At 54.8% G+C, this 57671-nt stretch carries 48 protein-coding genes and 1 pseudogene (2 of these 49 running past the window's edge); 38 read left to right on the top strand and 11 right to left on the bottom strand.

Translation table 11 applies throughout. The annotated features are described in order from the left end of the window. On the top strand, window positions 1-1431 hold the 3' portion of the coding sequence (locus tag BUA44_RS08820) for a peptide chain release factor 3 (protein ID WP_072810939.1). 135 nt of this gene lie to the left of the window's left edge; the window shows 1431 of its 1566 coding nt (coding positions 136-1566); its start codon lies beyond the left edge, outside the window; the stop codon is at window positions 1429-1431. Window positions 1432-1587: 156 nt separating this feature from the next. Here the strand turns inward: BUA44_RS08820 and BUA44_RS08815 are convergent, their stop codons facing one another. Then, window positions 1588-3132: an acyl-CoA carboxylase subunit beta gene (locus tag BUA44_RS08815; RefSeq protein WP_072810937.1), complete on the bottom strand. Its 1545-nt coding sequence runs from the start codon at window positions 3130-3132 to the stop codon at window positions 1588-1590. A gap of 229 nt (window positions 3133-3361) precedes the next feature. Between BUA44_RS08815 and BUA44_RS08810 the strand changes: the two genes are divergently transcribed. The 8 genes from BUA44_RS08810 (at window position 3362) to BUA44_RS08775 (ending at window position 13192) form a co-directional block, all read left to right on the top strand. Further along, complete coding sequence (locus tag BUA44_RS08810) at window positions 3362-3607, top strand: acyl carrier protein (protein ID WP_072810935.1); 246 nt, start codon at window positions 3362-3364, stop codon at window positions 3605-3607. A gap of 122 nt (window positions 3608-3729) precedes the next feature. Continuing rightward, entirely contained in the window at window positions 3730-6138 is a 2409-nt protein-coding gene (locus BUA44_RS08805) for a beta-ketoacyl-[acyl-carrier-protein] synthase family protein (protein WP_255370500.1), read from the top strand. Window positions 6139-6154: 16 nt separating this feature from the next. Further along, window positions 6155-6886: an SDR family NAD(P)-dependent oxidoreductase gene (locus BUA44_RS08800; protein WP_072810930.1), complete on the top strand. Its 732-nt coding sequence runs from the start codon at window positions 6155-6157 to the stop codon at window positions 6884-6886. Beyond that, window positions 6883-7329 carry a 3-hydroxyacyl-ACP dehydratase FabZ gene (gene fabZ / locus BUA44_RS08795; protein WP_072810928.1) on the top strand — a complete coding sequence of 149 codons (447 nt, stop codon included), beginning with the start codon at window positions 6883-6885 and terminating at the stop codon, window positions 7327-7329. Before BUA44_RS08800 ends, fabZ begins: the two co-directional genes overlap by 4 nt. 99 nt (window positions 7330-7428) lie before the next feature. Next, window positions 7429-8175 (top strand): lysophospholipid acyltransferase family protein, encoded by a 747-nt coding sequence (locus BUA44_RS08790; protein ID WP_083579556.1) that lies wholly within the window; start codon window positions 7429-7431, stop codon window positions 8173-8175. Then, window positions 8172-9017: a patatin-like phospholipase family protein gene (locus BUA44_RS08785; RefSeq protein ID WP_072810926.1), complete on the top strand. Its 846-nt coding sequence runs from the start codon at window positions 8172-8174 to the stop codon at window positions 9015-9017. The genes BUA44_RS08790 and BUA44_RS08785 overlap by 4 nt, the downstream gene beginning before the upstream one ends. Before the next feature lie 320 nt (window positions 9018-9337). Continuing rightward, window positions 9338-10687: an NADP-specific glutamate dehydrogenase gene (gene gdhA / locus BUA44_RS08780; protein ID WP_072810924.1), complete on the top strand. Its 1350-nt coding sequence runs from the start codon at window positions 9338-9340 to the stop codon at window positions 10685-10687. A 510-nt stretch (window positions 10688-11197) separates the two neighbouring features. After that, complete coding sequence (locus tag BUA44_RS08775) at window positions 11198-13192, top strand: putative bifunctional diguanylate cyclase/phosphodiesterase (protein ID WP_072810922.1); 1995 nt, start codon at window positions 11198-11200, stop codon at window positions 13190-13192. Here BUA44_RS08775 and BUA44_RS08770 read toward each other — a convergent pair. Both BUA44_RS08770 and greA read right to left on the bottom strand, forming a co-directional pair. Then, a complete protein-coding gene (locus BUA44_RS08770; protein ID WP_072810919.1) occupies window positions 13189-13983 on the bottom strand; it encodes a TatD family hydrolase in 795 nt (264 codons plus the stop codon). The genes BUA44_RS08775 and BUA44_RS08770 overlap by 4 nt on opposite strands. Window positions 13984-14072: 89 nt before the next feature. Then, window positions 14073-14540, bottom strand: a complete 468-nt coding sequence (gene greA, locus BUA44_RS08765; RefSeq protein ID WP_072810917.1) for a transcription elongation factor GreA — start codon at window positions 14538-14540, stop codon at window positions 14073-14075. 82 nt (window positions 14541-14622) lie between these two features. Here greA and BUA44_RS16140 point away from each other — a divergent pair. Then, window positions 14623-15120, top strand: a pseudogene (locus BUA44_RS16140) (DUF2062 domain-containing protein); the annotation flags it as partial. A gap of 99 nt (window positions 15121-15219) precedes the next feature. Next, a complete protein-coding gene (locus tag BUA44_RS08760; protein WP_366868209.1) occupies window positions 15220-16464 on the top strand; it encodes a DUF1015 domain-containing protein in 1245 nt (414 codons plus the stop codon). A 137-nt stretch (window positions 16465-16601) separates the two neighbouring features. On the opposite strand, the gene lexA is transcribed toward BUA44_RS08760, so the two are convergent. Further along, the gene (lexA, locus tag BUA44_RS08755) at window positions 16602-17249 is read right to left on the bottom strand and encodes a transcriptional repressor LexA (RefSeq protein ID WP_072810912.1); all 648 of its coding nucleotides are present in this window, start codon (window positions 17247-17249) and stop codon (window positions 16602-16604) included. Between the two features lie 243 nt (window positions 17250-17492). Beyond that, window positions 17493-18491, bottom strand: coding sequence for a GNAT family protein (locus BUA44_RS08750; protein ID WP_072810910.1), 999 nt, complete (start codon window positions 18489-18491; stop codon window positions 17493-17495). 61 nt (window positions 18492-18552) lie between these two features. Between BUA44_RS08750 and BUA44_RS08745 the strand changes: the two genes are divergently transcribed. Genes BUA44_RS08745 through BUA44_RS08720 form a run of 6 tightly spaced genes read left to right on the top strand, consistent with a single transcriptional unit; the run spans window position 18553 to window position 23370 of the window. Next, window positions 18553-18966 carry a sugar 3,4-ketoisomerase gene (locus BUA44_RS08745; protein WP_072810907.1) on the top strand — a complete coding sequence of 138 codons (414 nt, stop codon included), beginning with the start codon at window positions 18553-18555 and terminating at the stop codon, window positions 18964-18966. Then, a complete protein-coding gene (locus BUA44_RS08740) occupies window positions 18963-19397 on the top strand; it encodes a sugar 3,4-ketoisomerase (RefSeq protein ID WP_178348775.1) in 435 nt (144 codons plus the stop codon). Before BUA44_RS08745 ends, BUA44_RS08740 begins: the two co-directional genes overlap by 4 nt. After that, window positions 19397-20590, top strand: coding sequence for a DegT/DnrJ/EryC1/StrS family aminotransferase (locus BUA44_RS08735; protein ID WP_072810905.1), 1194 nt, complete (start codon window positions 19397-19399; stop codon window positions 20588-20590). Before BUA44_RS08740 ends, BUA44_RS08735 begins: the two co-directional genes overlap by 1 nt. After that, the gene (locus BUA44_RS08730; protein WP_072810903.1) at window positions 20574-21149 is read left to right on the top strand and encodes an acyltransferase; all 576 of its coding nucleotides are present in this window, start codon (window positions 20574-20576) and stop codon (window positions 21147-21149) included. The genes BUA44_RS08735 and BUA44_RS08730 overlap by 17 nt, the downstream gene beginning before the upstream one ends. Window positions 21150-21151: 2 nt before the next feature. Beyond that, complete coding sequence (locus tag BUA44_RS08725; protein WP_255370499.1) at window positions 21152-22420, top strand: O-antigen translocase; 1269 nt, start codon at window positions 21152-21154, stop codon at window positions 22418-22420. Then, complete coding sequence (locus BUA44_RS08720; protein WP_255370498.1) at window positions 22405-23370, top strand: glycosyltransferase family 2 protein; 966 nt, start codon at window positions 22405-22407, stop codon at window positions 23368-23370. Before BUA44_RS08725 ends, BUA44_RS08720 begins: the two co-directional genes overlap by 16 nt. Here the strand turns inward: BUA44_RS08720 and BUA44_RS15685 are convergent. From BUA44_RS15685 to BUA44_RS08705, 3 genes are read right to left on the bottom strand one after another with little or no spacing between them, the layout of a single operon-like run. Further along, the gene (locus BUA44_RS15685) at window positions 23367-24113 is read right to left on the bottom strand and encodes a glycosyltransferase family 32 protein (protein ID WP_072810899.1); all 747 of its coding nucleotides are present in this window, start codon (window positions 24111-24113) and stop codon (window positions 23367-23369) included. The genes BUA44_RS08720 and BUA44_RS15685 overlap by 4 nt on opposite strands. Further along, window positions 24110-25153: a glycosyltransferase gene (locus BUA44_RS08710; RefSeq protein ID WP_072810897.1), complete on the bottom strand. Its 1044-nt coding sequence runs from the start codon at window positions 25151-25153 to the stop codon at window positions 24110-24112. The genes BUA44_RS15685 and BUA44_RS08710 overlap by 4 nt, the downstream gene beginning before the upstream one ends. Before the next feature lie 6 nt (window positions 25154-25159). Continuing rightward, the gene (locus BUA44_RS08705; protein ID WP_072810895.1) at window positions 25160-25660 is read right to left on the bottom strand and encodes a hypothetical protein; all 501 of its coding nucleotides are present in this window, start codon (window positions 25658-25660) and stop codon (window positions 25160-25162) included. A 138-nt stretch (window positions 25661-25798) separates the two neighbouring features. Here BUA44_RS08705 and BUA44_RS08700 point away from each other — a divergent pair, with 138 nt between their 5' ends. From BUA44_RS08700 to BUA44_RS08685, 4 genes are all read left to right on the top strand, one after another. Then, window positions 25799-26353, top strand: coding sequence for a hypothetical protein (locus BUA44_RS08700; RefSeq protein WP_072810893.1), 555 nt, complete (start codon window positions 25799-25801; stop codon window positions 26351-26353). A 12-nt stretch (window positions 26354-26365) separates the two neighbouring features. After that, a complete protein-coding gene (locus BUA44_RS08695) occupies window positions 26366-26863 on the top strand; it encodes a hypothetical protein (RefSeq protein ID WP_072810890.1) in 498 nt (165 codons plus the stop codon). Between the two features lie 262 nt (window positions 26864-27125). Further along, a complete protein-coding gene (gene purL, locus BUA44_RS08690) occupies window positions 27126-31001 on the top strand; it encodes a phosphoribosylformylglycinamidine synthase (protein ID WP_072810888.1) in 3876 nt (1291 codons plus the stop codon). A gap of 51 nt (window positions 31002-31052) precedes the next feature. Further along, window positions 31053-32210, top strand: a complete 1158-nt coding sequence (locus BUA44_RS08685; protein ID WP_083579548.1) for an FISUMP domain-containing protein — start codon at window positions 31053-31055, stop codon at window positions 32208-32210. A 144-nt stretch (window positions 32211-32354) separates the two neighbouring features. Here the strand turns inward: BUA44_RS08685 and BUA44_RS08680 are convergent, their stop codons facing one another. Then, window positions 32355-32954 (bottom strand): TIGR01440 family protein, encoded by a 600-nt coding sequence (locus BUA44_RS08680; RefSeq protein ID WP_072810884.1) that lies wholly within the window; start codon window positions 32952-32954, stop codon window positions 32355-32357. A 109-nt stretch (window positions 32955-33063) separates the two neighbouring features. Next, on the bottom strand, window positions 33064-34899 hold the full coding sequence (guaA, locus tag BUA44_RS08675) for a glutamine-hydrolyzing GMP synthase (protein ID WP_072810882.1): 1836 nt from the start codon (window positions 34897-34899) through the stop codon (window positions 33064-33066). Window positions 34900-35072: 173 nt separating this feature from the next. On the opposite strand from guaA, the gene BUA44_RS08670 reads away from it, so the two are divergent. From BUA44_RS08670 to BUA44_RS08645, 6 genes are all read left to right on the top strand, one after another. Then, window positions 35073-36599: a PEGA domain-containing protein gene (locus tag BUA44_RS08670; protein WP_072810880.1), complete on the top strand. Its 1527-nt coding sequence runs from the start codon at window positions 35073-35075 to the stop codon at window positions 36597-36599. Further along, window positions 36599-38446 (top strand): fibrobacter succinogenes major paralogous domain-containing protein, encoded by a 1848-nt coding sequence (locus tag BUA44_RS08665; protein WP_072810878.1) that lies wholly within the window; start codon window positions 36599-36601, stop codon window positions 38444-38446. The genes BUA44_RS08670 and BUA44_RS08665 overlap by 1 nt, the downstream gene beginning before the upstream one ends. Before the next feature lie 16 nt (window positions 38447-38462). Next, window positions 38463-39698 carry an FISUMP domain-containing protein gene (locus tag BUA44_RS08660; protein ID WP_072810876.1) on the top strand — a complete coding sequence of 412 codons (1236 nt, stop codon included), beginning with the start codon at window positions 38463-38465 and terminating at the stop codon, window positions 39696-39698. 46 nt (window positions 39699-39744) lie between these two features. Continuing rightward, entirely contained in the window at window positions 39745-40299 is a 555-nt protein-coding gene (gene pth / locus BUA44_RS08655; protein WP_072810873.1) for an aminoacyl-tRNA hydrolase, read from the top strand. A 124-nt stretch (window positions 40300-40423) separates the two neighbouring features. Next, entirely contained in the window at window positions 40424-41881 is a 1458-nt protein-coding gene (gene guaB / locus BUA44_RS08650) for an IMP dehydrogenase (protein WP_072810871.1), read from the top strand. A 145-nt stretch (window positions 41882-42026) separates the two neighbouring features. Beyond that, window positions 42027-42707, top strand: coding sequence for a hypothetical protein (locus BUA44_RS08645; RefSeq protein WP_072810869.1), 681 nt, complete (start codon window positions 42027-42029; stop codon window positions 42705-42707). A gap of 76 nt (window positions 42708-42783) precedes the next feature. Here the strand turns inward: BUA44_RS08645 and BUA44_RS08640 are convergent, their stop codons facing one another. Then, on the bottom strand, window positions 42784-43011 hold the full coding sequence (locus tag BUA44_RS08640; RefSeq protein ID WP_143151923.1) for a hypothetical protein: 228 nt from the start codon (window positions 43009-43011) through the stop codon (window positions 42784-42786). A gap of 193 nt (window positions 43012-43204) precedes the next feature. Between BUA44_RS08640 and BUA44_RS08635 the strand changes: the two genes are divergently transcribed. The 11 genes from BUA44_RS08635 to BUA44_RS08585 all read left to right on the top strand — a co-directional run. Next, window positions 43205-45532, top strand: a complete 2328-nt coding sequence (locus BUA44_RS08635) for a hypothetical protein (RefSeq protein WP_072811056.1) — start codon at window positions 43205-43207, stop codon at window positions 45530-45532. Between the two features lie 38 nt (window positions 45533-45570). Continuing rightward, window positions 45571-46362: an inositol monophosphatase family protein gene (locus BUA44_RS08630; RefSeq protein WP_072810865.1), complete on the top strand. Its 792-nt coding sequence runs from the start codon at window positions 45571-45573 to the stop codon at window positions 46360-46362. Between the two features lie 80 nt (window positions 46363-46442). Further along, window positions 46443-48197 carry a glycoside hydrolase family 9 protein gene (locus tag BUA44_RS08625; protein ID WP_143151922.1) on the top strand — a complete coding sequence of 585 codons (1755 nt, stop codon included), beginning with the start codon at window positions 46443-46445 and terminating at the stop codon, window positions 48195-48197. Between the two features lie 189 nt (window positions 48198-48386). Next, on the top strand, window positions 48387-49124 hold the full coding sequence (locus BUA44_RS08620; protein WP_072810861.1) for a DsbA family protein: 738 nt from the start codon (window positions 48387-48389) through the stop codon (window positions 49122-49124). Between the two features lie 98 nt (window positions 49125-49222). After that, the gene (locus BUA44_RS08615) at window positions 49223-52408 is read left to right on the top strand and encodes a carbohydrate binding domain-containing protein (protein WP_072810859.1); all 3186 of its coding nucleotides are present in this window, start codon (window positions 49223-49225) and stop codon (window positions 52406-52408) included. A gap of 104 nt (window positions 52409-52512) precedes the next feature. Continuing rightward, window positions 52513-53082, top strand: a complete 570-nt coding sequence (locus BUA44_RS08610; protein ID WP_072810857.1) for a hypothetical protein — start codon at window positions 52513-52515, stop codon at window positions 53080-53082. A 16-nt stretch (window positions 53083-53098) separates the two neighbouring features. After that, a complete protein-coding gene (locus BUA44_RS08605; RefSeq protein ID WP_072810855.1) occupies window positions 53099-54451 on the top strand; it encodes a Na+/H+ antiporter NhaC family protein in 1353 nt (450 codons plus the stop codon). 170 nt (window positions 54452-54621) lie between these two features. Beyond that, the gene (locus tag BUA44_RS08600; protein ID WP_178348774.1) at window positions 54622-55308 is read left to right on the top strand and encodes a hypothetical protein; all 687 of its coding nucleotides are present in this window, start codon (window positions 54622-54624) and stop codon (window positions 55306-55308) included. After that, on the top strand, window positions 55277-55954 hold the full coding sequence (locus BUA44_RS08595; RefSeq protein ID WP_143151920.1) for an LptA/OstA family protein: 678 nt from the start codon (window positions 55277-55279) through the stop codon (window positions 55952-55954). The genes BUA44_RS08600 and BUA44_RS08595 overlap by 32 nt, the downstream gene beginning before the upstream one ends. Beyond that, window positions 55945-56655, top strand: coding sequence for a hypothetical protein (locus BUA44_RS08590; protein ID WP_143151919.1), 711 nt, complete (start codon window positions 55945-55947; stop codon window positions 56653-56655). Before BUA44_RS08595 ends, BUA44_RS08590 begins: the two co-directional genes overlap by 10 nt. 140 nt (window positions 56656-56795) lie before the next feature. Continuing rightward, window positions 56796-57671, top strand: the 5' portion of a protein-coding gene (locus tag BUA44_RS08585) for a hypothetical protein (RefSeq protein WP_143151918.1). Its footprint extends 372 nt past the window's final position; 876 of the gene's 1248 nt are visible here — the first part of the coding sequence; it begins with the start codon at window positions 56796-56798; the stop codon falls past the right edge of the window.

Here is a 57671-nt window from a genome sequence, read left to right as displayed (position 1 = left end):
AACCGCAGCTACACCGTGAGTGACTGGATGAAGATTGAGCAGCAGCGCGGTATTTCGGTTTCCTCTTCCGTTTTGAATTTCCCGTTCGAAGGTTGCATGTTCAACCTCGTCGATACCCCGGGGCACCAGGACTTCTGTGAAGATACCTACCGCGCCCTGACTGCCGTGGATGCTGCCCTCGTGCTTATCGATAGCGTGAACGGCGTGGAAAAGCAGACTATAAAGCTCATGGACGTGTGCCGCATGCGCCACACCCCGATTATCACGTTCATCAACAAGATGGACCTCGATGGCCGCCATGTGCTCGACTTGCTCGACCAGATTGAAAACGTGCTCCACATCAAGACGGCCCCGTTTACGCTCCCGATTGGCGTGGGTAAGCTTTTCAAGGGCGTGTATTCCATCGCTGAGAATACGTTCCATACCTTCAACAAGGAAGAAGGCCACCAGGAAATCATCCAGATGGAAGGTCCGGATGACCCGCGCCTTGTGGAAATGTGCGGCGAGAACTGGGTGGAACAGTTCAAGGAAGAATACGAAATGGTCACCGGTGGTATGGACCCGTTTGACCACGAGAAGTTCCTGAAGGGGGAGATGTGCCCCGTGTTCTTCGGTTCTGCGGTGAACAACTTCGGCGTGCGTCAGCTCTTGAACGCATTTGCCAAGCTTGCGCCGCCCCCGATGGTGCGCGAGACCGACAAGCGTCCGGTGAATCCCGACGAAGATGCCTTCAGCGCGTTCGTGTTCAAGATTCAGGCCAACATGGACCCCAAGCACCGTGACCGCACGGCGTTCCTGCGCATCTGCTCGGGCAGCTTTACCCGTGGCGAGAAGGTTTACCACGTGCGCACGGGCCGCGAAATTCGCCTGGCCGCTCCGACGGCGTTCCTTGCGAAGGACAAGGAAGTCATTGACCACGCCTGGGCGGGCGACATCGTGGGTATCAATGACCCGGGACTTTTCCGCATCGGCGATACGCTGACTGATGGCGAGAAGATGAACTTCACGGGCATTCCGGACTTCGCTCCGGAACACTTTGCCCGTGTGACGCTTCTGAACCCGCTTAAGAGTAAGCAGATGGCGAAGGGCCTTGCAGAACTCAGCGAAGAAGGTGCTACCCAGCTCTATGAACCGCTCAAGTCCGCAATACCTGTGATTGGCGTGGTGGGCGAGTTGCAGTTCGACGTGCTCAAGTTCCGCCTGCAGAGCGAATACGGCGCCGATGTTTCGCTGGACCGCGTTCCTGCCCACGGAATCCGCTGGGTGTCTGGCCCCGAGAAGGACATGGGCAAGTTCGCCGAGGAATACGCGATGGACTGCATGATGGACAAGGAACGAAACCTCGTGTGCCTTTTCCCGAACGAGTACCGCCTGAACCTCGCGATGAAGAACTACGAGAACCTCAAGTTCGCGGAAACATCTCAGGGCTAGACAAGTCCTTAAGAGCAAGGTGGCGCATCGCTCCATTTGCATATAAGCATTGCTCTTTTTGCAAAAAAAATGGCCCCGCTTTCGCGGGGCTATTTGTCATTCAGGAGCGACTATCTTGCTGTCATTCTGGAGCGTGGCATGGCCACGCGATAGAATCTACAGCGGGATGTTCCCGTGCTTCCTCCAGAGCCTTGCCTTCTTCTTGTTCTTGAGGTAGTCGAAGGCGGTGGCCAGGCGGTCGCGCACGTTCGCGGGCGAAATCACCTCGTCGATGTAGCCGTTCTTCGCGGCGATATACGGGTTGAGGTACTTCGCCTCGTATTCGGCAATGAGCTGCTTGCGCGTTTCCTGCGGGGTGGCGGAGGCGGCGATTTCCTTCCTATGAAGGATGTCGACGGCACCTTCAGCGCCCATCACGGCGAGCTGTGCAATCGGGAGTGCGAACACGTAGTCGGCGCCGAGGTTCTTGCTGTTCATGGCGATATAGGCGCCACCGTATGCCTTGCGGAGGATAAGCGTCACCTTAGGCACGGTCGCTTCGGCGTAGGCATACAAGAGCTTTGCGCCGTGACGGATGATGCCGTTGTGTTCCTGCTTGGTGCCCGGCATGTAGCCCGGAACGTCTTCCAGCGTGAGGATAGGAATGTTGAAGCAGTCGCAGAAGCGCACGAAACGGCTTGCCTTGTCGCTAGCATCCACGTCGAGCGAACCTGCGATGAAGTTCGGCTGGTTCGCGACGATGCCCACGACGTTACCGTCCATACGGGCGAAACCGATGACCACGTTGCGGGCGAAGTCCTTCTGGATTTCAAGGAAGCTTTCCTTGTCGGCGAAAGTCGCGATGACTTCGCGAACATCGTAGCCCTTCTTGAAGTTGTCGGGGACGATTTCCTCGATTTCCTTCGACTTGTCGACGGCCTTCGACTTTTCGGCGACGGGAGGCTTCTCGAGGTTCGACTGCGGCAGGTAGCTGAGCAGGTTGCGCACGGCTTCGAGGGTTTCCTTGTCGTCCTTACATACAAAGTGCGAAACACCGGACTTGGTGGAGTGCACGCCTGCACCGCCGAGGCCTTCGGGGGAGACCGTCTCTGCGGTCACAGCCTTCACGACGCCCGGGCCCGTGATGAACATCTGGCTCGTCTTTTCGGTCATGAAGATAAAGTCGGTAATGGCGGGGGAGTAGCAGGCGCCACCGGCACAGGGTCCGAGGATTACGGAAATCTGCGGGATGATGCCCGAGGCGAGCGTGTTGCGGGTAAAGATGCCGCTGTAGCCGTCGAGGGAATTCACGCCTTCTTCGATGCGGGCGCCACCGCCGTCGTTGATGCACACGAACGGGGACATGGATTCGAGAGCGAGGTCCATCGCCTGGCAAATCTTCTTCGCGTGGGCAGACCCGAGGGAGCCGCCGCTAACGGTGAAGTCCTGCGATGCCACGTAGACGGTCCTGCCGTTCACCTTGCCGTAGCCGGTCACGACGCCGTCGCCAAAAATGCGCTTGGATTCGGGCAAATCGAGGCTCGTAGAAACGCGGAGGGCGCCGATTTCGCGGAACGTGCCCTTGTCAAAGAGAATTTCGAGGCGTTCGCGGGCGGTAAGCTTGCCTTGCGAGTGCTGCTTTTCGACACGTGCGGCTCCGCCGCCCGCAATGGATTTTTCCTTGTATTCGTTGAGTTTCTCGAGATAAGACTTATCCCACATGGTTATTTTGTCCTTTTTTTGATTATTTCGAGCGAAAATGTAGAAAAAATTTTGCATTATTCAAACTTATATCAATGTTTCATAAAAATAAGTCGTAAACATGCGTATGGGGACTTTCCTTTAATCTATGTATTTTGCTTTTTATCCGAAATTTTCTTGATTTTTTGAGTAAAAGGCATTTTTTTTCTATCTTTGTGCGGAAAATTCATCTTTTTTTAGAGAGGAAACAATGGCAAACGAAGAAATGAAAAGCAAGCTCAAGGCCTTCTTTATGTCCGATCTCGGCGTAGATGGCGACGTTCTCCAGTTCGACACCCCGCTCTTTGGCGAAGAAATCGGTCTCGATTCCGTCGATTCCCTCGAAATCATTTCCTTCGTGGATTCCAACTTCGGCGTGTCCATGACCGGTGTCGCGAAGGAAAACTTCCAGAGCATCGATACCATCGCCGCTTACATCGAAAGCCACAAGGCTTAATTCGTCGCCCTATCAAGCGCATTCTTCGGTGCTGTTATCCTGGAGCCGTAGGCGATGGGATCACCAGCGCTTGCGTAGATATTAAAGGTGACGTGGCAACCACTAACCTGTTTTTTTTTGGAATGGATATGACACCTGATGAACGTCGCTGTGTAGTTACTGGCCTGGGCGTAATTTGCGCCGTCGGTAACAATGTCGAAGAAACCTGGAAGAGTGCTTTAGAATCCGTTTCGGGAATCCACAAGACGACTTCCCTAGATACAAAGAACTGCTACGCGGACTTGGCTGCCGAAGTCAAGTGTGACACGCTCGACCAGATTGACGCCCCCGAAGAGAAGGACCGCGTCTCGAAGCTCTGCATCAAGGCCGCGAACGAGGCCCTCGCCGATGCGGGGCTTTCTAATTTTGGTGACGACCAGCGCGTGAGCGTAGTTATCGGCAGTTGCGTGGGTGGCGTGCTTTCCATTGAACAGTATCACCAGCACGGGCGCGATGCCGCAGAAATTGCGAAGATGCCGATTGCATCCATTGCAAGCCAGGTGGCAGAAACCTGTGGCGCGGGCGGCATCGTGACGAACGTGGCGAATGCGTGTGCGGCGGGTACGATTTCTATCGCGGTCGCCTGCGACCTCATCCGCGCGGGCAAGGCCGACGTGGTGATTGCGGGCGGTGCGGATTCCTTCGCTTCCGTGCCGTATTCCGGCTTCCTTTCGCTTCATGCACTCGACGAGAACGGCTGCTCCCCGTTTAACCGTTGTAACGGCATCACGCTCGGTGAAGGTGCGGGTATCGTCATCGTGGAATCCTACGAACATGCCCAGAAGCGCAGCGCGAAGACTTATTGCGAAGTGCTCGGCTCCGGCGTCACGAGCGACGCGAACCACATTACTGCCCCGCGCGAAGATGGCGTGTGCCTGATGGAGGCCATCAACCGCGCCGTCAAGAACTCCGGCATCGACAAGTCCGATATCGGTTACGTGAACGCTCACGGTACCGGCACGGGCAAGAACGACAATGCTGAAATTACGGCTTTCAAGAATTTCTTTGGCGAAGACAATGCGAACGTGAGCGTGAGTTCCACGAAGGTGATGACGGGCCACTGCCTGGGCGCCGCGGGTGCCATCGAGGCGGTTTTCAGCATCAAGGCGCTTACGACCGATACGGTGCTCCCGACGTTCCCCTATACCGAGGAACAGTCCGCCGCCCTCAAGGAGAAGGTGGGCGCTCTCGACTTTGTGCAGAACAAGGCCCGCCACAAGGAACTCAAGTGCGTGTTGAGCAACAACGTGGCATTCGGCGGCACGAACGCCGCCATCGTGTTCTCGAAGGTGCCGGGCGAAGTTTCCGCCCAGTCCGCCAAGGCGAAGAAAATTGCGGTGACCGGTCTTGGAATCGTGTCTCCGCTCGGCAACAGCAAGGCTGCCTACCTGGATGCCGTAAAGGCGGGCAAGAAGCCCGAGAGCGCTTCGGTGCATTCGACCATCGCGCTCGAGGATTACAAGGAACTTGGCATCAAGATGGCGTTCTACCGCAAGCTCGATAACCTGGGCCAGCTCCAGACGGTTTCGGGCATGCGCGCTCTGCAGGATTCCGCATTCCAGGTGACCGACGACAACGCGAAGGATATCGGCATTATCGTGGGGACCAGCGAGGGCGGTCTCGGTGCTACCTACGATTTCGAGGAACTGATTGCCGAGGCGGGCAACGCGGGCGGTTCCGCGTTCAAGTTCCCGCACACGGTTTACAACGCCGCCGGTGGTTACCTCTCGATTTGCTCCGGCATCAAGGGCTACGGTGTCACGATTACGACGGGCCCGCTTTCCGGTCTCGACAGCATCGGTTACTCCATGAACGTCATCCACGACGGCCAGGAAAAGGCGATGATGGCGACCGGTACCGACGAGAACCTGCCGATTATTACCGAATTCGCCCAGAAGCTCGGTGTTGCCGCAGGCGATGTGGTCGCACCCTTTGCCGAAAACGAAGGCTTCGTGGTGGGCGACGGCTCTGTGTCGATAATGCTCGAGGAAGAGGATTACGCGAAGGCCCGCGGTGCGAAGGTCTATTGCTATGCGCTCGGGTTTGGCCATGGCCGCAAGAACGTGAAGTTCGGCAAGCTCGCTGGTTCTGACGAGGCGCTCGACAAGGCTATCAACGACGCCCTGGCCGATGCGGGCCTCTCTGCCGCCGATATCGATGCGGTTTGCGGATTCGCGAACGGCTGCAAGCGTATCGACGATATCGAGAAGGGTGCCCTCAAGCGCGTGTTCGGCGACAAGCTCGCTACGATGCCGCTGTTCGAGGTCAAGGAACGTGTCGGCGAAGGCCGTGCGGGGTCTGCCGCGCTCGCCGCCGCAGAAGCTGCGCTCCTGTTGAACGGCGAACTTGCTTGCGACAACGCCTTTTTTATTGCGGGCGATGGTTCCGTGACAAGCAAGTCTGCCGATGCGACGAACCTCAAGAAAATTCTAATCATCTCTTTTGCGGCGGGTGGCTCTTACAGCGCAGTCGTGTTTGGAAAAAATCCTTAAATAGGGAGGCTCAAAAATGAAAGTTGCTCTCGTTACAGGTGCATCGAAGGGAATCGGCAAGGCTTGTGCCTTGCGCCTTGCCCGTGATGGCTACACGGTCGTGGTGAACTACTCCAGTTCCGACGAGGCCGCGCAGCAGACGCTCGACCAGATTAAGGCCGAGGGTGGTGATGGCATGATTTACAAGGCGAACGTGGCCGACCTCTCGCAGGTGAAGGTCATGGTGCGCGAGGTGTTCAAGGCCTACGGCCGCATCGACGTGCTCGTGAACAATGCGGGCATCGTGCGCGACGAATACCTGATGATGATGAACCCCGAAACGCTCGACAAGTGCTTCGACCTGAACGTGAAGGGCTACTTCTACTGCGCCCAGCAGGTTGCGGTGAAGATGTACAAGCAGAAGTCCGGTGTGATTATCAACATGAGCTCCGTCTCCTCCAAGTTCGCGCTCGCCGGTCAGGCTGTCTATAGCGCCACGAAGGGTGCGGTGAACTCCCTCACGCAGACCCTCGCGAAGGAACTCGGCGGTTTCGGTATCCGCGTGAATGCCGTGGCTCCCGGCTTTATCGCGACCGAGATGATTGAGGCTATCCCCGAAGAGACCCGCAAGGGCTATGTGGAAAAGATTCCTCTCAAGCGCTTCGGTACCGCAGACGAAGTCGCGAACATCGTGTCTGCGCTCGCGTCTGACCAGTTCGCCTACGTGACGGGCCAGGTGTTCGTGCTCGATGGAGGCCTTTCTCTATGATGAACATTTTTGAAATCAGCGAAAAGATTGCACAGCGCCCGCCGTTCCAGATGATCGAGAAGGTCTCGGAACTCGTGCCGAATGAATCTGCCGTGGGCATTAAGAATGTGAGCGTGAACGAACCGTACTTTACGGGTCACTTCCCGCAGACGCCCATTATGCCGGGCGTGCTTATCGTGGAAAGTTGCGCGCAGCTCTGCTCCCTCGTTATCGAGAAGCCCGCAGAGGATTTGGAAAAGAACCTCTACGTGCTTTTGAAGATTGACGGGTTCAAGTTCGTGAAGCCGGTAATTCCCGGCGACCAGCTCGAAATTACCGTGAACAAGACGAAGGGCGGTGGCGTTCTCGTTGGTTTTGACTGCATCGTGAAGGTGAACGGCAACGTGCACGCGAAGGGTGCGCTGACGTTTACGAGCATTCCCAAGGAATCTTTGGGGAAATAGTATTCCCGCTGTCATCCTGAGCGCAGGGCGAAGCCCGTAGTCGAAGGATCTGTAAATAAAGTGAAAGTAAAGAAGAAAAATTTTCTGTTTGAACTTTTTATGCAGTTCGTCATGGTGGTCGTGATATACACCGTGCGCGTTTACCTGCTGGTGGCGTACCGCCCGAAGATTACTTTTGCGGGTTCGGTAAAGTCCCCGCGGCTCAAGACGCCCTCGGTTATTATCGCGAACCATACCAGCATGTGGGACCCCCTCATGATGCTTGCCATCTTTTTCCACAAGAAGAGCATCGTGGTGGCGAAGGACCAGGTGGAAGCCCCGCATTTCAGCTGGGCTTTGACGCGTGTCAAGTGCGTGATTCCCTGCGACCGTTTTAACCTGGATACCGAATGGGCCTTGCTAGCGAAGCGCGAACTTGAAAAGGGGAACAACGTCATTATTTTCCCCGAGGGCAAGTGCCGTTACGATGGCCTGCTGAACGAATTCAAGACGGGCTTTGCTTTCCTTGCGCGTAGTACGGGCGCTCCCGTGCTTTCGGTGGGCCTTGAAGGTGTGTACAAGATAGGGCGCCGCACCCGCATAGTCGTGGGCGAGCCCGAAAAAATCGAGCGCGTGAAGGGCATACCTTCTTCGAAGCATCTGGCCGAACGCAGTGAGTATTTCCGCCAGAAGGTTTGGACGCTCAAGCAGCGTGCGCTCGGCGTTGCCGAACCGCCGGTTTTGCCCATTGCGGCAGAAACTCCGTCCGAACAGATCCCCACCTTGGAGGCCATGCGCACTAAAGAGCAAAGCTCTAAGTGCTGTCCGCCCGGTCAGGCCGGGGATGACAATAGGGGGAATGCGTGAAGGCGGGGTTGGTGCTGGAAGGAGGCTCGCGCCAGACGATGTTCAGCGCAGGAGTGCTGGACACCTGGTTCGACGAGGGTATAGACTTCAATTACGTTGCGGGCGTTTCCGCCGGTGCGCACGCGGCGGTGAACTTCATTACCCGCCAGCAGGGAAGGCTCAAGTTTATCGTTCTCCCGACACGCCTGCAAGAGGGCAAAAAATGGGCGAGCAAGTTTATCGGAATCCAGAAGGAATTTCACGCATTGAATTACCTCGCGGCCGACGGCAAGATGCCGCTCGATTTCGAGGCCTACCGGAATTCCAAGATTGAATTCGAAATCGGTCTCACCTGCTGTGAGACCGGCCGCGCCGAGTTCAAGTCCGAAAGGCAAGACAAGAAGCGCCTTCTGGACCTGATTAGCGCGAGCTGCGCCCTCCCGATGATTTTCCCGATGGCATCTCTCGACGGCAAGCACTACGCCGACGGCTGCATTACGGTCCCTATCCCGTATGAGCGCGCCTTCGAGAAGGGCTGCGACAAGGTGGTGGCTGTTTCGACGCATTACCCGGGCGAGGCCGTGACGGATTTCCGCAAGTACCGCGCAATCCTCAACCCGATGTACAAGCGCAAGTACCCCGAACTTTTCCGCGCCCTGATGGTGCGTCTCAAGCGTTACGAGAAGATGTTCGTGCAGATGGAGAAACTCGAGAAGGAGGGGAGGCTGTTCCTGGTTCGCCCCCTCATAGAACTGTGCGACCAGTTCGATACCGACATGGACAAGATGAACGAGTCCTACGAGCACGGAGTCGAGATGGCGAAGCGCCGCATGGACGACCTGAAGGCCTTCCTCGAACTCTAAATCATCCCTGACATTGTTCAACTGTCATCCCCGCGTAGGCGGGGATCTTTATAAACGCTCTAAAGCATACCCGGCGTCTGTAAAATTTTCGTTACGAATGATAGTGAAAATATAAAACTTACAAAAATGTAGGTTTTTGCATTTCTATGCCGTGAAATTTAACGAAAATTCAAACTTTTTAAAACTGACAAAAAACTAACTTACAAAAATGTAAGTTTTTGAAGATTTTTGCCCGTTTTTCACTATTTGTCATGCCCCTTTGCTATCTTTACAAGCGTTAAAAACATTAACAATCAAAACTCTCAACGGAGATATATAAAATGGCAATCAAGAATGCTTACCTTCAGAAAGTCTATGACAAGGTCGTCGCCCGCGATCCGGACCAGGCCCTCTTCCATCAGGCTGTCCGCGAATTCCTCGAATCCCTCGACCCCGTCCTCGAACAGGACAAGTCCTGGGAAACCAACGGCGTGATCGACCGCCTCGTCGAACCGGAACGCGTGATTACCTTCCGCGTACCTTGGCTCGATGACAAGGGTAACGTTCAGGTGAACCGTGGCTACCGCGTGCAGTTCAACTCCGCCATCGGCCCGTACAAGGGCGGTATCCGTCTCCGTAATGAAGTTACGCTTTCCATGCTGAAGTTCCTCGGCTTCGAACAGATCTTCAAGAACAGCCTCACCACGCTCCCCATGGGCGGCGGCAAGGGCGGTTCCGACTTCGACCCCAAGGGCAAGAGCGACAACGAAGTGATGCGTTTCTGCCAGTCCTTCATGACTGAACTCTGCAAGCACGTCGGTGCCGACACGGACGTTCCGGCTGGTGACCAGGGTACTGGCGCTCGCGAAATCGGTTACATGTTCGGTCAGTACAAGCGCATCCGCAACGAATTTGTGGGCGTTCTCACCGGTAAGGGCCTCTCCTACGGTGGCTCTCTCGCCCGTACCGAAGCTACTGGCTACGGCCTCTGCTACTTCACCCGCGAAATGCTCAAGGACCTCGCCAACGACTCCTTCGAAGGCAAGACTGTGGTGATTTCCGGTTCCGGTAACGTTGCCCAGTTCGCATGCCAGAAGGCTACTCAGCTCGGTGGCAAGGTCGTGACCATGTCCGACTCCAACGGCTACGTCTACGACCCGAACGGCATCAACCTCGACGTCGTTCTCGAACTCAAGAACGTGAAGCGCGCCCGCATCAGCGAATACGCCAAGCTCGTTCCGGGTTCTGAATACCACGAAGGTTCTAAGGGTGTTTGGACGGTCAAGTGCGACATCGCTCTTCCGTGCGCTACCCAGAACGAACTCGACCTCGACGGTGCCAAGGCTCTTATCGCTAACGGCGTGAAGGCCGTTGCCGAAGGTGCTAACATGCCGTCTACTCCGGAAGCTATCGAAGCCTTCCAGAAGGCTGGCGTTCTCTTTGGACCTGCCAAGGCTGCTAACGCTGGTGGCGTGGCAACATCGGGTCTCGAAATGTCCCAGAACTCCGAACGTCTCTCCTGGACCTTCGAAGAAGTGGACAAGAAGCTCGAAGGCATCATGAAGAGCATCTACGCCGCTGCTTCCTCTGCCGCTGTCAAGTACGGCCAGAAGGGCAACCTCGTGATGGGTGCAAACATCGCTGGCTTCCTCAAGGTTGCCGATGCCATGAAGTGGCAGGGCGCTGTGTAATACGACCGCTCGCGCTAGACTCGGGAACCACTTCTCCGGTCTGCGCTCGCTCTCGCAAAGGACGACCAGTTAATACTGGTCGCCCTTTTTTGCTCACGGATACGACCGAATCCGCTAGATTCTTGCTCACGGGAAACTGCCCTCGGTAAAAAGCTGGGGGCTTTTTTATATGTTCTGGCCTTCGCAGTAGTGTGCAAACGAGTGTCGCAGCGGCAAGTTTACTTGCCGATATGACCGAGTGCAGCCACGGACGCCTATACGAAACTTGCCACTTTAGTGGCTTAGTTGAGTTATCCTCTTTGGGGAGTAGGCGTCCACTCCGAGCTGGGGCCCCTCCCGCATGTCTTTTATACCAGAAATATCTCTTTATGGAATAAAAGAAAGGCTTATTCCAAAGTGGAATACTCGCTTTTGGAGCGGTTTTTTTACTTACAAAATTGCTTTAATTCAATCGGGAATAATCTAAATTGGGGTTTTTGAGTTATTTTATGCACATTGGGTGTCATATAGATGAAACTTTTTGACGAACACAAAATCCTCCGTTTTGCGCTCCTGTTCGCGTGCTTTATGTTCGCGGCGTTTGTTCCCGATATTCTGCATTTTTCGGGGCATGTGATGGCGTTTGTCCCCTATTTTGTTGCAATCATCTTTATTGCGTACCTGGCCCTGTTCTACTCGTTCCCGACGGTAGGTAACCGCAAGAAGATGCGTACCGACGTGGAAATCCCGACGAAGGTGGATACCGAGCCCGTTCGCGATTTCCAGAAGGACCTGCACGAGCAGAGCGAACTCCACCAGATGATGATCGACGTGTCGCACGAGGGCTTCTGGACATTTAACGTTTCGACGGGGAAGGTGTACTGGTCCAACCTCGTGGCGGAACTGATTGGCGCGAAGGAACTTCTCGAGGACTCGTTCTCGGCGCTCGAGTCTTACGTGATGGAGAGTGACTGGGTCGCGTTCAGGGAAAAGTTCATGAAGGCGCTCGAGACGGGCGAGGACTTTTCCGAGGTGCTCCGGCTTTCTTCGCCGATGAAGGGCAAGCCCGAAGAGATTATGATTGCGGGACGCCTGCAGATGGATTCCGAAAACAGGCCTATCCGCGTTATCGGTTCCATAACCGCAAGTGACACGTCTGCCATTGCCCGCGAAAAGTACTACTACGCCTACCAGGATGCGCTTACGGGTGTTTATAACCGCAAGTTCTTCCTTGAAAAGCTCAAGGTCGACGTGGACATGGCCGCCCAGAAACCGGGATACACCTTTGGCGTGGCGCTCCTCGATATCGACAGTTTCGGGGCGATAAACGCATCCTATTCCATCAACTTTGGCGATAACGTGTTGCGCGTGGTTGCCGAGCGCATCAAGGCGACCTGCGGCAAGAACGACGTTCTGGCGCGTATCGGGCCCGATGTTTTCGCGGTCATTTTGCACGATATCCAGGGTAGCGAAGTGCGCGAGGACCTGCTTGCGAAGGTGAAGCAGATTCACACGAAAATTAAGGCGCCTATCCAGCTGGACGGTAGCGAGCTCTTTGTGAGTGCGTCGATGGCGGTTGTCTTGAATAGTGATGTGGACTGTGTTGAGGATATCCTCGCGAGTGCGAATGCAGTGCTTCGCAACCTGAAGAAGAGCGGGCAGCATGGCGGAATCCAGTTCGTGACGGGCGGCATCCGCGAGAAGGCGATGAAGCTCTACAAGCTCGAGTACGAAATCCGCCGCGCCATCCAGGCCCAGGAATTCGTGCTGATGTACCAGCCCATTATAGATATCGCTAGCGGGGACCGGATTGTCGGTTTCGAGGCGCTTGTCCGCTGGAACAATTCCGAGCACGGGATTGTTTCTCCGGCAGAATTCATCCCGCTGGCCGAAGAGACCGGGCTCATTGTGCCGATGGGTGCGCTTATCCTCAAGATGGCGTGCATCCAGACCAAGAAGTGGGTGGATCTGGGGTTCAAGGACATCCGCGTTGCGGTGAACTTCTCGGCAAAGCAGTTTGCGATGGAATCGATGGTCGACGACGTGAAGCGCGTGCTCGCCGAGACGAACCTGAACCCGCGTAACCTGAAACTCGAGATTACCGAGTACACGGCGACCTGCGAGGTGGAGAAGGCGGCGGACATCATGCGCAAACTTTCGTGCATGGGCGTGCAGATTTCCATCGATGACTTTGGCACGGGCTACAGCAGCCTTTCTTACCTGAAGCACTTGCCGGTGCATACGCTCAAGATGGACAAGTCGTTCGTGGACCACGTCGCCGACGACGAGGAAGATGCGGCATTCGCGAAGATGGTTATCGGGATTGCGAAGTCCCTAAATCTGGAACTGATTGCCGAGGGCGTAGAAACTGAGGAACAGCTGGAATTCCTGCGGAGCGAGGGCTGCCGTAACATTCAGGGATTCTACTTTAGTGTTCCGCTTTCGCCCGAAGATGCGCTTAAGTACATGGAGGCGCACTACGCGGGCGGTGCAGTGCCTGCAGGTGCGGCTGCGCAGATAGCCTAGATTCCGTAACAGCGGCGCGTATTTTCGCGGACTTGCCTGTAGATTTCTTCTACGGGCTTTTCTTTTACTTCTGCAAGTTTGTTTGCAATGTAGGGAATGTAGCCTGAATGGCAGGGCTTGCCCCGGTAAGGGATGGGCGCCATGTAGGGGGAGTCCGTTTCGAGGAGCATGCGGCTATCGGGTACGATGGCCGCGGCGTCGCGCACGTTCTGTGCGTTCTTGAACGTGATGATGCCGGTAAACCCGATGTAGATGTTCGCGTCGAGGGCGAGTAGCGCTTCCGCGAATCCGGGTGTGCCGGTAAAGCAGTGCACATGGATGTTCTTGTTGCGGATGTCGGCGCCGCGCAGTACGGCGAGCGCGTCGTCGTCCGCTTCGCGCAGGTGGAGCACGATGGGTTTTCCGCTTGTGAGCGCCAGTTGCAGGTGGCGCTCGAAGAGGGCTATCTGCCGCGGGCGCGATTCCGGGTCGTAATGGTAGTCGAGCCCGAACTCCCCGCAGGCGACACACTTGGGGTGCTTCAGGTATTCGAGCATGCGTGCTTCGTCATCGGGAGTTTCGGTGTCGACGTATTCCGGGTGGATTCCGTATGCGGCGTAGACGTTCGGGTGTTTTTCGGAGAGCTCGCGTGCACGTTCGAAGTCTGCCGGGTCGCATGCCACGTGGATAAACGCCTCGGGCAGCTCGATATTCGGGTCGCCGTCGTCGCGCAGGCGGGCGAGTAGCGCGTCGAAACTTTCTCCGGCGTGGCGCTCGTAGGAATCTATGTGGCAATGCGTGTCGACGAACATAATGACAAGTGTGGAGTGGGGAGTGAGGGGTGAGTGGTGAGTGGTGAGTGACTAATCATTTCACATTACACACTCCACATTTCACATTGTTAGTAGGTTACCTCAAGTATCTCGTAGGTGATGGTTCCGCGGGGGGCCTGAACCTGCACGGTTTCGCCCTTTTTTTTGCCGACGAGGGCTTCGCCGATGGGTGACTTGAGGCTGATTCTGCCCTGCAGCGGGTCGATTTCCTTTTCGCCGACGATGCTGTACGCTTTTTCGCGCTTGGTCTTCTTGTCGAGCAGCTTCACTGTCGCGCCGAACCGGATGGAGCCGTCCTCGGGTGCGGAAATTTCCACGATTTTTGCTCCGTCGAGGATGCGGTCAAGTTCGCGCAGCCTGCGGTCGATTTCGCGTACGCGCATGCGCCCATAGGTATAGGCCGCATTTTCGCTCCGGTCGCCTTCTGCGGCGGCCGCCTGTACCTGGTTTATCATGGCGGGGCGCTCCACGTACTTGAGCTGTTCCCATTCTGCCTTGTATTTTTCGAATCCTTCCTTTGAAATAACGTGCTTCATACCACAAAAAATAGAATTTCCGAGATTTTCTTTTGTCTTTCGCCTCGCATCTTTCGTCTAATTTCTATCTTTGTGCGCGCTTATGAAACTTCGTCACCATCAACCTGCGCGCAAGCAGGAATCCAAGTACAAGCGCTTGAGCCGTATTTACTACAATCGCATGTTTCCTCGTCGCCAGGATTCCTTGAAGGTCGCGTGGTCCGTATTTATTGGCGTGTTTATTGGCGTGTGGCCTACCATCGGTTTTGCCATCATCCTTACCGTGGCTATCTGTGCGCTGTTCCGCCTGCCGAAGGTTCCGGGTGTCGTGGCCGACTTCGTGGCAAACCCCGTGACCCAGTTCGGCATATTCTACCCCTCGGGCTACTATATCGGTTGCAAGATTGTCGACCCCGACCCGATCAAGTTTGACTTTCTGGGTGAATTCGAACGCATGTCTATCCGCAACTGCTTGGATATTGTCAAGAACCTCTGGGAAAATGCCGCCGGTCACCTGCTCGCCTTCATGATTGGTATAACCATCGTTGCCGCTATCACCGGATTCATTTTCTTCTTCATTGCGTATTTCGTTGTCAGTTACCGCAAGAAGAAGTGGATTGAAGGCAAGACCGGCTATATCCACAACCTCATTTCCGAGGACGAAGTTTTAATCAAGGAATCTCACAAAGGAAAGAAGCCCATGATGCACATCTATCCGTTCAAGGCCCTTCGCCCGGTGAACCCCGCCGAGGCCAAGGACATTTCCGCTCTCCCTTACGACGTGATGAACCGCGCCGAAGCCAAGGCCATGGCCGAAGGGCTCCCGCATTCCTACCTGCGCGTGACCCGTGCCGAAATCGAACTTGACGACAGCGTTGACCCGTACGACCCGAAGGTCTATGCGCATGCCCGTGCGAACCTCGACAAGATGATTGCCGATGGCGTCATTGCGCACGACAAGAAGGACTGCCTGTACGTTTACCGCCAGACGATGAACGGCCGCGAACAGTACGGCCTGGTGTGCACCGTGCCCGCCGCCGACTACTTCAACGGCATTATCAAGAAACACGAACTTACCCGCGCCGACAAGGAAGAAGACCGCCTGCGCCACGTGCTCGACACCAACGCCAATACCGGTCCGGTGTTCCTCACTTATCGCGACAACGGCCAGTTCGACCTTTTCGGTGCCGTTACCAAGCGCAAGCCTGTTTACGACTTCGTGAGCGACGGCGACGGCTTTGGCCACACGGTCTGGATTATCGATGACGATGCCGAGATTGCCGCCATCCGCAAGAGCTTTGAACAGATTCCGGTGAGCTACATTGCCGACGGTCACCACCGCAGTGCCGCCGGAGCCCGCGCTGCAAGCTACCGCGCGGAACAGAACCCGAAGAACACGGGCGAGGAAGAATACAACCGCTACCTGGCCATCCTGTTCCCGAGCACGCAACTCAAGATTCTGGACTACAACCGCGTGCTGAAGGACCTGAACGGCCGCACGCCGGAGCAGCTCATGGAAGAGCTGAAGCAGGTGTTCGATATTGAGCCGCTCGCCGAGATGCAGCACCCGGCAAAGCAGAACCAGGTGAATATGTACCTGCAGGGCAAGTGGTACGCCTGCACGTTCAAGGACAAGTTCCTCAAGAACCTGGGCCCGGTCGACAGCCTCGACGTGGCCTTGCTCCAGAAGCTCGTGCTGAAGCCGATTTTCGACATCGACGACCCGCGTACCTCCAAGCGCATCGACTTCGTCGGTGGCATCCGCGGTCTCGGCGAACTGGTGAAGCGCGTCGACAGCGGTGAATGCGCCTGCGCGTTCGCGATGTACCCGACTACGCTCGACCAGCTCATGAACATCGCCGATGCGGGCGAAATCATGCCGCCGAAGAGCACCTGGTTCGAACCCAAGCTGCGTGACGGCCTGCTGGTCCATACCCTCGACTAGCCCGCTTCGTCGCCCTCGACAAGCCTATTTCGTCACCCTCGCAAAGCCTATTTCGTCACCCTCGCAAAGGCGAGGGTCTTAAAAAGCGAAAAACCCTGCCGCACCGGCAGGGTTTTCTGTATAAATGAATTTCGCGCTTAGTTCACCTTGCGCATCACGCCGATGACGCGGCCCGCGATGGAGAAGTCGCTGCCCTTGTTCACGATGATGGGGCGGTACTTCGGGTTAGCGGGCTTGAGCTCGATGTGGTCGTGCTGCGGCTGGTAGTACTTGACGGTGGCCTCGTTGTTGACCTGCGCCACGATGATTTCGCCGCGTTCGGCAGAGCGCTGCTGGCGGGCGAAGATGAGGTCGCCGTCGAAGATGCCGGCATTGATCATGGAATCGCCCTTGACGCGCAGGGCAAATACGTCGGAACGGCAGGCGAGGAAGTCGCGGTCGATGGTGACCGTTCCTTCGAGGTTTTGTACGGCGAGGATGGGCGTACCCGCGGCCACGCGGCCGATAATGGGAATCTCGATGGTGTTGCTCGGTGCGGAATCGGCGGCGGAACCGTCAGTATCCACAATCTCGATGCCGCGGCTGAGGCGCGGGGAGCGGTTGATGTAGCCCTTCTTGATGAGGGCGGCGAGGATAGAGCGCACGCCGTTTGTCGAGGAAATCTCGAAATGGTTGCCGATTTCGCGGACGGTGGGCGGCATGTGGTTTTCGCGGGAATACTTCTTGATGTATTCGTAGATTTCTTCCTGACGGGTGGTCAGTTCCTTGCGTTTGCTGTTATCCATGATAAACCTCGCATTATGAATTTATATTCCTAAATATAATGCACAATTGGGCAATTGTCAATAGGTTCACTGCACAAAAATGCAACTTTTTACAAATATTTGCCTTTTGGGCTTGTTTTTCGGGTTCTTTGCGCTGTCTGCGCGAGAGTCTGCTGTGTTCAAGACAACTAGCTTTTGGATCCTATCGGTCGCGTTGCTCCCTCCAGGATGACAACTAAGGTCGCGGGGATGACGATTTGGGGGTTATCCCGGCAGTTCTTCTTTGCTGTAAATCAGGTTCAGCGAGGGCTTTGCACCGAGGGATTCCTTGAACTTGAACAGGGGCAGGTTCAAGGCGCCCCCCGCCATGCCGTTGGATGTTCCCCACGAAAACTTGCTGATGCCGTCTTGGGCTGCCTCGCGCATTACGTTTATGTACATGGCGGTCGTGGGCTGGAACTCGCGGATTTCCTCGTTCGGGGCGATGTACTGCGCGTGGCGTACGTTAGTTTGTTTAAAATCAAATAGCATCATGCCGGCAACGAACTTTTCTCTATTTGCATGGTCCGTGTCGCGCATCCACAGGGCACGGAACTTTACTTCGTCTGCAATGCGGTTATGGCGCAGGTCGAGCAGTTCCTCGAGCGTGTGCACGGGTTTTGTGCCGAACTTTGATTCCAGGTTGCTCAGGTGCCTGTAGAATTCGGGCAGTTCCGCGTCGGTCATTTCGCGGTACTCGAGATTGAAGTTTTGCGACTTGCGGAATACCGAGCGGCATGTCTTTTCGCAGTTCTCGAGCGGGTCCTTGCCTGCCTCCAGCGTGCACACGGCGCTCAGTTCGGAATTGCGCGTGTACCCGCGGTGCTCCAGCACGTATTCCAGGAGGTCGGTCGGTTCCTGCGAGAACAGGCTCGATGTGGGCCGCATCTTCACGCTCCTGCAGAAGCCCTTCAGGTAATTTTCCGCACATTCCATGATGTGCATGACGCGCTCTGCGGTATAGAAGTTCCTGGAAATTACGGGCCCGCCGAAGGTGGAACCCTGGTGCGAAATCCACTGCCCTGCATCGGTAAGAATCCCGGGGAATGCGGCGACAATCGTGCCGCTCGATTCCAGCATGAAGGAGGCGTCCTTGAATCGCCCCTGCGGGTGGTAGTTCAGGAATCGCCTTGTCTGCAAAAAGGTGCCGTTCACCGATTCGCTCATCACGAACCGGTCCCATCGCGCCTCGAGGTGCGAATCGTATGGCAAAACGCTGAACATGCCTTAAAGATACAAATCTACCGCCTCCAAAACACCAAAATTTGTATATTACTTTCGTAATATGCCGAATTTTGAAGAAAAAGCGCAAATCATCCAGCTGCCCAAGTTCCTCGACGAACGCGGAAACTTGAGCTTTTTGGAATCGGGAAAGCATGTCCCGTTCGAAATCCGGCGCACCTACTGGATTTACGACGTGCCGGGCGGTTGCCTGCGCGGAAGCCATGCTTTCAGGACGGAGAAGGAATTCATCGTCGCGCTTTCGGGCAGTTTCGACGTGGTGGTGCACGACGGCGTAGAAGAAAAGCGCTATTCCCTTTCGCGCTCGTACTACGGGCTCTACCTGCCCCCGATGCACTTCAGGACCCTCGACAACTTCTCGACCAATTCGCTTGCGCTAGTCGTTTCTTCGGCGGATTTTTCCGAGGAGGACTACATCCGCGATTTTGACGAGTTTATCCGCGAGGTACGCAAATGAACGAGCAGGATTTGAAGAAAGCCCGCATCGACATGTGCTCGCTCATTGAACTCCCGAGGATAAGTGAGCGTTCGGGTAGCCTTACGCCTATCCAGAATTCGAAGGAGATTCCCTTCGATATCAAGCGTGTTTTTTACCTGTACGATATTCCCGGCGGCGTGACGCGCGGTGGGCATGCCCACAAGGAATGCCACCAGTTGCTGGTCGCGGCGAGCGGTGCTTTCGATATCAAGGTTTCTGACGGCGAGAGCGAGAAGGTTTATCGCCTGGACCGCCCGTATTTTGGGCTGCATATTCCGCCCGGAGTGTGGGCCGAGGAACTCGGGTTCTCTTCGGGTTCCATTTGCCTGGTGCTCACTTCGCACGAGTTTGACGAGAGCGACTACTGGCGCGATTACGGCGAATACCTCAAGTTCAAGAAGGAGCGGTAATGAAGATTCCTTTCCTTGACTTGAAACAGGTGAATGCTCCCTACATGGACGCTTTGAAGGACGCTGCCTCGGCGGTCGTGGAATCGGGCTGGTACATCCGCGGTACCTATTGCGAACGCTTCGAGAAGGAATTTGCCGCCTACTCCGGTTTTGCGCATGGGGTAGGTGTCGGGAACGGGCTTGATGCCCTCACGCTGATGCTCCGTGCATCCATTGAACTTGGCCACCTGGCTCCGGGTAGCGAAATTCTTGTGCCCGCGAATACCTACATCGCGACGGTGCTTGCGGTAAATGCGGCGGGGCTCGTGCCCGTGCTCGTGGAACCTGACGAAAGGACTTTCAATATCGACCCGCAACGGCTTGCGGATGCCTGCACGGAAAAGACGCGCGGGATTCTTGCGGTGCACCTGTATGGGCGCCTGGCTGACATGAAGGCTATTGGCGAGTTTGCCAAGACGCGCGACCTCCTTCTTTTCGAGGATGCCGCGCAGTCGCACGGTGCGCGGTTTAATGCCTGCGCTGAGATGCCCGCCGATTCGAAAAGCGCTGAAGCGGGTATGAAAAGCGCCGCGGTCGCCTACAGTTTCTACCCGACGAAAAACCTCGGGGCGCTCGGCGATGCGGGCATGGTCCTGACCGACGATGCCGAACTTGCCCGCGTGGTGCGGATGCTCGGCAACTACGGTTCTGAACAGAAGTACGTGAACCGTTACCGCGGCGTCAATTCCCGCCTGGACGAAATTCAGGCGGCCTTCTTGCTTGCGAAACTCCCGCATCTTGATGCGTGGAATGAGCGGAGGCGCGAAATTGCTGCCCGCTACGTGCGCGAGGTGCATAACCCGCTGGTGCGATTGCCCGAAATCCCTGCAGACCCGCGGGAGCACGTGTGGCACGTGTTTACGGTGCGCACGCCTGACCGGCGGGTGCGCGATGCCCTGCAAAAGTATCTCGAGGCACGCGGTATCGGGACGCTCATCTTTTACCCGATTCCTCCGCATTTGCAGCAGGCCTACGCGGCTGGGCCGGAGGGCGGCGCAATAAACGGTGCAATGGACGTTCTTTTGCCCGCTAATCCCAAGTTCCCGATTGCAGAGGCGATGGGCGAGACTGTATTGAGCATCCCCGTGTCGCAGGTGCTTACGGACGCCGAGGTCACCGAAATTATAGGAGCGCTGAATGAGTTTGTTTGCTAGAATCATCCGCAAGCTGGTGCGAACCTCGCGCGTGAGCTTCTATAAGTGCATCTCGACCGCGAAACCCGAAGGAAAGTTCCGTTCCGTTGCGCCTGTGCTCTGTGAAGGGAAGGGGCGTGTGTCTGTGGGCGAGGGCACGGTATTCGGCTTTATGGAAGATGCTGGTTTCTGGACATCGTACGAGTTCTTGAACCCGCGCAACGTTGACTCAAAAATTTCCATCGGCAAGAACTGCCAGATTTGCAACCGGTTCACCGCCGTATCTGAAGGCGAGGGAATCGAGATTGGCGATAACGTGCTTGTGGGCTCCTCGGTGACCGTGCTCGACAGCGATTTCCACGAGATTGACCCGTCGAAACGCATCGATGGAAACCCGAAAACGGGGAAGGTGGTTATTGGAGACAACGTCTGGATTGGCGACCGCGTGATGATTCTGAAGGGCTCGACCATCGGCAAGAATTCCGTTGTCGCGGCTGGTTCCGTGGTATCGGGCGAGTTCCCGGCGAATGTCGTCATTGGCGGTGTGCCTGCGCGTGTGATACGTGAGATAGGTGGCTGACGGTGGATCGCTCCTCTAAAATTTGGCGGCTGTTTTTCGGCTCGGGTTCGGTGACGCTCTTCAACACGCTCCGTGCCTTCGTTATCAACAAGCTGCTTGCCGTTTTCTTGCCGCCTACTGCATTCGCGTGCGTGGGCCAGTTCATGAACTGGATGAGCATCGGGCAGGCGACATCGAGCCTTGCCATGCAGAACGGCTGGGTAAGCCTTACCGCACAGAACAAGGATAATCTCAAAAACTTGCACGGTATTTGGCGTGGCGGTTTTCGCCTCACGACTTTCGCGACCGTGATAACCTGCGCTCTGGCGGCAATATTCTGTTTCGCCGCCCCGCTCGAGAAGCTACTGCCGGGGGTGCATCCGCGCCTGGCCCAGGCGGCCATACTCTTTGCGCTCCCGGGAATGCTTGCCGCCAACATCGTCTCTATCTGCTCTGCGGTAATGAACGGCCTCGGGCTCGTGAAACGCTGGGCATTTATTCAGATTGCCGCCTCGCTTTTCCAGATGCTGTGGGTGGCGTTCTTCCTGTACACGGGTCGCCTTTCGGTATTGAGCATCATTGCGACGCAGTCGATTGTCGCGGGTATCTTTGCCGCCCGTGTGGCGTCGCATGCAGGCTTTAGCCTGGCAAAATTCCGGCAGTCCGTTCTCGATACGCGCGGGCCGTGGATGTCGTATGCTGTGATGGGCCTCGTGCCGATGATAATTGCCCCGCTGGTCCTCATGTTCGTGCGTTCGCTCGTTGGGGCGGAACTCGGCTGGAACGCCGCGGGCATTTGGCAGGGCGTCTACAAGATATCGGACTTCTTTGCCTCCATTTTCTCGGCTATCCTCGGCGTGCTCATACTGCCGCGCATCAGCCGGGAAATGACGCGCGAAGCGTTCCGCAAGGAATTCTACCCGATATTTGTCCGCATGGTGGGCTTTACGCTGTTGTTCTGCATTGCGCTCTACTTCGGGCGCGGCCTCGTGGTGGCGATTCTCCTTTCGGGCACGTACGCCCCTGCGGCCGACTACATGCCGGTGCAGTTGCTGGGCGATTTCTTCCGCTCGGGCGCGTGGTGCCTCGGGATGGTGCTGATTGCCCGTCGCGAAACAAAACTGTTTCTTGTAATTGAAGTTGGCGCGAACCTGCTGTTTGCGGGCGCTACCTTTGTGGGGATTCGCCTGTTCGAAATGCACGGCCCGATGTTTGCCTACGCGTTCGAAAACTTCGTGACCTTTGTCGCGCTTGCTGTATCTGTCAGGAGGCTCAAGTGGAATACTCCATAACGAACATGTTTGCCGAAAAGATGGATGAGAACGTGTACGTGAAGGCCTTTGTGCAGGGCTCCGAAACAGAACAGCGCGAACTCCCGCCGCTCGTGTCGGTGCTGATGGCTAGTTACAATCACGAGAAGTTCGTGGAAGCGGCCGTGCGTTCGGTGATGGCGCAGAAGGGTGTCGCTTTTGAACTCATCGTGGTCGATGATGGCAGTACGGACAGTTCTCCCGAAATTCTGGAACGCCTGCGCGATGAACTGCATTTTACCTACGTGCATCGCCCTAACAAGGGCGTGGTGGCGACGATGAACGAGCTTGTCTCGATGGCGCGCGGCAAGTATTTCTGCTCGTTCGCCTCCGACGACATGATGCCCGCAGGCAGGCTCGAGAAACAGAGTGCCTACCTGGAATCGCACCCCGAAGACCCGCTGTGCTTTGGCCAGATTGTGCTGATGGACAAGGACGGCAATCACGGAGAGGAATGCGACCCGCGATACACGCGCTCCATTCCGCGGGTGACCTTCGACGAATTTTTTATGGGCAAGAAAGAGGTGCACGGCTGTTCCGAGATGATTCGGCTCGACTTTTTCCGCGAGCACGGGGCTTACGATGCGGAATTCCCGTTCGAGGATTTCCCGCAGTGGCTAAAATTCTTCAAGATTTGCGGTTCGCTGCCCGTCTTGCCCGTAAAGTGCTGCTATTATCGCCAGCACGGCAACAACATGTCGCTCGACAACACGCTCATGTACGGAACCTTCTTGAAGGTGCTGGCCCGCTATAGCGACCACCCGCGCTACAAGGAGGCGGTGAACATCTGGAAATCGCACTGGTTCTCGATGCTTGCCTACCGCGACAAGAAGGATGCCCTCCGCAAGCTCCCGCAGTTGTGGTCGTTTTCGTTGCCGTTCCTGAAGCGGTTCCCCAAACTGTTTATCCCGCGCTTTTTGCTTAAGCGCTAGCGCCTAAAAAATTTTTTCAGGGTTCCTGCTAACCCGAGTGTCGTGAGGTTCGTCCACAGCGAAAGCGGGTACGCGAGTGCTTTTGCCAGCGGGCGGGGGAAGGTGGCAAATAGCCATTGCCTGCGGCGGATTCCCTTGCGCACGGATTCAGGTCGCCAGGCGCTATCGAAGTGGTGGATGCAGTAGGTTTCTTCTGTCGCGCTCACCTTCCCGTCGATGTAGCTCTTGGGCGAGAACGCGCTCTCGGGCAGAATCTCGATTCCGGTAAACGGCGCGAATGCGTCTGCAAGGATTTTCGGGAGCACCATGTCATCTACGTCGCTCTCCGAGTACGTGAATTCGCGTGACTTGTAATAATCCAGCGCCGCCTTTACGGGTGCAAAACCTGCCTCGCATCCCATGACTGCGGCTTCAATCCTGCGGGAACCGTTTTCGTACCCGAATGCGTTCGGGCGGTTCAACAGCGGTTCAATCGGGCGCAGGACTTCTACGTCGGTATCGAGGTAGAACCCGCCTTCCGTGTAGAGAGCGTGCAGTCGTACCGCATCGGCGGCAAATGCCCAGCGTTTTTGCTCGAGCGCTCCGGTAACCCACGGGATTCCCGTGGCGCGCGCTTTCTCGGCATTCCAGTGGACAAGTTCAAAGTCAGGGAGAAACTTGTGCCAGCTGTCTATACAACGTTGTATGTTCTCCGGGAAGGGCTCTCCCGAAAACCAGCAGAAGTGTATCTTCTTCGGGATCATCCGTGCCTCCGTAGCGCCTTCACGAGCGTTGCCCTGCCAGCAAAAGAAATCAGGGCGGCCGCCTTGTTCCGGCAGCGTGTCCGCGGGTTGAGCAATGCACCCAGTCGCAATTCCCGGATGTGCTTCCACGCGCGGTCGCGGTAGTCTGCGAATTCGGGCGTATCGCCCGTGCGCATCAAGATGCTGCAGCTTGCGCTGAAGAGGTTGCTCCGTGCCGCCCTTTCGAGCAGAGCGCCCTTGCCTGCGACCAGGCTGCATACCGCTTCTGCAATGTCCAAAAGTTCTGCCTTCTTGCGGCTGTATGCGGTTGCGAGAATGCTTGCGGAATGCCTGCGGTTCATGTAGAGCGGCTCGGGCACGAATGCGATGCGCCCCGCATCCAGGAATACCTGCGGGATGGTCGCCATATCCTCGAAATACTTGCCTGCGGGGAATCGGCGCGTTTTCCAGAGGCGTGTCGCATAGAGTTTGTTCCATGCAGAATAGTCTGGCCTGTCGTTCTGGTACAGCGCGTTCGCGAGCGCTTTGGCGGGGGAGAGCGTCGCGCACCGTTTAATACCGGCGGACATCTCGCTTCCGGCGGGCATATTGCTTCCGGCGGGCATCTTGCTTCCGGCGGGCATCCCGATACCGGAATCCGCGAACTTCCCGTTGCTTGCGACTAGATTGCCTTCTCCAAAGAAATGCTTGGCACAGCATACGATGTCTGCGCCTGTTGACCTTGCGGCATCGAGCAATGCCTGCAGAAAATTCGGGGCGAGCATGTCGTCGCTGTCCACGAAAGTAATCCAGTCGCCCTGAGCGACATCGATTCCTGCGTTCCTTGCTTCCGAAAGGCCCTTGTTCTCCTGGCTTACGATGCGGAAACGAGAATCATCCCTGGCGAATTCCTTGGCAAAGCCTGCACTCCCGTCCGTAGAGCCGTCATCGACAATGATGGCCTCGAAATCCTGAAAGGTCTGCCCGTGAATGCTCGCAAGGCAGTCCGCGATATACGACTCCGTGTTATAGACCGGGATGACTACACTGATTGCGGGCATATGGCCTTAGACCTTACTGGCAATTTCCATCCAGCCGGCCTGCACGAACGCTCCGGCCCGGACCAAGTCCGCTTGTTCTTTCTCGTAGGTTTTCAAAAGTTCGTTGTAGCCCTTCGAATCGCGCACCAGTTTTGCCTCGTGGTGGATTTTCTTGTAGAGCATGTCCTGCTTCCACTGCGCGATGTCTGCAAGCCCTACGCAGCTCTTGTCCAGCGCCTTGAGGTAGGCGGGTACTGCATCCAGGAAAGATTTCTCGAAACTTTCGGCCTTTTCCTTTGCCACTATAACCAGGTTCTGCTGCGCGATGATGTTCTTGCGGATTTCGCTCATCAGGCGCACGATGCGTTCGTAGTCGACCTGCGGCCAGATGCGGTTGAACGGCCACATCTTTTTCCAGTGGAACTTGAAAATGGATTCGTGCGCGGCGTTCTTTGCCCGCAGGAATTCCTTCAGGTTTTCGAAAATAATCTGCGATGGCAGCTTTTTTTGTTCGTTTGTATCACTCATTCTGCAAAAAATATACAAAAAACCGCGTTCTTTGCTTTTTTTTGCCGTTTTAGGTGCAATTTTTTCTATAAATTTGCTTGCTTTTTTCAAATTAAGTATTATTTTCTTGTTAAAACCATTCCATTCGAAGGATTTTATATGAACATGAAAAAATTCAAGATTTTGGCCATTGTCGATGCTGTGCTCATCGTGGCTCTTGTCGTCTTGATGTTTACGCTCAAGGGTAAGTACAACGACCAGGCGCAGGCATCCGTCAAGGAACAGGTCGGTAACTACAAGGCTACCGTGAACGCAGCCCTGCAGGACCAGTGGAAATCCATGGACCAGTACGGCATGGCGTGGAAACTCGTTTATGCGACGCTCACCGGCCCCAAGACCGAAGCCGCTTTCGATGCCAACGTCCAGAAGATTTTTGACGACAAGGATGCCCGCTTCAAGCAGATTTCGTACATGTACACCGCCGCAAGCATTCCGGCCCAGGTGCAGAACGATATCGCTGCTGTCGGCCTTGCCGAACAGTTCCTCCTCAAGAACGAGGGTGGCGTGAAGGAAATTGCCTGCGGCAAGAACTGCGTGGCGACCTTCAAGTTCGTGAAGGGCAAGCTCAAGGATTCCGACTACAAGGCTCTTGTCGAATACAAGTTTGCCGAAAACTTCAGCATCGAAGCCCCCAAGGCGTTCAAGTTTGAATAAGGAGAAGTGAAAATGAATATCAAGAACATTTCGATTGTCCTCACCATTCTCCTTGTGGCTATCGCCGCGACTGTCCTTATGCAGAAGGGCAACTACGTAAGCCAGGCTACGGAACACTACACCAAGACTACCGAAGCCTCGTTCAACGGTGGCAAGAAGATTCTCGAGTACGTGAACAACTCGGCCGACGTGAACAAGCTCGTGTGGGCGATGGCCTGCGAGGCAAGCCAGACGGCAAAGACTTCGCCGGACTTGGCCAAGCTCGAAGCCAAGTATTTCCCGACAACGAAGGGCTCGAACAGCATCGCTAACAAGACCCGTCGTTTCGAGGCCACCAGCGCCTACTTCATTGTCTCTTCCTTCGACAAGGTGGATGTGGACAAGAAGACTGACCTCAAGACCCTTTCGGGCCTCAAGTCTATCGATGTCGGCGCCCTGATGGGTGAAGCTCCGGTTGCCCAGGAAGAAGAAATGCCTGAAGGCGAAGAAGAGGAAGAAGTCGAGGAATAATCTTAACTTTTTGACTCTCAACGAGTTAGAAAAAAGCTTAAAACGACCCGCTCTCCGGGCCGTTTTTTTCTTGTTGTCATTGCGCTAAGCGCAAGACAGCTGCGGTTACGAAATATCAAAACGAGTTTTGCTGCTTCGTAACCTTGCGTGTCATTCTGGAGGGCGAAGCCGTCCTGGAGCGAAGCGATAGGATAGAATCACGGGGTTCGTCCCGCATGAATTTTCTATCTTTACGGCGTAAAAATTTAAACCGAGGTTTATAATGCTCATTCTTCGTGGTACGCCGGCTCTGTCGGATTTCCGTCTCCAGAAACTTTCTTCCGATTTCAAGGCAGCGGGGCTCTCTGTCGCTTCCGTCTATGCCGAATTCCTGCACGTGGTGGATTTGTCCGCCGACCTGACCGATGCGGAAACCGAAACCTTGAAGAAGGTGCTGCACTACGGTCCGGCCCGCGAACCCAAGGCTCTCGAAGGCGAACTCTTTGTGGTGTGCCCGCGTCCGGGTACCATCAGCCCCTGGAGCTCGAAGGCTACCGATATCGCTCACATTTGCGGCCTTCCGGCCATCAAGCGCATCGAACGTGCTATCGCTTACTACGTGAAGTTTGAAGGTGCTGTGCCCGCCGGTGCCCGCGAAAAAATCTCGGCCAAGATTCACGACCGCATGACCCAGGCCGTTTTCGCCGACACCGCCTCCTTGGAAGTTCTCTTCAGCAAGGAAGAACCGCGCCCGCTGAACGTGATTCCGGTGCTCGACCAGGGCCGCGATGCCCTAGTGAAGGCCGACAAGGAAATGGGCCTCGCGCTCTCTCCGGATGAAATCGATTACTTGGTCAAGAACTTCACCGAGCTCAAGCGCAATCCGACCGACGTGGAACTCTACATGTTCGCGCAGGCCAACTCGGAGCACTGCCGCCACAAGGTGTTCGGTGCCGAATGGACCATCGACGGCGTCAAACAGGACAAGTCCCTGTTCCAGATGATCAAGAACACCTACCAGCTCCACAATAGCAACATCTTCAGCGCTTACAAGGATAACGCCGCCGTGATGAAGGGCGCTACCGCCGGCCGCTTCTACGCTGACCCGCGTACGAACAAGTACGACTTCCACAACGAAGAAGTTGATATCTTGATGAAGGTCGAGACCCACAACCACCCGACGGCGATTTCTCCGTTCCCGGGTGCCGCTACTGGTAGTGGCGGCGAAATCCGCGACGAAGGTGCCACGGGTAAGGGTAGTAAGCCGAAGGCCGGCCTCACGGGCTTTAGCGTTTCGAACTTGAAACTGCCGGGTGCAGTCCAGCCTTGGGAAAAGGACTTCGGTAGCCCGTCCCGCATTGCTTCCGCCCTCGATATCATGATCGAAGGCCCGCTCGGTGGCGCTGCGTTTAACAACGAATACGGCCGTCCGAACATCCTCGGTTACTTCCGTACTTTCGAACAGGAAGTCGATGCCCAGAACGGCAAGGAAGTCCGCGGTTACCACAAGCCGATTATGCTGGCTGGTGGTCTCGGTAACATCAAGCATGAACATATCGAAAAGGGCCACATCGACCCGGGTGACCACCTGATTGTGCTCGGCGGTCCGGCGATGCTCATCGGTCTCGGTGGTGGTGCCGCAAGTTCTGTGGCTAACGGTGCCGGTAATGAATCTCTCGACTTTGCCTCGGTGCAGCGTGAGAACCCCGAAATGGAACGCCGCTGCCAGGAAGTCATCGACCGCTGCTGGGCGATGGACGAAGAAAACCCGATTACCTTCATTCACGACGTGGGTGCAGGTGGACTTTCCAACGCTTTCCCGGAACTGGTGAACGATGGCGGCCTCGGTGGTAAGTTTGAACTGCGCAATGTGCCGAACGACGAACCGGGCATGAGCCCGTTCGAAATCTGGAGTAACGAATCCCAGGAACGTTACGTTATCGCAATCGCCGGCGACAAGCTCGATGTGTTCGACGCGATTTGTAAGCGTGAACGCTGCCCGTACGCCGTGGTGGGCGAGGCTATCCCTGAAAAGCACCTGACCCTTACCGACAAGCACTTCGGTACGACTCCGATTGACATGCCGCTCGGCGTGCTCCTTGGCAAGCCGCCCCGCATGATCCGTAACGAAAAGAGCCAGAAGCGCCCGCTCAATTCCACGGTGGTTCCGGCCGATGCAACTATCAAGGACGTGGCTCACCGCGTGCTTGCAAACCCGACTGTTGCCGACAAGACGTTCCTTATCTCCATCGGTGACCGTAGCGTGACGGGTATGATTTGCCGCGACCAGATGGTCGGCCCGTGGCAGGTGCCGGTCGCCGACTGCGCCGTGACCAGCGCAACGCTCGACACATACGAAGGTGAAGTGATGAGTATGGGCGAACGCGCCCCGGTTGCCTTGATTTCTCCGGCGGCCGCTGCCCGCATGACGGTGGCTGAATCCCTCACCAACATGGCTGCCGCTTGCGTGCCTGATATGGGCCGCGTGAACTTGTCTGCAAACTGGATGGCCACGCCGAACTACGAAGGCGACGGCGCTGACTTGTACGAAGCAGTGAAGTCTATCGGTATGGAACTCTGCCCGGAACTTGGCATTACGATTCCGGTGGGCAAGGACTCCATGAGCATGAGCACCGTGTGGCAGGATGACAAGGGTAGCCACCGCGTGACCGCTCCGATTTCGCTTGTGATTAGTGCGTTTGCTCCGTGCGCTGACGTGCGCAAGACGCTTACCCCGCAGCTCTTGCAATGTAAGGATTCGACCCTCGTTCTCGTGGACCTCGCTCGCGGTAAGAACCGCATGGGCGCATCCATTGCCGCTCAGGTTTACTGCAACCTCGGTGACAAGGCTCCGGATGTTGATTCCGCTAAGGAACTCCGCGCCTTCTTCGAAACCATCCAGAAGCTCAATGCCGCCGGCAAGATTATGGCCTACCACGACAAGAGCGATGGCGGTCTCTACACGACGCTTGCCGAAATGGCATTTGCAGGCCACGTGGGCGTGACGGTGAAGGCCGACGCCCTCAAGGGCAACCTCATCGACGCCCTCTTCAACGAAGAACTCGGTGCCGTGCTCCAGGTGAAGAATGCCGACCTCGCTGCTGTGCGCGACGCATTTGCCGCTGCCGGTCTCGGCGATACGGTTTCTGAAATTGCAACGCTCAACGATACTTACAACCTGGTCATCGGCGACTACGCCGAAGGCCTCTCGGATCTCCGCGCCATCTGGAGCGACACGACCCGCCGCATCGCGGCCCTCCGCGATAACCCGGATTGCGCCGAAAGCGAATACAAGCTCAAGCTGGAACAGGACAATCCGGGTATCACGCCGAAGGTCACCTTCGACGTGGCGGCGTCCGCCAAGATTATCAAGGATTACGCAAGCCGCCCGAAGATGGCGATCCTCCGCGAACAGGGCGTCAACGGTGAACTCGAAATGGCTGCCGCCTTCCAGAAGGCTGGTTTCGAATCTATCGACGTTCACATGACCGACATTCTCGAAGGTCGTGTAAGCCTCAAGGACTTCAACGGTCTCGTCGCTTGCGGTGGCTTCAGCTACGGTGACGTTCTCGGTGCCGGTGAAGGCTGGGCCAAGAGCATTCTCTTCAACCCGAAGGCCCGCGCCGAATTCGAGGCTTACTTCAACCGCAAGGACACCTTCACGCTCGGCGTCTGCAACGGCTGCCAGATGGTCTCTAACCTCAAGGACTTGATTCCGGGCGCTAAGCATTGGCCGCGCTTTGTGCAGAACCTTTCCGAACGCTTCGAAGCCCGTTTCTGCACGCTCAAGGTCGAAGACACTCCGGCCGTGCTCCTCAAGGGCATGGCAGGCTCCGTGCTCCCGATTGCGGTCGCACACGGCGAAGGCCGCGCGGAATTCGCTAGTCGCGAATCCGCCGAAGCCTGCCTGAAGACCGGTCTCGTGGCGCTCCGCTATGTGGACGGCAAGCACGAATACACCGAACGCTATCCGCTGAACCCCAACGGCTCTCCGTTCGGCATCAACGGCCTCTGCTCCGAAGACGGCCGTGCCCTCGTGATGATGCCGCACCCCGAACGCGTGTTCCGTACCTGCCAGTACTCCTGGCACCCGGCAGAGTGGGGCGAAGACGGCCCGTGGATGCAGTTGTTCCGCAATGGACGCATTTTTGTCGGCTAATTTGTCCCAAAGCGCCCTTTTCGGATAATTTGTGCTTATATTTGTGACGTTATGAGAGCGATAGTATCATTTGTCCTGTTGTTGAGCATTCATTCGTTTGCGGCGTTTGTCGCCGTCCTCGAGACGGTATCTATCGACAAGGCGATTACGCCCGCGGAATGCCGCTTCTTGACTGATGAATTGCGCGCTCAGGCGGGTGCTGCCCTGCCGTCGTACATGAACTACACCATCATGACGCGCGAGAACATCAACGTGATGTTGCCTCCGGGCAAGTCCATTGAGGATTGCGAAGGGAGCTGCATTGCAGAGACGGGCAGGAACATCGCTGCAGACTATGTGGCTCAGGCACGCGTGGGGAGGTTCGAGGACCGCCTTACGCTCACGGTGGAACTCTACGCGACGGGTACGGGTAACCTCATCGGCAGTTTTACCGCCATGCAGACTACCGCAGTTGACTTGTGGAACAGCATCAAGGCTGATGCAAAGTCGATGTTTGCCAAGGTGCAGAACGTTATGCCTGCGCCGGCTGCTGCCGCCGAAAAACCCCAGTCGGAATGGGAAACGTCCCCGCTGAAGAACGGCGACGTTGAACCGCGCGACCCTTCGAAACCTTTCGTCAAGAAGTACATCAAGGATCCTCGCGACGGGAGAACGTACAAGGTAGTCGTTATCGGCAAGAAGGCGTGGATGGCCGAAAACCTCCGCTACGATGCTCCCGGGAGCGAATGTCACAGTTCCGACGATGCGGCCTGCAGGCTGTATGGCCGCTATTACACGTGGGCCCAGGCGCTCAATATTGACCCGAATTGCAATTCCAAGACGTGCGCTGTAAAGAAGAGCATGTTTATCAAGGGCATTTGCCCGGCAGGGTGGCACATTCCCTCGATTATCGAATGGCAGAACCTTTCTAAGTATGTACAGGGTAAGGCGAAGGGCAACGCTTCGCTGGTGCTCAAGTCTGATTACGGCTGGAAAAAGAATAACGGCACGAACGAATCCAGGTTCAACGCCGTTCCCGCGGGTTTTCGATTCGGTAGCGGCAACTTCATGGACCTGGGTAAAACCGCTCGATTCTGGTCCACTGCCGACCTGGGCGCTGTCGAGGCCGTCAGCTGGGAAGTGACCGACGATTTCAACAACGCCGGCTTGACCTATCACGAAGACTACAAGGTAAACGAACTCAGCGTCCGCTGCGTCTCCGACGAGTAATTGTCATCCCCGGTTTAGTCGGGGATCCTTATAGTCATTTTGAAATCTGTCACCCTGGAGCGAGAATTCGCATTGTCACCCTGGAGCCTCGAAGAGGCGATAGGGTCCACCTTGCATTGTCATCCCCGCGTAGGCGGGGATCTTTTAAAATTTCGGATACCCGTCTTTTAGGCTCTCATCGTAATGCGCGCGTTCACCGCCGATAAACTTCGGGCGAGTGCGGGCCGCAATCAGGATTGCCTTTCCGACATGCGTCTGCTGCATGTGTACAGGAACTGCGACCTCTTTTAAATGCATGCCGATGAGCGTTCCGCCGATATCGAGGCCTGCGTCGGCCTTGATATGCTCGATGGCGACCGGATGCTCGAATGCGCTGTAGCAGGCCGTAGCAAAAGAACCGCCCGCCTTGGGTTGCGGAACAACGTTCACGATTTCGGCAAACGGGACAGCCGCGTGCTCGACGATGATGGCGCGGTTCAGGTGCTCGCAGCACTGCGCCGCGATGTTGATGCCGAGCGGCTTGAATACGGACGAGAGCCCTTCGAAAATCGCCTTGCCGACTTCGGGCACGGAATGGCTCCCGATGTCGTTTCCGAGCGTGGAACTCGTGCTGCAACCGATAACCACAATATTGCCCGCCGTGAGGTGAGCTTTTTCTACAAGTTCTTTAGCGGCGTTCATCGCGTCGTTACGAATCTGTTCGACAACGTTCTTGTCGTCTATTTCGTATGTAATGCCTGCCATGTCTTACCTCATTAATATTACCATCTGTCATTCTGGAGCGCATAGCGCGATAGAATCCATGGCCCCTATCGCATCGGCCTGCGGCCTCGCTCCAGGGTGACTGTTGGTATTATTCCCACTCAATAGTGCCAGGCGGCTTGTGCGTCACGTCGTACCACAGGCTGCCGGCACCTTCGGCTTCGAACTTGCGCCAGAGTCCGGCCAGCATTCCCTGGTCGATTTCGGCGAAGTTGGCTGTCATGGCTTCGGTGGAGTTCACCGGGCGCATCACGATGCAGGGCTTGTTAGCCGTGCGGAGCGGAACGAGCACGACCGGCATCTGCCAGATCTTTTCGTACAGGTCGTTTGCCTGCAGGAATTCGGTGCAGATGTTGTCGAACTTGCGGAGCGTATCGAAGTTTTCGCGCGTGGCGAACTGTTCCACAAGCTTCGGATCTTCATCAGCCACGCTACCGATCTGGTAAATCACGCGGTTGATGGCCTTGAAGCGGTTGGCAAGTTCGGTGGAGAACTTTTCGCAATCCTTCCAGGAGAGACCCGGAGTGGTGATGAGGAACGGCTGTGCGTAAGTACGGCCGTCGCCCTGCACGCCCACGCTCTTGATGGGGAGCAGGCGGCCTGCAATGTTGTTCGCCTTCAGGTAGTCGGCGAGGGACTGGCCTGATGTGTCGCGAACATCATCGAATTTCACGAGGTCATCGGTGAACTTGCCGTCGCTGCAGAGCAGGCGCACGCCGAGACCCGGACCCGGGAACGGATGGCGCCACACGAGGTTGTGCGGAATGCCGAGTTCTTCGCCGAGCGCGCGGACTTCGTCCTTGTACAGGTCGGCGAGCGGTTCGAGCACGAGGCCCTTTTCCATGAGGTCCAGGACTTCCTGCACGCGGTTGTGGTGCGTCTTGATCTTGTCGGCGTTCTTGGTGCCGCCGCTTTCGATGGTGTCGGGGTAGATGGTACCTTGGGCCATCATCCACTGGTTCGGATCGAGGTTGAGCTTCGCCATTTCCTCGTCCTTCACCGTCAGGAATTCCTTACCGATAATGCCGCGCTTGGTTTCCGGCGCAGTCACACCCTTGAGCTTCGCGAGGAAGTGTTCGCTAGCGTCGCGGACCTTGAGGTTGTTCATTCCCTCGGCCTTCAAGAATTCCATAATCTTCTGGGATTCGCCGAGGCGCATCATGCCGTTATCCACATGCAGGCCCAAGACCTTTTCCGGTCCGAGCACGCGGTTCAAGAGCACGAATGCAACGGTGGAGTCCACGCCGCCGGACACAAGCAAGAAGACCTTGCGGTCCTTGACCTGTTCCTTGATGCGCTCCGTGATGAGCGGCAGGTAGCTCTTCATGTTCCAGGTCTTCTTTGCGCCCGTGAAGTCCACGAAGTTTTCGAGCAACTTCATGCCGAACTTGCTGTGCGTGACTTCGGGGTGGAACTGGATGCCGAAAATCTGACGTTCGGGCTTGTCGCTATCGAAAGCGACGGCAGCGATTTCGCAGTCCTTGGTGCTGGCCACGATCTTGTAGCCCTCGGGGAGCTTGGTGACCTGGTCGCCGTGGCTCATCCACATGGGGCTAGCCTTCGGGAGTCCCTTCAGAATCGGGCAGTTCTCGTCGCCCACAATCAGGTCGGCGATGCCGTATTCCTTGACCTTGCCCGGTTCCACGTGCCCGCCCAATTGCTGGGCGATGAGCTGGTGACCGTAGCAGATGCCGAGTTTGGGCACCGGCAGGTTCAGAATTTCGGGATTGTATTCCGGGGCGTCCGCGGCGTACACGCTACTCGGGCCGCCACTGTAGATGATTCCCTTCACGCCTTCGAGCTCGCTGACGGGAGCGGCGGGGGAGTGGATTTCGGTAAACACGCCCAAGCGGCGCACACGGTTAGCAATCAGGTGGGCGTACTGCCCGCCAAAGTCCAAAACGGCAATCGTATCAACGTTCTTCATATTCTTTCTGTCATCCCCGCGTAGGCGGGGATCTTTTTTGGCAAAAGATAGAAATTTACGACCTAGCCCGTTTATCTTGGTCCGATTTGGAATACAAATGGATTGGGGGGTATTGTTTTTAATGTAAAAAAAAGTTATTTATAGGATGTATGAGCCATATATTTAGAATCTTAATGTTTACGCTGTTCCTGGCTGGCGCGTCGTTCGCCGCAAAACAGCACGTGGCCGTCCTAGAGACCGTTGCCGATAGCAAGGATATCATGTCGCCATCGGAGCGCCGCTTCTTGACGGATATGCTGCGTACGCAGGCGGTCAAGGAACTCCCTGCCGAACGTGAGTTCGTCATCATGACCCGCGAGAACATCCAGATGATGCTCCCTCCGGGCAAGGCCATCGAGGACTGCGAGGGCAGTTGCCTTGCCGAGACGGGTAAGAACATTCAGGCCGATTTCGTTGCACAGGCGCGAATTGGCCAGGTGGGTGCGAACATCTCCATCAGCGTCGAACTGTACGAGACTGCGGGTAGCAAACTGGTCGCGAGCTTTACGGGCCTTGGCGCCGATGTGAACGCGCTTATCGAAGTCATCAAGGCAAATTCGCCGGAGTTCTTCCGCAAGGTGCGGGGGAATGCCTCGGGCATTATGCGTACGGGCTTTGATAGTGCGGACAACCAGTCGTTTGTCGTGAACGTTTCGACTAACCCGCAGGGCGCATCGCTGAGTATAGACGGCCGTCCGGTTAGGCAGTGCATGTCGACTCCGTGCCAGATCATGGTAGATGCGGGTGAACACCGCTTTGTCGCGGTGCTTGACCATCACGATGATGCCGAGGGAACGTTCACGGTTAGCGGGAATGGTCAGGAAATTTCGCTTGACCTGGCTCCGCGTTATGGCACATTGAACTTGAATCTTGCCTTCCCGACGGGTGGCTCGTACGAGGAACTGAAGATTAAGGTGGATGGCGAACTGGTGCCGGCATCAAACAAGGTGCTGGTGGACCCGGGCACTCACGATGTCTCTATTGCTCATCGCTGCTACAATCCGGTGAATTTCAAGGTTGGCGTGTTCAGGGACAAGGAAGAAACGTTCAAGGAATCCTTGCAACCCGTTATGGGCGGGCTTTCGCTCAAGGCTCGCTCTGCAGAGGGCGAAGAAATAATTTTGCCCGTTTACGCAAATGGTGAAAAGATTGGCGAAACGCCTTATGTGGGTAGTGTCCCGGTCTGTGCGCAACTGGCTATCGGGGAGGCTCCCAGCGTTAAGCCTCTAGAATTGAATATTGTTCAAGGCGATGTCCTGAACTATGAATATGTAGAGCCTCCTCAGCAAGGCGGAAGTACTGCAAAGCGCAGAAGGGCGAATGCTGGCGTGAACAAGGCTTCTACTACGCCGGAACGCGGAACGAGCATTCCGACAAATGTGTCTACGTCATCTTCGTCCTCGAGTTCAACGAGCTTGTCTGATGTTGCGACCTGGCTTCTCCCTCTATCGTCTGTTATACTTGGTGCTGGACTTGCTCTTGGGATTATTTTTGAACTTGATGCCTCGGAGCAATATAAATCTGCCACTTCTGATAATTACGAGGAAAATATGGATGCGGCCAAGACGTCCCAGACTATTCGAAATGTCGGGTGGGGTATGACTGCGGTCGGTGGGCTTGGCTTTGTTCTTGCAACAACATTCTTGATTGTGGATTTTTGATGTATAAATTAAAATTCTTTATACTGGTTTCTACTTTTCTGGCTTTGGTGCTCCTGAGCGCCTGTACCGACTATGCCCAGAAAATAGAGGATGAATACGGCCCTGCGAAAGAAGAAAGCATGGATCCTAATAAGGATGTTTTGAGTGCCAACATGGTAGACGAACGTGATGGTCATGAGTACAGAACTTTCATAATTGGTGGGCAGATCTGGATGGCCGAAAACCTGAACTATGACTCCCAGGAAAGTTTCTGTTACGGAGGAATCGACCAGAATTGCGAAACGTATGGCCGCCTCTATACATATAATGCCGCGCTATATGCTTGCCCTGCGTATTGGCACTTGCCTACGGCAGATGAAATCGAGGTGCTGATAAAGAATGTTGGTGGCTATTCTACGGCCGCGAATGCACTCAAGTCCATCGATGGATGGGATGATAACGGTAACGGCTCGGACATTGTTGGCTTTGCAGCGTTGCCTGCGGGTATGCTTGGCTATGAAGGGTATTATGATGGTAAAGGTTTTACCGCGGGGTTCTGGAGTTCGACAGAGGGTGATAACGATACCCTTGCGAACTACCTAATCATGCGCAGTGACTATGAAGAGGCTCGCCTGAATCAAGGGAGCAGGAATTATGGGTATTCCATCCGCTGTCTTTACGGAGACGTTGATCGGTCTTCAAGTAGTTCTGTGTCCGAGTCTTCTTCCAGTCAGCGTTCGTTTGAATACTCGTTTGGGGAATTCTTTGACGATCGCGATAGCCGGACCTATAAGACTATAGAAATCGGCTCGCAGACATGGATGGCTGAAAATCTCAGATTTGAAATGGAGGACAGTTATTGCTATAACGACGAAGGTCGCTACTGCGTCGATTACGGTCGCCTCTATGTTTGGACTGCTGCACAGGAAGCTTGTCCGGATGGTTGGCATCTGCCTTCGCCAGAAGAGTTTGATACTCTGCTTGCGACGGTGGGAGATGATGCTGGTATTGTGTTGAGGAAGGAAACCGACTGGGGCTATTTCATTCCCGACGAAAATTCCTCTGGTTTTTCTGCACTCTTTGGCGGATTTAGGGGCAATGATGGTAATTACGCTCATGAAGGTACAATGGCGTTCTTCTGGAGCAATTCCATAGCGCCAAATGGTGTTTCTGGATATAATCTAGTAATGGATGGCTCTGGCTATGTATCGATACGAGACAACTATGATTCTGCCGATGGAAATAGTGTCCGTTGCATTATGAATGGCGAGGGCTTTAGCTCGTCCAGTAGCGCGGGATCCTCGTCTTCGTCTGTTGTCTTTTACCCGGGCGAAGACCTCTTTGACGATCGCGACGGACAGACCTACAGGACTATAACCATCGATACCCTGATCTGGATGGCGGAGAATCTGAATTACGATCAGGAAGGCAGTTTCTGCTTTGACTATGAAGATGAAAATTGTGAAAGGTATGGACGTCTTTATCCGTGGTCATGGGCACAACAGGCTTGTCCCGATGAATGGCGTTTGCCGTCACCGGAAGAATTCAATTCGCTGATTGATTTTGCGGGTGGGAATGCCGTTGCTGGAGCACGCCTTAAGGCTGTGGAGGGTTGGGAAGCAGGTGCAGTCAGTACTGATGACTATGGCTTTACTGCACTCCCTGCCGGTCGCCGTGGATATTATCAAGATTTTACCGATAAAACCTTGGGAGCATATTTCTGGAGTAACTCCAGAGTGCAGAACAGTTCTGCTGCGTATAATATGGATCTTCGCTTTGACACCGACAGCGCTGTGGTGCGTGACATCGCCGATGCATATGATGGAAACAGCGTCCGTTGTGTCAAGGAAGTATACATTCCTAAATAGATTATAGAAGTTTTATATGAGAAGACTCTTCGGCGTCATAGTTTCTGTTTTCGTAGTCGCATCCCTATGCGCCTGCACCGACTATGCGCAAAAAATTCAGGACGAGTATGGCCCGGAGGATTCCAGCGGAAAAGATGGCGTTTCTGGTGAAATGACCGACTACCGCGATGGTCGTACCTACAAGACTGTATCGGTAGGGAAGGTGGAGTGGATGGCAGAAAACCTGAGCTACGCAAAGTCGGGTAGCCTGTGTTTCTTCAATTCCCCGAAACTCTGCGATAAGTACGGTCGCCTCTACGGATGGCCGCTTTCGGATGTCTGCCCGGATGGCTGGCACGTTCCCGATGAAGGGGAATGGAGGGATCTTTTTTCTTTCGCGACTCCCTCGGCACTCAGGTCTAAAAATGCCGGAGGTACGGATGCAATAGGTTTTTCTGTGAAATATGTGGGTGCAGGCGAGGTGGTCGACATACCGACGTACATGTCGGAAAGCAACGATGCCAAGATAGACGTGAAAGTCAAGCCGAGTGCCTACCAGAATACCGATAATTGCGCACCTGGCTACGACTGGCTTAATTGCGCGGATTTCTTTATAGAAGTACACAACAATGAGTCGAACGCTATCTCTGGTATGGACCTTCGTTTTTATCTAGGGAATGAGTTTATTGAAACGCCGGTCAGTTACATCAGCCAGTTGTTCGGTGGTGAAGGAAATACGGTTGGTATATCTCAGGTCAGTTTCGATTCGTATGTTCCGGATGAAAACGGGCAATACTACTTGCCCATAAAGATTGCGAACGAAATTCCTTCGGGCGGGTGGATCGTATTCCAGCTCAAGTGGCTAACGATGACATACGCCAACTTTGGTACAGATGCATGGTCACTTGCTGCCCACACGGGGAACGACGCCTTTGTGTCTTTTGACGGGATTGACCTCTCGCAGGCACCCTATTTTACGGGAAACGAATTGGAACAGTGGGAAGTGGACTTCTATGGTAACACTGTAGAAGCCTTCAAGAGCGACCCCTATATTCCGGTGTATTTCGACGGGGCCCGTATTGCGGGTTATGGCCCATACTACCAGCCTGCACTGTTCTTTGGCGAAAATGAACTTGCCGTATTCTGGACATCTACGCAGGGGTCGTCGCGCGACTGGATTTATTATGTCGATATCTCGAAAGATGAACCCGAGATATCGGAAGACGATTTAGCAAACTATTATCTGCCCGTCCGCTGCATAAGGTACAAGTAAAAATTGCGCAAAAAGCATTCTTGTCGTAATTTTCTAAATTTGTCGCATGTACATTATCGTAGGTCTTGGAAATCCTGGTACTCAGTATTCTAACACGCATCACAACGCGGGTTTTATGGCGGTTGAAAAGCTTGCCGACCCGAACAAGGACTGGAAGAGCGAACACAAGGCGCTCACCATGAAGGTGACTATAGCGGGCGAGGAATGCCTGCTCGCAAAGCCGCAGACCTACATGAACCTTTCGGGCGAGGCTGTTCAGGCCCTGATGACCTGGTACAAGGTGAAGGTCGACCATCTGCTGGTCTTTAGCGACGACATTAATTTGGACGTAGGCCGCATCCGTTGCCGCAAGGATGGCAGTCACGGTGGCCAGAACGGGCTTAGGAACATCATCGAGCATGTGGGCGACAAGTTCCCGCGCATCCGCTTTGGCGTGGGCAAGTGCCCCCCGAAATTTGACCTCTCCAACTGGGTCTTGGCGAAGTTCTCGCCCGAGGACCGTCCGGTCTTTGAAGAGGCGATTGCAAAGGTCCCGGCTCTCGTGGAATGCTACTTCAAGCTCGGCATCGAGAAGTGCATGGAACGTTACAATGGGAAATGACTCGTAGAGTCATCCTGAGGCTGAAAGCCGAGGGATCCAATGGCGTTTTGTTGCTACAAAATGCGTCTTTTTTTGCCAGACCCGTGACATTTTTGCTATATTCTATGCGCAAAAGAGGTAATTTATGAAACTTTTGCCAGAAGCTTTGACGTTTGACGACGTCCTCCTTGTTCCCGCTGAATCTTCTGTCTTGCCGGCCCAGACCGACGTGAGCACACAGCTCGCTCCGAATATCAAGCTGAACATTCCTATCATCAGTGCCGCCATGGATACCGTGACGACGGCTCCCTTGGCTATTTCGCTTGCCCTGCAGGGTGGCCTCGGCATCATCCACAAGAACATGAGCGTCGAAGACCAGGCCGAAGAAGTCCGCAAGGTCAAGCGGTGGCAGTCCGGTATCGTCACCAACCCGGTGACGCTCGATGCGGACCAGCCGGTCTCTGCAGCTTTTGAACTCCGCGCCCGCAACAAGGTGAGCGGCTTCCCGATTCTTTCGAAGGGCAAGCTTGTGGGCATGCTCACGAGCCGCGACCTCCGTACCGTGAGCGACATGAACGTGAAGATCAGCACCATCATGACGAAGAACCCGGTGACGGCAAGCCCGAAGGTGAGCCTCGCGAAGGCGAAGGAAATCCTCGCCGAAAAGCGCATCGAGAAGCTCCCGCTGGTGGATGCTTCCGGCGCCCTGAAGGGTCTCATCACGATGACGGACATCTTGAAGCGCGAAAACAACCCGAACGCTAGCCTCGACAAGAACGGCCAGTTGCTTGTGGGTGCCGCGGTCAGCACTTCTGCCAATACTCTCGAACGCGTCGCCGCCCTCGTGGACGCCGGCGTCGACCTGCTTATTATCGATACGGCTCACGGCCACCACATCGGTGTGCGCAACATGGTGAAGACCGTCCGCAAAAAATACCCGAAGCTCACGATTTGCGCAGGCAACGTCTGCACTCCGGAAGCGGTTGCGGAACTTGCCAAGTGCGGTGCGAACATCGTGAAGGTCGGTATCGGTCCGGGTTCCATCTGCACCACGCGTATTGTTGCCGGTGTCGGTTACCCGCAGTTCTCCGCCGTGGTGGAATGCGGCAAGATGGCCCGCAAGGTTGGCGTGAAGATTATCGCCGACGGTGGTCTCAAGTTCTCGGGCGACATCGTGAAGGCTCTCGCTGCCGGTGGTCACGCCGTGATGGTGGGTTCTCTCTTTGCCGGTACCGAAGAAGCTCCGGGCGAAGTCATCCTCGCCGATGGCCGTAGCTACAAGAGCTACCGCGGCATGGGTTCCCTCGGTGCGATGAAGGCCGGTTCTGCCGACCGCTACTTCCAGGGCGGCGTGCAGGAACCGCGCAAGTTCGTTCCGGAAGGCATTGAAGGCCGCGTGCCCTACAAGGGCCCGCTCCGCGACACTGTTTACCAGCTGATTGGCGGTATCCATTCCGCAATGGGCTACGCCGGTGCGGCAAACCTCGACGAACTCTACAAGAAGGCGACGTTCGTGCGCATTACGGGCGCAGGCCTCCGCGAATCGCACCCGCACGATGTGACGATCACGAAGGAAGCCCCGAACTACCGTACGGGCGACTAAATTGTCTTGTGTCATCCTGAACGGAGGCGTAAGCCGAAGTGAATGGATCTCCTTTAAAAATTGCCTCCGGAAAAAAACGGGGGCATTTTTTATAGACAAACTTTAAAAGAAATTATATATTGAGGATAAAGAAAAAGGAGTTTGTATGAAATTTTTGAAACTTGTTATGTTGTCTATACTTGCGGGAGTTTTCTTTACGGCGTGTGCCGCCCCGCGCTATTACATCGATGCGGAGTGGAAAAGCATGCCGAAAGCCACTACGGCAAAGGTTGTATTTGCAAAGCCTACGGTTGCCAATCCTGACGACTTGAAAGACGATTTGCCCGAATACGTGGATAACTTTGCCAAGTGGTTCGGCCCGCAGATGAAAGATTACCTGAATGCGGAAACACGAAATCAAATCAAGTTCTCCATGAAGCAGGTGCAGCCGGGGGATATCTCTTACACAAAGCAAAAATTGGGTAACGAGGACTTCGATACGCCTGCGTTCGCGAATATGGAGGACAATGTCGATTTGTACATCGTCGTGTCCGATATCTGGCTTGGTCGCGATACCGAGGTACACCACTACGAGGCGGGTACTGTGCAGGCGAGGTCGATGGACCCCTTGGGAATGAATCCAATGGGAGGTTCGTATTCCACCAACGTGTTTATGTCAAAATGTAAGTATGCCTTCTACGATGCCAAGACGAAGAAGCTTCTGGGCTATGGCCATGCCGAAGGCTCTATGGGGTATACGTTTGCTGTTTCTAAGGGTGATTGGGAAGGTGCGGTGCGCAGTATGGTTGTGAACCTTGCCTGGAATACTCCGATTGTAAGTTGGTAAAAAGGGCGCTTCGGGATTAACAAAAAAAGGCCTGTCCATTCGGACGGGCCTTTTGCAAATGCACAAGAAGGTGGGGCTACATGTCCCAGCAGTCCTCGAATTCTTCCTTGAAGATTCCTGCGTCCTTCGCCTGCTGCACCTTGACTTCGGTAACTTCCTTGTCGAGGTCGCAATGCCTCTGGGTGTCTTCTGTCGTCCTGTAGCAGTAGGCGGGCTTCTGGCAGGCCTTGGCGGAATTGCTGTCACCGCATGCGGCGAGCATGAGCGCTGCGATGGCGAGTGCGGGTATCATAAGTTTCTTCATAAACATCCTCTTTTTTCTCTAATTTACATTTTATTGTGACGTAGCGTACATTTTTCCTGAAAAAATTTACTTTATTCCACAAAAAACCTCTTTTGGCTGCATATAATGCGTGAAAATCCCTTTTTCGGAGGTTTTCGGCGCGTTTCTTGGCGTGCTTTTGGGGCTCATCAAGTGCATTTTGCTAAATTCATATATGATGAAACAGTATTTTTCAAGACTGCTCCTGCTTTTTGCGTTCTGTATTTTGGCGGTGTCGTGTTCCGACGAGGATGAAGGGACCGAGTTTCTGTTTGACCGCGAAATCATGGAACTGAGCGTAATTCAGGGGTGTGCCGACGAAAACGACACTTCTGCGTGTTTTAGCGTCCGTTACCGTTTGCCCATCGACAGGGAAGACTTTGCCTACATTCATGTTTGGATAGATACGACCGTCGTGGACGATACCTCGAAGGCGGTTTCTTCGAAGCAGATTGACAAGGCGACCAAGTCCATAGACTATTCTTCGGGTACCGAGCGCGTTTACGATACGCTTGACTTGACTGAGCTGGTCAAGGACTATGTGGACCAGGGGTATGATAGCGTGCAGGTGGCCCTGTTCTGCGAGTACACCGATGGTGATCCGGGTTCCGTACAGCGCGTGTTCCTGCATTTTGGCGACGACATTCCGCCTTCGCGGGTGACGGTGTACGATTCCGTGTGGACGACTGGCGCACTTTTTGAATGGTACCGCCCGACTGACCAGACCAACTTCTACAAGCCGATGTACCTTTCGGGGATGATTGTCGGTTACAACGTGGTTATCTGGTCTTCGGACAAGGACGAGGACCTGCGCGACCTGAAGATTACGCTGACCGGCCCCGACGGGGTGGATTCTACCGGTTCGACCTACTACACGCGGCATTCCAGGATTCGTGCAAGCTCTGATTCCGTGTGGTTCGATTCCGTTTCGCACGGCGATAACGTGAAGAACTACCTGCGCATTTCCATTACCGACGGGAAGGGCTTTGATTTCGATGCCGATTCGCTGAACCGGTTCCGCATGGTGATCGAGGGACTCAAGTCCATGTCGGAATACACGATTGGAATTTCGGCCTGGGATTCCGTGGGCAATTCCTCGGGAACGGAAGGCCTTTCTACGGTCGAGACGAACCAGCTGTTCCTGACAACGGATTCCGTTGCTCCCGTAATGCCTACGCGCCTCTACTTTATGGAAGATTCTCTGTTCCCGGGAATGGCACGGCTCGATAGCAACAACCGCCTGCGTATTTTCTGGAGCAGGGGAGTGGACCCCTACAAGGTGGACCACCCGATTGAATCCGATACGGTCGTGCTGATTCCGGATACGTGCCTGTTCACGCTGTGTTACGATACGGTCGCGGTCTATGTCGTGGAACATTACGACGTGAACTTGAAGGAGTGGAAGGAATACGGCTATGCGGGCGGTTCGGGCCGCTACAACAAGCTTTACGCGGTCGATGGCGATACCATGGCGGTGTCCGCGACGGGAACTTTTGTGACCGATACTATCCGTTGGGTTTCCCCGGGCGATACGATTATTTTCCGCATCCGTGCGAAGGACAAGTCCGGGTATTACTCGACGGCGCTTATCGACACCATTGCGGTTTCTCCCGGCAAACTTGCGTCCGAAATGGAGTGTCCCGAGGGATTTGTGCCTGTTTCTACGGGCGATTCGGCCAGTTTCTGCATGGAGAAGTTTGAACACAGGAACGACTCGGGCGAGTTCGTCTACAACGTGCTCCATTCCGAGGCAGTTGCCGCGTGCGAGGGCGTTTCGGCCAGCGGGTTTACCGTCAGCCTGTGCAAGGAACGCGACTGGGAACTGGTTTGCCTTTCGGGCGGTTCGCTTTCGTACGGCGTGCTGAACGAACTCGACGTAGATGCGAGCGAATACCTGTTCAGCTACTGCAACGTGGGCACGAACGATTCTGCTTCTGCGGCGGATGTCTCGAAGCGCGATTACCGGTGCGTGAACCCGATGGGTGTGCGCGACATGCCTGGCCAGTACCAGGAATGGGTCATTGGCAGGTCCGAAGATACGGTTGCCGTAGCGAAGGGTTCTAGCTACAAGATTTATAGCGGGCTAGACCGCGAATCGCTTGCGCTGTGCACGAACCGTTCGTACCCGTATTTCACGAGGCCCGCATACACGACCGATTCCGTGTACCTGTACCGAGAGGGCTCGAAGGTCGATACCGTGTTTGCTGCCGATACATCGCGCACGCTCTTCAAGGTACTTTCGCAGAAGGATTTCACGGACAGCCTGCAGTTCTTTACCGTGCAGGATTCTTCGGGCAATACCATCGGCGAGGACTACGCGCTGTACTCCGAGTACAAGAAGGGTGGCGACGCGTGGCTCGACACGCTGGGCAACGGCCTGAAGTACGTTCCCTCCGAAGTCAAGGTGGTATTCCTCACGGGCGAGAAGGTGCGTTACCGCGAGGCCGCCGCATTCTACAAGTCCCCGACCATCGGCTTCCGCTGCTGCGCCTACCCGGAGTAGGGCGCCTGCCGACAGCCAACTAAGTTTTGCCAACTAAAATGCAAGAATCCCAAAATTTCCTTTCTGTTGCCGAAACGCTTGCCAAGCGCGCCGGTGACCTCTGCCTTGAAATCCAGCAGGATCTGGGCGAAATTCACTACAAGTCCAAGAAAGATGTTGTTACCCGCGCCGATATTGCAAGCGAAAAGCTGATTGTCGAGGGAATCCGGAAGGCTTTCCCCACGCATTCTATTCGCACGGAAGAGGCGGGCGTCATCGAGGGCTCGGACCCGCGCTACCTGTGGATTATCGACCCGGTGGATGGCACCGTGAATTTTAGCCGCGGGATTCCGCTCTGGGGTATCTCCATCGCGCTCCATTTTGAGGGCAAGCCTCTGGTGGCGGCGGTAAACCTCCCCAAGCTGGGCGAGCTCTATACGGCCAGCAAGGGCGGGGGAGCCTTCATGAACGGGAAGGCGATTCACGTGAGTCGCGAGAGCGATTCCATTCACGCTATCGTGAGCAACGGCGATTTTAACGTGGGCGATGCGCAAAAGATTAACGAGCAGAATTCCCGCAACTTTGCCCGCGAGGCGGTTGCCTTCGAGCGCGTCAAGTGCCTGGGTTCTGCCGTCATCGAGGGCTGTTTTACGGCCTGCGGGCGCATAGACTGCTTCGTGATGACCATGAGCTACCCGTGGGACATCGGGGCGATTGCCCTGCTGGTAGAGGAAGCGGGCGGGAAATCTACCCGCATTGACGGCAAACCGCTTGAATTCGTGGATGCCGAGCAGGCGATTTTCACGAATGGCCTGCTTCATGAGACGCTGGTCACGACTTTGGCCGTGTAAACAATCTTTTCGTGTGATTTTTCGCTAAAAAATCTTATATTGTTGCCCGGTGGGTGTGGGTGTACCTTACCGGAGAACACATGAATTGTAGAAAAGTTATTGTTTCGGCCCTCTCCCTGATGGCCTTTATACCCTCTGCCGGTCTTGCGGCTCTCAGCACAGACGATTACATCGAAGCGGCCTGGATGACTACACGTTTCTTTGGCGCACAGCGTTCTGGTGAGGGCCCGAACTGGATCCTCGACGGCACCAACTACACCAAGAGCTTTACCAAGGACAGCTACAACGGCAAGGATGTTTCGGGTGGCTGGTTCGACTGTGGCGACCACGTGATGTATGGCCAGTCGCAGGGCTATGCCTCCTACATTCTGGCACTCGGCTATGCCGAATTCACCAAGGGCTTTTACGACCTTTATACAGGCGACTATTCCGACTACAAGGAAAGCAAGGACTACACGCGCAAGGGCGGCAAGCCCAACGAGGTCCGTGACCTGCTCGAGGAACTCCGCTACGAGGCTGATTTCTGGGTGAAGGCCGCTATCAGCAGCTCTGCCTTTGTGACGGTGAAGGGCGACGGCAATGCCGACCACACCAAGTGGGTCACTGCGGGCAAGATGAGCACGCTTGGCCAGGGCGAGGGCGGTGAACCCCGCTATGTCAAGGGCGATGCCAACGACGGCTTTACTCCGGGCATGGCTGCCGCAATGCTTGCCGTGATGGCGCGCGTCGACCCCGACGAAGCCAACAAGAAGAAGTACCTCGAGGCTGCAAAGACTGCCTATTCCTACGCCAAGTCGCACAAGGGTGTCACGAACTCCGGCGGATTCTATGAATCCAGCTGGTGGGATGGTCGCTGGAAGGATGGTCCGTTCCTCGCTGCGCTCGAACTGTACCGCACGACGGAAGATGAGAAGTACAAGACCGAAGCCGACGAATGGTTTTTTGATCTCGATTTTAGTTCGGGCAGCTACACGCGCCTCAACTACTCGAACGCCGTCCCGCTTTCCGTGGTGATGGGTGAGGGCGTGTTCCACTGGGCGCCTTCGTCGGGTTCCTTCTACGATGCGGAGCAGTTCCTCGACAACATCTACAAGAAGAAGGCGAAGAACGATATCTTCATGGGCGAAACCGGCGGTGGCGGCTCTTTCTCCGTGCGTTCTCCGGCGGGTGGCGCTTTCCTGTATGCGCTCATGTCCAATTTCTACGGCGAAACCAAGTTCGATGACATTATCGAGAAGAACGTCGCTTACCTGCTTGGTGACAACAGCAACAAGAAGTCCTATGTGGTCGGGTTTACCAAGAACGGCGCGAATGCCCCGAAGTCCCCGCACCATCGCGGGTACTATGGCAACGAGGATACGGGCCGCGAGGTGGATTCCGGACTCCAGCCGCCCGAAAAGAACAAGCTGCTTGGTGGCCTTATCGCGGGAGACTTTAACAGCGGGAGCCACAACGGGACTGTTTCTGCCTGGAACGTGAACGAGGTCTGCGTCGATATGAACGCGCCTCTCGTGGGTGCGCTCGGGTACATCCTCAGCAAGAAGGCGCCCGTCACTATGCCTGGCGAGGAAGAAAAGCCGGATACGGTAGACGTGGTGCCGGTGGTGGCGAAGGCTCCCGATTTTTCGCTTGTCCAGAACGGCTCTACCATCACGCTTTCGGGTATGGACGCTTCTGCATTCGACGTGCAAGTGTTCGACCTCGCCGGCAAGATGGTTGAACAGTTCAAGGGCCTGCAGGGCACGGCGACGCTTTCGCTCCGCGCGAGGGGTGTGCTCCAGGTTCGCGTAATTTCTGCAAAATCGCGCCATACCTTCATGGTGAAGTCTTTGTAAAATTTCAGTAAGTTTTTTTGGATTGCGGGGTGTATTTTTTACCCCCGCTTTTTTTGTAAATACAAACAGCCTTCTACCTGCTAAGATCAGCCAACTAAGTTCTGCCTTCTGCCAACTATTTTATATATTTCAATCAAAACGCGGGCGGACTTCGCCCGTTGGATGGTTTATTCAACTAAAAGGAAAAACATGAAACGTATCTCTATCGTCGCTATGGCAGTTCTTGCCGCTAGTTTCGTCGCCTGCAACCAGGCCTCTGCCGGTGGTTCTTTCAACCAGCAGGCCCGCATCGACTCCCTCGAAAAGAAGGTGACCGAAATGGAGGCAAACATGGAAGCTGTTGCCTACATTCTCGAAAAGCGTGCAGGCATGTCTCTCGAAGATGCCAAGAAGGAAATGGAAGAGGCCAACAAGGTCTGGGATATCCCCGTTGACGACAGCCCGGTTTTCGGCAACACCAAGGATCCGAAGCTCACGATTGTTGAATTCACCGAATTCCAGTGCCCGTACTGCTCCCGCATCGCTCCTGTGATGAAGGAACTCAACGAGAAGTACCCGGACAAGATCCAGTTCATCTACAAGCATTTCCCGCTCAGCTTCCACAGCAATGCCAAGGCCGCTGCCGCGTCCTCCATCGCTGCCCAGAAGCAGGGCAAGTTCTGGGAATACCGCTACGCCCTCGCTCCGCATAGCCGCGAACTCTCCGATTCCATCTATATCGCTGTCGCTACCGAAATCGGCCTCGACATCGAAAAGTTCAAGAAGGACATGGTTCTCGATTCTGCCATGGAAGCCCGCATTGACAAGGACTTCCAGTTGGGCGTGAAGGTCGGCGTGCAGGGCACCCCGAACTTCTACATCAACGGCAAGCGCCAGGACCGCTTCAGCCCGGACCTCGTGGAGAAGATGCTCAAGGAAGCCAAGTAGTGTTTTCAGGTGTACACGCTTAAACGTCTAGGCGTGTACCCATTTTTACGCTAAAAGTTTAAATTTAAAGCAAAACAAACAACAACAAGGAACGACATATGATTAAGCAAACATTGAAAGTCGCGTCCGTCATCCTCCTGGGTGTCAGCGTGGCTGCAATGGCTCAGCCGAAGAAGCCGAAGACGGTCGTCTACAAGTTCTTCGACGAGCAGTATCGTCCGGGTGGTTTCGACTACTCCTACGGTGGCACTAGCAAGGGTGTGACCATTACGAAGGACGGCGGTTACAAGTCCAAGGCCGCCCTGAACATCAAGCTGGACCCGAAGGAATACTCCGGTGCATCCATCTGCTTGTACAACGAGTTCTTCGACCTGAACAAGTACATGCTTGATTCCAAGGTCGAATTCATGATCAAGGGCAAGAACGGCGGCGAAGCCGTGAAGGTCGGCCTCCTTGACGAAGAAGTTAGCGACGGCAAGAAGACGCAGGTCGTGCTCCCGATGAACAAGTACATCGAGGGCGGTGCCGTTACGACGGACTGGAAGAAGGTTTCCATTCCTCTCGTGGACTTCCCGGACCGTGGTCTCTACTGGGATAACACCCGCAAGTCCGAATTCCCGGCCCGTATCGACTGGGACAAGATTGCTGAAATCCGCTTCTCCATCGACAAGAGCGGCGCGAAGGATTTCGAAATCTGGGTGGACAACATCGAAATCGTGAAGGGCAACAAGAAGGCTGCCCCGAAGAAGCAGATTGTCTACTGGGATGAAAACAACGACGTCATCGACGGCCCGAAGAACCCCGAAAAGCTTGACGGCAAGGTCAAGCCGGTGGCTAACGGTACGTTCTACTCCGACGGCCTCAAGGGCTTCAGCTACAGCTACGGTGGCCTTTCTGCCCAGCGTGAAGCTCAGTCCAAGACTGCTGGCAACAAGAACGTGCTCGCCCTCTACATCGATAACAACGACTGGTCCGGCGTGACCTACTCGCTCGGTGAAGGCAAGTACATCGACCTTTCCAAGGTCCGCAACAAGGGCGGTCTCTACTTCTGGATCAAGGGTAAGCTCGGCGGCGAAAAGGTGTACGTCGGTATCCTCGACAACCAGGGCAACGACATCAAGAGCCAGACCAAGGTCAGCCTGAACGACTGGATTGCTGGCGCCAAGGTCGGCACCGATTGGAAGCTCGTGAAGATTCCTCTCAAGAAGTTCGTCGACAAGGGTAAGGCTTGGGATGCTAACAAGCAGGCCGAAGTCGCCAAGGACGTGCAGTGGAACAAGATTCAGGAAATCCGCTTCTCCGTGGGCAAGGGTGAAAACCAGGGCGAACCGGGCAAGCCGGCTCCTGTGACCATCTTCGTCGACCAGATTACCTTCACCGAAACCATCGACTGGGTTGACCCGGATATCAAGTGGGACAACTGGAAGTCTAAGGAAGCTGACCTGGTTATCTCTGACTTCGAAGGCAAGTTTGCCAAGGACAAGTGGGAACCGTCTTTCGGCCCGAAGTCCAAGGCCGAAATCGAGATGCCGTACAAGAGCTCCAAGCTCGATGGCAACTCCCTCTTCATCAAACACTTCGAAATGTCTGACTGGGTGGACTTCGTTCTCGACTTCACCAAGAACACTGCTGCTCACGACGCCAAGCTCCGCGACTGGACCAAGCACTGGGGCATTATGTTCGATGTCTACTCTGAACGTGCATGGCAGTCCATCACGGTCCAGATTGGTGACGCCGGCAACGAACTCTTCGTGTCCAACACCGGTGTGCCGCGTGGCCGTACCACTGTGATCGTGCCGTTCCGCACCTTCAGCAAGTTCCCGTACTACCAGCCGCCTAACGCCAAGGAAAACGGCGTGTTCGACCTCAAGAACGTCGTTTCTCTCGACTTCAAACCGGGTGGAGAAGGCTCTAATGGTAGCTTCGAAATCGATAACATCAAGCTCACCAACCAGCGCGAAGTCAAGGCTGCCGCTCGTCCGGCTGTCGTGAAGGTCGACGTGAAGGGTACCGGCGACGTTATCAACCCGAACATCTCGGGTGGCCTCTTCGGTATCAACGCTGCCCTCTGGGATGGCGACATGCTTGACAATCCGAAGTTCAAGGTCCAGACCCGCGACTTCGTGAAGCGCATCAACCACGGCATCATCCGTTACCCGGGTGGTCTCCGTGCCGATGACGACCACTGGAAGGAAATCCTTGACAACCACGACTGGATGGTCGATACCGACGAATTCCTCGAATGGCTCAAGAAGACCGGCTCCAACGCCATGTTCACTGTCAACTTCGGTTCCGGCACCGAACAGGAAGCCGCTGCCTGGGTGAAGCACACCAACATCGACAAGAAGGCCGGCATCAAGTACTGGGAAATCGGTAACGAAGTCTACGGTAACTGGCATCCGTACTACGAAAAGTACGGTAAAGACGGCGGTACCATCTATGGTAAGCGCGCCCGCAAGTTCATCGAGGCCATGAAGAAGGTTGACCCGACCATCAAGGTGGCGGTGCTCGGCGTTCTCGACGGTCAGTGGAACGACAACGTGCTCAAGGAAACCGGCGACATTGCCGATGGTATCATCGTTCACCACTACCCGCAGCACTTCGGTGAAGAAAACGACTTCGCCATGCTCAGCGCCCCGCAGGACCTCGTGCCTATCTACAGCCGCCTGCACAAGCTCGTGGACAAGTGGACCAAGCACTTCAACAAGGACAAGAAGTTCGAACTCTGGCTCACTGAATGGAACTCCGTGGACTTCAACCCGGGTCCGCAGACCATCGCTCTCGAAAACGGCCTGTTCGTTGCTGACTACCTCGCTATGCTTGCCACCGAAAACGTGGACAACGCACAGTACTGGGATATCCACAACGACATCACTCCGGAAGGCGGTGACTACGGTTACCTGACCCGTTCTGCAGAAGACTGCATGAACTGCCCGCGTCCGAGCTACTGGGCATTCCAGATGGCTTCTGACGCTCTCCGCGGCAAGCTCCTCAAGACCGTGATTACCGGTGACAAGGAATCGCTCATCACGACCTACTACACCGAAAACGGCAAGAAGAAGAGCCTCCTCGTGATCAACAAGAGCCCGTACAGCGACTACGAACTCAAGCTCGACATTCCGGGCTTCAAGGGCAAAGCCACTGTCCAGACGCTTGACAAGAGCTCCGAAAAGCTCAAGGAAGGCTGGGCAAACGATCCGTCCAAGAAGGCCAAGAAGGGTGTTGACGTGAGCAAGCCGATCAAGGTCGGCAAGCGCACCATCACGCTCATCACGATTGAGTAATCGCTAAAGCGCGAACGAAAATCGCCTCGCCGGAAATCCCGGCGGGGCTCTTTTTTTGTATGTAATTCTTTTTTCTATTTTCGCGGCAAGGACTTGAGTGATTTATGCGTCAAAAGAAAGAATCCCAGTGGAGTAACCGCGATTTACTTGAAGTGAAATGTGTCGTCGACGAGCAGGTGGGCGAGTTCCATTGTCGTCTTTGTGGCGAAGACCACCCGTATCCATACGATAAAAATTCATTGATGTTCGGGAGCCCCATTATTGTTTGCCCGCATTGCAAGGGAGAACAGCTTATATACGGCCGGCTGGAGCCCGCCTTGGATAAACGGTTTATAGCTCGCTGCGATTGGAAATTCCGCGTGATTATTTTGCTTGTTTTGTTGGCTGTTATGGTGTTGAGTTATGTGTTCTTTTGTCGATTCCCTTCATCCCAAGATAAGTTTGCTTATGCCTTTGCATGTGCGTTATCTTATTCTTGCATCTCTATTTATGGGCTTCTGGATGTGTTGCGGAACGAAAAGAAATACGGAACCTTGAACATCCTGAAAAAGTCCAGGATGCGCATGAAGAACGAAGATTATGTCCGGATGCTTTTAAAACTCGGCTACGATGTCCCGAAAAAATACAGGCCAAAACATTATACGACCCCGCCTTTGTTTAAGCCGAAGAAGTAATTTCTATCTTTTTTGCATGCAGAACGAACGCATTGAAGATAAAATCAAGGGTAACCCGATTGCCCTTTTGCCGGTCGCCGTGTTCCTGGTGCTTTATCTGGGGCTTGGCATTACGTTTGAATACGTTCTCCATATTTCTATGGGGTTCTACAACATTCCTATCGTGGCGGCGTTCTTGATTGCGATTTTTGTGGCGTGCATGCAGAACCGCAAGCTGAATTTCGACAAGAAGATGAACATCATGGCGGGGGCGCTGGGCGACCGCAATATTTTCTTGATGATTCTCATCTTCCTTTGCGCAGGCATTTTCGCGGGGATTTTGGGGCGCTCGAGTGCGTCGGCTGCGGCTTACTTGCTCCTGGACTTTATCCCGGCGCAGTTCGCGGTGGTGGTGCTGTTCGTGGTGGCGGCGTTCGTCTCTACGGCGATGGGAACTTCGGTCGGGACGATTGCTGTGGTTTCTCCGATTGCGGTAGAGGTGGCCCAGATGGCGGGCTTTGGCGTTCCGTTTTGCGTGGCGACGGTGATTGGCGGCGCTATGTTCGGCGACAATTTGAGTTTTATTTCGGATACGACGATTGCGGCGACTTCGACGCAGGGCTGCAAGATGAAGGACAAGTTCCATGTGAACTTTATTATTGCGCTACCGGCGGCACTTCTTGCGGTGGCGATTATCACGGCGATTTCGTTCGCGACGGAGGCTCGTGCGGTTGCCGAGAATTCTTACAGCTTGGTGCAACTGATTCCCTACGTTTTGGTGCTGGCGTTGGCTCTCACGGGGATTAACGTGTTCACTGTGCTTTTGGTGGGAATTGTCGCTGCTTCAATCATTATGGTTGCTTTCGGACCGCTCGATATGATTGGCTTGTTGCAGAATATCGGGAAAGGTATTTCGGGCATGTACGAGACGATTCTCGTGGCGGTGCTGGTGAGCGCCTTGTGCGGGCTTATCCGCATTCATGGCGGGTTTGCGGCTCTGCTCGACTTTATCCACAAGGTGTTCAAGGGGCATCGCAGCGGACAAGTGGGTGTCGGTCTTTTGGTGAGTGCTTTGGATATCGCAACGGCGAACAATACGGTGGCGATTGTGATGGCGGGCCCGATTGCAAAGCAGATGGGCGACGAATACCGCATCTCTCCCAAGAAGACGGCTTCGCTTTTGGATATTTTCAGTTGCGTGGTGCAGGGCGTTTTGCCTTACGGTGCGCAGATGCTGGTGGCTCTTGCTGCGATTGCTTCTGCTTTGCCGGATGCTCGCGTGAGTGCGTTCGACTTGATTCCCTACATGTTCTATCCGTTCTTGTTGCTTATAAGCGTGCTCGTGTTCATCGCGATTTCTCCGCGAAAGAACAAGAACTTGGAAGTTTAAGTTGTTTATTGTTTTTGGAAAAGTAAAGAAGGCAGGCGTTTGTGCCTGCCGTTTCTAATGCTTTTCGAGAATCTTGTGCAAGATTGTCTTTCCTGCCTGGAATAAACGGCGCCGAGCGGCGGGGCTTTTTGTATATTGGGGCTATGCAAGTTTGTATAAATTGCAGAAGGGTGTTCTGCCTGTTGCTCCTTGTGCTCTGTGCCGAAGGTTTCTGTTCCTGCTTTGGCACGGGCAAGTGCATTTGCAGGTTTGCGCCCTCGACCGGGTTTGGGAAGGTCCCTTCCGGAAAGCATGAATTGTACTTTGGCGAGCCGATAGGCATGTCGAAACCGGGGTATTACATTGTCCTCGGAAATTACATGTACGATGACAAGGTGCGCGGAACCTTCTTTGCGTATTTGCCGTTGTCCGGGAATGAAGCGGAGGTGAGTTTCATGCAGGCGCTAGTTTCGGGATATTATATGGACCAGTGGAAGGCGGATACTCTCCAGGCTAGGGAAAAATCGATTGAAAAGATGCGCCCGCAACTGCAAAAGGCCTGCAAGAAGAAGACTGAATTTCCCGAGGAACTCGTAGCCCTGATGAAAACGTTCTTCGAAAGGAACAGCATGTCTATTGTGGATGGCTGGGGCGGTACCGAAGAAGGCGGACTCCACATTGTACGCGTAGACGAAAATCAGAATCGCACGTTCCTGGATGTATTGCACCTGTATTATCTTGAACGGTGGTTCGAACCGAAGGAACTCATCAAGGATTATTTTACGCTGTACAAGGGCGTAAAGGCAACCTTGGAAAGAATTTCGGGCGTGTGCAAGGTTGTGTGTAATGGATACGAATGTTCGCTTGAGGGATTTTAATATGCGCAGGCTTGTGGCTATAATGTTCCTGATGGCAGGGCTTGCCTGCGCCGAGACTTCGTGGTTCTTTGCGCCGGAGGGCCAGAAGGATGCCCCGGTTAGCGTGAACTTCAGGAAGAACGCCCTAGACGGAATTTTTTCGCAGGCAAAAATCGACTGGAATGCTGACGGGCTTTATATTTTCCGCGAGAGGGGAGATTCTCTCCGGCTGATTGTTGTCGCGAAAGGCGGGGAGGCTGTGCTGTACCAGAAGCCCAGCCAGAAGGAATCGCGCTGGCGTAACCCCGAGGCGTACCTCCGGGAGCGCGAAGGCCTGAAGGGTTACAGTGATTTTGAAAAATGTATGGAGCGCTTTACGCTTGATTCTGCATCGTATAATGAAATTGAGGGTTTGCCGCTGGCAGAATTCCCGGTAATAATCCCCACGAAGGCGGATTCCGCAAAAGCTTTCCATTATGAGGTCAATACCCTGCAGATGTCTCTCTATCTCGGCTACAAGAAGGAGGGGGAGCAGGTGCAGTATTTTGCCTTCAGGGATTTCCGGATCAACTCGCAAAAGTTGACGTACCCGCTGGATGCTGTTGAGCAGGGCCTGAAAAAGCTGGATGCATTGCTTTTCAACAGGAGGGCCGCAAGATGCGAATGAGAATCCTCCTGCTGTTGATAACGCTCTCGCTTGCCTCGTGCTATGTGCTGTTGCCGCGCACGAATATCCGTGACGGCTTTACGCCGGCTCGGGGCTTGCTGACATCGGAAAACGTAAAATTGCAGTTCTACTGGGAACTCGGCGTGGTGGTACGTACAAACGAGAACCTGTACCTGCGGGATGGCTACGGAAACAAGGACCTGCTTGTCGGCGCTATCGACGGGACGAACGCAAAGAATCGTACTCAGCCAATGAATTTGTGCGGAGATATCGGCGTGTCGATTGAACCCTCGAAGGAGGAAACTTTCGATGCAAAATGCGTCTGGAGAATAGACGGCTGGCACGATGTCAATAAGATAGACTACCTTGTTGACGAAGCCTTCTTCAGGGCTGTTTTCACGAAGGTGATTGGCAAGGAATTGCACATCTATTATTCCGGCGATTCGCTTTTGGAAACACCGGACCCAGCTGTCGTTCACCGGAAACTGACGCCGGAGGAATCGAAGAAAATTCATGCGGAGTTCGAGGAAAGGTGCGTCGGTACGCCTGCGCATGGGACTTTTATTAACGAGATGATATTCCCGCTGGATATGCCGGTCTATACCATCACGTATCACAGAAATGTCAAAGATTTCAAGGGCTATGAGCCCCTGGAGTTGGATGCTTCTGAATTGCCGCTAGAGCATTTCGACTTGCCGTAGTTTTGTCTTAGGCTTTGGTTACCTTTCCAGCCTGAAGTACAGTGCGCCGAACATGCTCGCGTCCGTGTTGAAGATTTCTTTCCAGGCTCCGCGGGCGGGGCTTTTTGTGTGGCTTCTTGAGGTTTTTGTATATTTCCCTTATGCGCGTTTGTCAGAAAAGAAAAGCCTTCTTGTTTTGTGCTCTTGTAGCGCTGTTCTTGTGCTATTCGCATGCAGCAGAAGGTCTCTCGCGCGACTCGGTGATGTTCCTGTTCGTGCAAGACAACGTGGAGCTGACGTATTCCCGCGGGCACGGTTCTCCTGGCGCAACGTACTCGGATTCTGCCATCGCAGAATTGCAAAGGAAAATCCAGCGGGAAAACGATTCTGCGGAATATTTGCAGAAGGCGCTTACTTCTGTCTTGGCCGAAGACCGCATGGATGACTTCAAGGCGATTTGGGATACAGTCCGGGAGTTCGAAAGTACGGCGACGTATAAGAAGATTGTATTTCGGGACAGGTTTCTCGTAAAATATTTTCTCGGGGATTACGAGTTCCTGTGCAATCTGGATTCCGTGAAGAAGTACAATCCGTCTAAGTATGTTGATGGAGTATTCGGGGCAACCGCCCTAGAAAAAATCGCGACGCAGAGGACTTCGGGCGAACTCGAGAAAAAACTCGGGCGAATCGCAGATGAAGCTGACCGCGCCTTTGTCCGCATATTGCTGCTTTCACTTTTCGAGAGTCGAGAACAGGTGTCCGCACTTATCGAAAAATACAAGCCGCAGTTAAAGAAGAGCGAACAGCTGGAATATCTTGTCGAGCGGTTCTGGACTAAGTTTGGCTATGACTTGAAAAACTATTTTGGAGCGACTTTCGTGGCGCCGGTTGCTGTGCCGCTCGGGGATATTTCAGATAAGGTCCGGATAAACTTTGGTGGCGGTATGGAATTAGATTTGTTCAGAAACCGCCTTGCCTATGGTTTTTATTTGGGCATTCAGACGGGAGAATGCAGGGAACAGGATAGCCTGGAACTT

The sequence above is a fragment of the Fibrobacter sp. UWR3 genome (genome assembly GCF_900143055.1).
Lineage (GTDB): Bacteria > Fibrobacterota > Fibrobacteria > Fibrobacterales > Fibrobacteraceae > Fibrobacter.
Note: the sequence above shows the minus strand (reverse complement) of the source record. Positions and strands in the feature narration are given on the sequence as shown.

Excerpts from the sequence above, each read along its gene's own strand:
- BUA44_RS08710 (WP_072810897.1), bottom strand. The coding sequence starts at position 25,153 with ATGCCCGCAATCAGTGTAGTCATCCCGGTCTATAACACGGAGTCGTAT.
- BUA44_RS08615 (WP_072810859.1), top strand. The coding sequence starts at position 49,223 with ATGATTAAGCAAACATTGAAAGTCGCGTCCGTCATCCTCCTGGGTGTC.
- lexA (WP_072810912.1), bottom strand. The coding sequence starts at position 17,249 with ATGGATAACAGCAAACGCAAGGAACTGACCACCCGTCAGGAAGAAATC.
- BUA44_RS08680 (WP_072810884.1), bottom strand. The coding sequence starts at position 32,954 with ATGGCAGGCATTACATACGAAATAGACGACAAGAACGTTGTCGAACAG.
- BUA44_RS08730 (WP_072810903.1), top strand. The coding sequence starts at position 20,574 with ATGAGTTTGTTTGCTAGAATCATCCGCAAGCTGGTGCGAACCTCGCGC.
- BUA44_RS08700 (WP_072810893.1), top strand. The coding sequence starts at position 25,799 with ATGAACATGAAAAAATTCAAGATTTTGGCCATTGTCGATGCTGTGCTC.
- BUA44_RS08735 (WP_072810905.1), top strand. The coding sequence starts at position 19,397 with ATGAAGATTCCTTTCCTTGACTTGAAACAGGTGAATGCTCCCTACATG.
- BUA44_RS08670 (WP_072810880.1), top strand. The coding sequence starts at position 35,073 with ATGTTTACGCTGTTCCTGGCTGGCGCGTCGTTCGCCGCAAAACAGCAC.
- pth (WP_072810873.1), top strand. The coding sequence starts at position 39,745 with ATGTACATTATCGTAGGTCTTGGAAATCCTGGTACTCAGTATTCTAAC.
- BUA44_RS08810 (WP_072810935.1), top strand. The coding sequence starts at position 3,362 with ATGGCAAACGAAGAAATGAAAAGCAAGCTCAAGGCCTTCTTTATGTCC.
- BUA44_RS08815 (WP_072810937.1), bottom strand. The coding sequence starts at position 3,132 with ATGTGGGATAAGTCTTATCTCGAGAAACTCAACGAATACAAGGAAAAA.
- BUA44_RS08750 (WP_072810910.1), bottom strand. The coding sequence starts at position 18,491 with ATGTTCAGCGTTTTGCCATACGATTCGCACCTCGAGGCGCGATGGGAC.
- greA (WP_072810917.1), bottom strand. The coding sequence starts at position 14,540 with ATGAAGCACGTTATTTCAAAGGAAGGATTCGAAAAATACAAGGCAGAA.
- gdhA (WP_072810924.1), top strand. The coding sequence starts at position 9,338 with ATGGCAATCAAGAATGCTTACCTTCAGAAAGTCTATGACAAGGTCGTC.
- BUA44_RS08625 (WP_143151922.1), top strand. The coding sequence starts at position 46,443 with ATGAATTGTAGAAAAGTTATTGTTTCGGCCCTCTCCCTGATGGCCTTT.
- BUA44_RS08775 (WP_072810922.1), top strand. The coding sequence starts at position 11,198 with ATGAAACTTTTTGACGAACACAAAATCCTCCGTTTTGCGCTCCTGTTC.
- BUA44_RS08705 (WP_072810895.1), bottom strand. The coding sequence starts at position 25,660 with ATGAGTGATACAAACGAACAAAAAAAGCTGCCATCGCAGATTATTTTC.
- BUA44_RS08610 (WP_072810857.1), top strand. The coding sequence starts at position 52,513 with ATGCGTCAAAAGAAAGAATCCCAGTGGAGTAACCGCGATTTACTTGAA.
- BUA44_RS08645 (WP_072810869.1), top strand. The coding sequence starts at position 42,027 with ATGAAATTTTTGAAACTTGTTATGTTGTCTATACTTGCGGGAGTTTTC.
- BUA44_RS08745 (WP_072810907.1), top strand. The coding sequence starts at position 18,553 with ATGCCGAATTTTGAAGAAAAAGCGCAAATCATCCAGCTGCCCAAGTTC.
- BUA44_RS08685 (WP_083579548.1), top strand. The coding sequence starts at position 31,053 with ATGAGAGCGATAGTATCATTTGTCCTGTTGTTGAGCATTCATTCGTTT.
- BUA44_RS08620 (WP_072810861.1), top strand. The coding sequence starts at position 48,387 with ATGAAACGTATCTCTATCGTCGCTATGGCAGTTCTTGCCGCTAGTTTC.
- fabZ (WP_072810928.1), top strand. The coding sequence starts at position 6,883 with ATGATGAACATTTTTGAAATCAGCGAAAAGATTGCACAGCGCCCGCCG.
- BUA44_RS08665 (WP_072810878.1), top strand. The coding sequence starts at position 36,599 with ATGTATAAATTAAAATTCTTTATACTGGTTTCTACTTTTCTGGCTTTG.
- guaA (WP_072810882.1), bottom strand. The coding sequence starts at position 34,899 with ATGAAGAACGTTGATACGATTGCCGTTTTGGACTTTGGCGGGCAGTAC.
- BUA44_RS08605 (WP_072810855.1), top strand. The coding sequence starts at position 53,099 with ATGCAGAACGAACGCATTGAAGATAAAATCAAGGGTAACCCGATTGCC.
- BUA44_RS08790 (WP_083579556.1), top strand. The coding sequence starts at position 7,429 with ATGCAGTTCGTCATGGTGGTCGTGATATACACCGTGCGCGTTTACCTG.
- BUA44_RS08635 (WP_072811056.1), top strand. The coding sequence starts at position 43,205 with ATGATGAAACAGTATTTTTCAAGACTGCTCCTGCTTTTTGCGTTCTGT.
- BUA44_RS08760 (WP_366868209.1), top strand. The coding sequence starts at position 15,220 with ATGATGCACATCTATCCGTTCAAGGCCCTTCGCCCGGTGAACCCCGCC.
- purL (WP_072810888.1), top strand. The coding sequence starts at position 27,126 with ATGCTCATTCTTCGTGGTACGCCGGCTCTGTCGGATTTCCGTCTCCAG.
- BUA44_RS08740 (WP_178348775.1), top strand. The coding sequence starts at position 18,963 with ATGAACGAGCAGGATTTGAAGAAAGCCCGCATCGACATGTGCTCGCTC.
- BUA44_RS08770 (WP_072810919.1), bottom strand. The coding sequence starts at position 13,983 with ATGTTCGTCGACACGCATTGCCACATAGATTCCTACGAGCGCCACGCC.
- BUA44_RS08630 (WP_072810865.1), top strand. The coding sequence starts at position 45,571 with ATGCAAGAATCCCAAAATTTCCTTTCTGTTGCCGAAACGCTTGCCAAG.
- BUA44_RS08590 (WP_143151919.1), top strand. The coding sequence starts at position 55,945 with ATGCGAATGAGAATCCTCCTGCTGTTGATAACGCTCTCGCTTGCCTCG.
- guaB (WP_072810871.1), top strand. The coding sequence starts at position 40,424 with ATGAAACTTTTGCCAGAAGCTTTGACGTTTGACGACGTCCTCCTTGTT.
- BUA44_RS08595 (WP_143151920.1), top strand. The coding sequence starts at position 55,277 with ATGGATACGAATGTTCGCTTGAGGGATTTTAATATGCGCAGGCTTGTG.
- BUA44_RS15685 (WP_072810899.1), bottom strand. The coding sequence starts at position 24,113 with ATGATCCCGAAGAAGATACACTTCTGCTGGTTTTCGGGAGAGCCCTTC.
- BUA44_RS08805 (WP_255370500.1), top strand. The coding sequence starts at position 3,730 with ATGGATATGACACCTGATGAACGTCGCTGTGTAGTTACTGGCCTGGGC.
- BUA44_RS08660 (WP_072810876.1), top strand. The coding sequence starts at position 38,463 with ATGAGAAGACTCTTCGGCGTCATAGTTTCTGTTTTCGTAGTCGCATCC.
- BUA44_RS08695 (WP_072810890.1), top strand. The coding sequence starts at position 26,366 with ATGAATATCAAGAACATTTCGATTGTCCTCACCATTCTCCTTGTGGCT.
- BUA44_RS08640 (WP_143151923.1), bottom strand. The coding sequence starts at position 43,011 with ATGAAGAAACTTATGATACCCGCACTCGCCATCGCAGCGCTCATGCTC.
- BUA44_RS08800 (WP_072810930.1), top strand. The coding sequence starts at position 6,155 with ATGAAAGTTGCTCTCGTTACAGGTGCATCGAAGGGAATCGGCAAGGCT.